This is a genomic window from Roseobacter sp. TSBP12 (assembly GCF_009129705.1).
Classification (GTDB): Bacteria; Pseudomonadota; Alphaproteobacteria; order Rhodobacterales; family Rhodobacteraceae; genus Celeribacter; species Celeribacter baekdonensis_A.
The window spans coordinates 1-56,126 of record NZ_PYIB01000004.1 but is presented as its reverse complement, the minus strand read 5'-3'; the positions used below and the strand labels follow the sequence as shown (position 1 = coordinate 56,126).

Below are 56,126 nucleotides of genomic sequence, written 5' to 3'. Positions count from 1 at the left end.
GCGAGGCTTCATCTTCGAGAACCTTCATCGTCAGGTCTCGCAGCAAGACCACGACGCCCCGGCCCTCGGCCGCGATCACATCCATCGCGCCTTCGATTTCGCGCGAGGTTTTGCCAATGCCCAATACGTCTTCAAGCGGGTTGAGCGCGTGCATCCGGGTCAGAACCGGCGCGGGCGTGGTGATATCACCCTTGGTCAAAACGATATGTTCCGCGCCTTGCAGCACGTCGGAATAGATCGTCATGTCCCATGTACCGCCAAATTCCGACACCACTTCGCGGTGGGCGGTTTTGGTCACAAGGTTGTCGTGACGGCGGCGATAGGCGATCAGATCGGAGATGGTGCCGATTTTCAGCCCGTGCTTCTGGGCAAATCCAACGAGATCCGGCAGACGCGACATGGTGCCGTCTTCGTTCATGATCTCACAGATCACCGAGCTGGGCTGAAGCCCTGCCAGACGCGCCACATCGACACCGGCTTCGGTGTGACCGGCGCGGACCAGAACGCCGCCATCACGCGCACGCAGCGGGAAAATATGGCCCGGCGTGGCAATATCCGTAGCCGTTTTCGACGGGTCAATCGCCACGGCCACTGTGCGGGCGCGATCATGGGCGGAAATCCCGGTGGACACGCCCTCTTTCGCCTCGATCGAAATGGTAAATGCGGTTTCGTGGCGCGAGGAGTTGTGCGACGCCATCATCGGCAGGCCCAGCGCGTCAATCCGTTCCCCGGTCAGCGTCACACAGATCAGACCGCGCCCGTGGGTGGCCATGAAATTGATCGCCTCAGGCGTGGCCATTTGCGATGGGATCACCAGATCGCCTTCGTTCTCGCGATCTTCGTGATCAATCAGGATGAACATCCGCCCGTTGCGGGCATCCTCGATGATTTCCTCAATCGGGGAAATCGCGGTGTCATAGCTGTCAGTCTCTGTGATGTCGGACATGGTCTCGGGCGGCCTCTTGATCCTTAGGGTGCCTCTCCGTACAGCGTCATGATCGCAAATGCCAGTCAAACGCGCAGGGCAAAGGCAATGATGCGCGCACAATTGCGCTGCATTTTCGCAATTCTCCAAGCCCCGTCAGGTCAGTCCGTGAAAAACACGGGCGCCGGGATAAGTCCCGCCAATTTCCCGGCTGCAACCCATTCCGCCTCAAACGGCGCATCATGGATCAGCAAAACAGAATCGCGCGGCAGCTTTGTCCCCTCAAACAAGGCATTCAACGCCGCCCGCTGCGCGCCCCATCCGGTAAGGGGCGCAGGCGCGCGCCCTGCGCGATCAATTCCCGCCAGTGCGGCAATCGTTTCGGGTTTCAAGGGCCGGTGAACCGCCGCGATCCGCGTGGCTTTGATCTGTGCCAGCGTGTCGGAATAGCGCGCAGGCAAAGCGTCCCCGACCCGGATCAGCCGCAGCGCGTTCGACGAGAACAGAAACCCCAAAACATCGCGCCCGGTGCTGGCCCGGATCGAGGCGTAAGACCGATACGGCAAGCCCAGCTCTGCGGCCCGACGCACCCGCATCCGGATCACTTCGATCGGCAATGTCTCTCCCAACAAGCCCTTGCGCGCTTTGCTCCAAGCCACGGTGCGAAACCTCACGCCGCGATCAAAGGCCGGGCCGTTGTTGTGCCCGATGCCGCTCATGCCTGCCACTCCTGAAGCCGCGCGACATAGCGCGCCAATGTGTCGATCTCCAAATTCACCCGATCACCGACCTTGGCCGCGCCCCATGTGGTCACCTCCTGGGTGTGCGGGATCACATTGATGCCAAAGCTGCAGCCCGCCACCTCATTGACCGTCAAAGACGTGCCATTGAGCGCCACCGAGCCTTTGGGCGCGATGAATTTGGCCAGAGCTTCGGGGGCCTCAAAGCTGATCCGCGTGCTCTCGCCCTCGTCCACCATCGCCGTGATCACCGCCACGCCATCAACGTGCCCCGACACAATGTGTCCGCCCAATTCGTCGCCCAGCTTCAAGGCGCGTTCAAGATTGACCGGCTTGCCCACCGCCCAGGCACCGATGTTGGTCTTTGACACCGATTCCGCGCTGATCTGCACGTCGAACCAGTTTTGCGGCGACACGCCAAGCGCCACCACCGTCAAACACACCCCATCACAGGCAATGGATGCGCCGATCTCGATCCCATCGACGTCATAGCGACAGCCGATCCGCGCCCGCAAATCGCCACGCTGCTCCAATTCAAGCACTGTTCCGACGTCGGTGATGATCCCTGTAAACATGCCGCCTCCACGCGTTGATCGTTGGGTTGCGTTAGGGGTAACGCCCCGCTTGCCCCCCTGCAAGCACCCGCATGACGGGCGCAGAGGGTTTGTTCATCTTTTTGCGCCAAACTGACCCCTGCTCTTTCTCACCAGCGATCTGGCCACGCGCTGCGCCCTTCAGGTCACAAATCCGCCTAATTCTTAATCTAATCGTCAAAATAACAAAGACATTGCCCCTCATATGCCTCAAGAAAGCAACATGCGGATCACACCAAACAGCAAAACCGGCCCCAAACGGGTGTTCCTGATGCTTCAGGGACCACATGGGCCGTTTTTCTGGTCGCTTGGACGGATGTTGCGCGCGGCGGGGGCGACAGTGTGGCGGGTGGCTTTAACGCCGGCGATCGCGCCTTTTGGTTTTCGACCAAAACCTTCCTGCCCTATTCTGGCCTCGCCGATGATTGGCCCGATCACTTTGCTCAAATCGTTGCCGATAAAAACGTCACCGACATCGTGCTTTATGGCGACACCCGACCCGTTCATGCCCTGGCGATTGAACGCGCCCGGGCGCTGGGTCTGACCATCCATGTGTTTGAAGAGGGCTATATCCGCCCCTATTGGGTCACCTATGAACGCGGTGGGTCCAATGGCAACTCTTCGCTGATGACCCTCACTGTTGCGGATATGCGCAAGGCGCTCGACACGATTGACCATGACAACATCGAACCGCCTGCGCATTGGGGCGACATGCGCCAACATATCTTTTATGGCGCGCTCTATCATTGGTTCGTGATGTTTCGAAACTCCGCCTTCCGGCATTATCGCGGCCATCGCGAATTGCCGGTCACGCGGGAGTTTTTACTCTATTTCAAACGCTTGATCATGATGCCGCAACATTACATGTCACGCGCATGGCACACGCGGCGACTGCTGACGGGTGGCTTTCCATTTCACATCGCACTGCTGCAACTCGAACATGACACAAGTTTTCAGATCCATTCGCCCTATGCGACCATGCCCGAATTCATTGCTGATGTAATCGCGGGCTTTGCCTCCGGTGCCCCCCCCCACCACCATCTGGTGTTCAAGGCCCATCCTTTGGAAAACGACCGTCGCAACCTCACCCATGAGGTCCGTCGCATCGCTGCCGAATTCGGTGTTGCGGACCGTGTTCATTATGTGCGCGGCGGCAAACTTCAGCGGTTGCTGCACACCGCCCGCTCTGCCGTCACGGTCAATTCCACGGCGGGGCAACAGGTGCTGTCCCTCGGCCTGCCGCTCAAAGTGTTCGGGCGGGCAGTCTATGACAAGCCGGAATTCGTCTCCCACCAGACTCTGGAGGCGTTTTTCACCCACCCGGAGCGGCCCGACACCCGCGCCTATCGCGACTACCGACAATTCCTTTTGGAAACCTCGCAAATTCCGGGCGGCTTTTATTCCGCCCGTGGTCGCAGACAGCTTTTGCGCCTTGTAGTAGATCTGATGTTGGCGAAAGAGGCCCCGGATGAGGCGCTGTTACATGGCACGGCGCATCCTCGCCAACCTCTGCGCATCGTCACCTGATACGGGAACATCAACGGAGACAGCGCGCGCGTTCGGCTCAGATCGGATCGCACTTGGGTTTCGCAGTAGCGACCACATCAAAAACACCGCCTAGCCCCTCTATATCATGAGACAATTTTTCAATCCGACACATCCCCTGCCACTGCAGAGGCCTCCCTGCAACACACTGCCAAAGTCGACGAACCACACCACCGCCAAGCTGGATTTTTGACTCGCTATTCGTTAGCCTTCTGATTAAACCCAATAAAAATCGGGGCAGAGGAGATTTATTAGTGACATTTTTGACATCGCGGACCACTCGCGCGGTTGCGCTTGTGGCCGTGCTCGCCAGCCTCACGGCCTGTGGTCTGCCAAGATCCGGTCCGAACAAACGCGAAGTCTTCGCAGGGTCTATCCTTAATGAGGGCGATGCCTTTGTCGTCACCGTCAACGACCGTGTGAACGCCGCCAGCGCCCTCAACAATGAGCTTGGATTTTCCTCCACCTTCTTGAACGCGGGCGAGATCGGGTCCGACACGATCGCCCCCGGCGATGTCTTGTCCTTGCGCATTTGGGAAAACGTCGATGACGGTCTTTTGGCTGGCGCAGGCGCCAATGCCACCGTGCTCTCCGAGGTCCAGGTGGACGGCGGCGGCTTTATTTTCGTGCCCTATGCGGGTCGGATCAAAGCTGCGGGCAATAGCCCCGAAGCCATTCGCCGCATCATCACCGAAAAACTCGACACACAGACACCGGACCCGCAGGTTATGGTCACCCGTGCTGCGGGCGATGGCGCGACCGTCACCATCACCGGCAAGATCAACGGCCAAGGCGTCTATCCGATCGAGCGTCCAACCCGTCGTTTGACCGCCATGCTGGCCCGTGCGGGAGGCGTGGGCGTTGAACCCGAAGTGGCACAGATCAAAGTCATCCGTGGTTCGCGTGTTGGGACGATTTGGTTCCAGGACCTCTATCAAAACCCCAAATTCGATATTCCGCTGCGCGATGGCGACCGCATCCTTGTCGAGGCCGACCCACGCTCCTTCACCGCGCTTGGTGCGACAGGTGCGCAACGCGTTGTGCCGTTCGAATCGCGCAATCTGTCCGCGCTTGAAGCCATTGCGCAGGTCGGCGGTCTGCAAACCAATGCCGCCGATCCAACCGGCGTCTTTGTCTATCGCAACGAGTCTGAAGAGATTTCCAAACTGGTGTTGGGCCGCGACGACCTCGTCGGTCCGCAGCGCCTGATCTATGTGCTGGATCTGACCCAACCGAACGGGTTGTTCTTGGCCCGCGATTTCCTGATCCGCGACGAGGACACCGTCTATGTGACCGAAGCTCCATTCGTCCAGTGGCAGAAATCAATTTCGGCAATCACCGGTACGGCTGCCTCGGCCAACACGCTGAGTTCTGCCGTCGGCCAATAACCTTATGGTCGCTCACGACCCTGACAGGACGGCCGCCCCTGCTAAAGTGCAGGGGCGGCTTTTTTCTGCCCAGCCTCTGCTCATGGAGCTGTTACAGGATGCCGGATTGCCCGCTCCCGTGGCAAACATCGGCATGGAACTCTCCACGGTCTTGCGTGACGCGCCCTTGGATGACGCCGCGCTTTTGAACCGGGCGCGCGATGCGATGGATTGGCTGGTCAAACTTGAATTGTGCAAATTCCCGGTCGCTCAAGAGAAAGTATCACATCCGAATGCACCATATGTGCTGGTTATAGATCAGGCCGACCCAGTCCTCGCTAGGGCCGATTTTCAGGAAATGTTGGTGTTTGCCCAGACCGAACATTTGAACAGCCACGTTGTGATCTTGCCTTGCGAAAATGGCGTGGCGCAGCCCGACATGGCAAGTGAGCGGATCACCCTTGCCGATCCCAAAAGCAACCCTTGGGTGCTTTTCGCCTCCGCCACCGCCGTTTACACCCACAGTTCCGGCCTTGGCTTTGACGCCATTTTCGCTGGTCACCGCCCGCGCGTCTTTGGCCAGCCGTGGTATGGCGGCCTTGATCTCACCCATGATGAGGCTCCCGATCCGCATCAACATCGCCGCCTCACCCGCGCCCAAGCCTTTGCCGCCGCGATGTTGATCACTCCAAACTGGCAAAATCGCCATGGCACACCTTGTGCTTTTGAGGACATCCTCGCCCATCTCGAAGCCACAGGGCGCGCCCGTCGCGAGGATGCCAACGGCTATGTCGCCAGTCATATTTTACGCTGGAAACGTCCGTTTCTGCGTCAATATTTCGGCTCAAACGGCGTCCATTTCACCGATGAGCCAGAACGCATCGCCGCCCATCTCGCCCAAGGCCGAAAACATCTGGCTTGGGGCGCTGATCCCAAAGCGGCACTACGGCTGGAGGACGGGTTCCTCCGCTCACGTGGTCTTGGTGCGGCTCTCGTGCGGCCCGTGTCGTTGATTTTGGATGATCAAGGTCTGTACTTTGACCCCACACGCCCCTCGCGTCTCGAAACTCTGATCTCTGCGCGCACCACTCTTTCTACCAGTGCGGCGCATCGCATTGAACGGTTTCTCACCCGGCTCAAAGCGCTGAATCTCAGTAAATACAACGTCGGCACGGGGGCCCCGCCCTGCCCGAAGGTCACCGCATTCTCGTCGCCGGGCAGGTCGAAGATGATGCCTCCGTCAGCCTTGGCGCGGGCGAGATTTGCACCAACCGCGCCCTGCTTTTGGCGGCGCGCACGGCGCATCCGAGCGCTGTGATCGTCTACAAACCGCACCCCGATGTCGAGGCGGGCCTACGGCGCGGCAAAGTGGCGGATGCCGATGCAATCGCCGATGTGGTGGCGCAGTCTGCCGATCCCTTATCGCTGATTGAGGCCTGTGATGAGATCTGGACCATGACTTCGTTGATCGGGTTTGAGGCGCTGTTACGCGGTACTCCTGTGACCTGCACCGGCGCGCCGTTTTATGCTGGATGGGGTCTAACGCGTGACCTTGGCAACACGCCCGCTCGACGCGCCGCGCGCCCGTCGCTCAACGCCCTCGCCCATGCGGTTCTGATTGACTATCCGCGTTACTTTGATCCCAAAACCGGGGCGGCCATTGCACCGGAAGAGGCCTTGGAGTTTTTGGCAAAAGCGCCCCAAGGCCGCAGCCGTTTGGTGCAAGCCATGCTGGCCAAGCTGCGCCAATTGCGCGCCGCGACCCTTGGCTTTAATCGGTAGGTTGCGCGCGTTTCCAATGACTTAACGCATCTGGACCGATCTGCTCAACGCGCTGCAATGCGTAGCGTGGTGCCTGTCGCAATCGGTCAATCCCAAGCGCACCTAGCCCCGGCATCCCTTCCGCGCCAATCGCAAGCCCAGCGGTAAACAGTGCCACATGATCGGGCAAATGCGCGCCCATCAACGAGGCCGCCAATGCCCCGCCGCCTTCGCAAAACACCCGCGTTAAACCGCGCGCGCCAAGCGCCTCAAGGCTCGCTTTGGGATCGAGCTGACCATAGACCACGGGGGCCTCGATCAGCTCCGCGCCGAGCCCGGCCCAGACAGATTTCAGCTCGGGTGAGACATCGGGGCCATGGACGATCCAAACCGGCACCTCCTGCGCCGTGCGCGCCAGTTGCCCGCTCAAAGGCAGGTCAAGACGACGCGACATCACCACGCGCACAGGTTGATGCGACACGCCAAGACCACGCACCGTCAGGCTTGGATCATCGGCGCGCGCCGTGCCCGCGCCGACCAAAACCGCATCATGAGTGGCGCGCATCGCATGGACACGCCGCCGCGCCAAGGGGCCGGTGATCCATTGGCTTTCACCCGTCGCCGTCGCAATCCGACCGTCCCACGAGAGTGCAAGTTTCAGTGTCACCATCGGACGGCCTAAAATCACCTTGGACAGGAAACCTTCTTGCGCCGCGCGGGCTTCCGCTTCGCAGACACCCGTGGTTAATTTTATCCCCGCATTTTGCAAAAGCGCAAAGCCGCGCCCATTCACCCGTGGGTCCGGGTCGCCCAAGGCCACGACCACGTGGGTGATGCCCGCCGCAATCAGAGCCTCAGCACAGGGCGGGGTTTTGCCATGGTGAGAACAGGGCTCAAGCGTGACATAGGCCGTGGCCCCACGCGCCGCATCGCCCGCTTGCGCCAAAGCCATAGCTTCGGCGTGGGGACGACCGCCGGGCTGGGTCCATCCCCGCCCAACAACGCGTCCTTCACGTATAATCACACAGCCAACAGCCGGGTTTGGCCAAGTGCGGCCAAGCCCGCGCGCCGCCAGAGAGAGCGCGTGCCGCATGGGGCCGACATCGGGCATAGGGGCTTACTCGTCGTGCTTGCCTTCCGGGCGCAACTCACTGACAAATTTGTCAAAATCGTCTGCGGCCTGGAAGTTTTTGTAAACCGACGCAAAGCGCACATAGGCCACGGTATCAATCCGCGCGAGGCTTTCCATCACGATCTCACCGATGGTTTTCGATGGGATATCCGTCTCGCCCAGGCTCTCAAGACGCCGCACGATGCCAGAGATCATCTGATCCAGACGCTCCGGTTCAATCGGGCGTTTTTGCGCGGCGATCCGGATCGAGCGTTCGAGTTTATCACGATCAAAATCCTCGCGGCGACCATTGGTTTTCACCACCACCAGATCGCGCAGTTGCACGCGTTCATAGGTGGTAAACCGACCGCCACAGGCCGAACAAAACCGTCGCCGCCGAATGGCGACATGGTCCTCAGCCGGACGGCTGTCTTTCACTTGGGTATCTACATTTCCGCAAAATGGACAACGCATGTCGCGTCCCCTCTTCTGTTCACTGCCTCGTTGTTGTGGGGTCTTTGCCCCACTTATCCACAGGCACTATAGGGGGAAGCCTAGAATTTGGGTAGATCAAATTTTAACCACGACATGTGGTAGCCACATTCATTTAGCGCAGCAAGGCCACAAGCTTGCGCAGATGCGGACGCGCGCGATGTTCGAAAAGGTAAAGCCCTTGCCATGTGCCAAGGGTCATTCGCCCCGAGATGACAGGTATTGTGATCGTTGTCGGCAGCAAGGCGGATTTGATATGGGCCGGCATATCGTCCGGCCCCTCATAGGTATGGGTCAAATAGGCCATGCCGGGGTCCGTCGTAGGCGGCACCAGCCGGTGAAAAAATGCGGCAAGATCGGTTTGCACCTCGGGGTCGGCGTTTTCCTGGATCACGAGGGAGGCGGAGGTGTGTTGGACCATCAGAGTCAGCGCCGCCTCCATCGGTCCCTCCCCCGCGACCCAGCGCGCCACATCCGCGGCGATCTCATACAGCCCTGGCCCGTGGGTTGGAATTTCGAACAGATGGTGGCTCATTCACAGGCCTCCTGCCAGATGAAACCCTCATAGTTCCAGCAATAGCCCGCGGCTTCATAAGCGTCCGAAAAGCTGAACACGGCGTAATTTATACTGTCGGGGAGACACTCAAGCCGGGCGAGTTCGTCCTCGCCCTGTTCAACGATCAGCCCGGCGGACAGCTCATGATCCTCGCTCATCCGATCCAGCGCGCCCCACAGGCGATAGGTCACCGCGCCGTTGTGCAGGCTGAGATCCTCCCAAATTGAGCGGCCGACACCGGGCCAAGGCGTGACGTCGATCTGATCGTATAGGCGATGCAGGGTCAACTCCGGCGTCTGACCGGGGCGGCCAAAACGGTAAACCACGCCCGTCTCATCGGTTTCAAGCACCACCGTTTTGCCATTTGCAAAGGTGCATTGAAACAGCGGCTCCGCCTGAGCGACAGCGCCAAAAGGCATCGCACACAAGGGCAACACACCTAACCCAATCGAAAATCGCACCATCTTGGCCCCTTACACAAACCTGTTCGCGGCAAATCTAACCGCGTGGGCCGCGAATGGAAATGGGCGCTCTCGCGCTATTGCGCCACGCAGGTCACGGTTGGCCCCGCAGCATCCGATGAGAGCGTGGCACTGACCACCGTGGCGGCATGGACAGGGGCGAAAAACACAGATTCGAGCGTTGCGACACAGCGGTCGAGGTCTTCGGGCAGCACGGTGATGACAATGGTCTCAGGGTCGGCAAGTGCCGGCGTTTGCGCCGTCCCATCGGTCATGGCAAGCGCGGCCCCGGCAACGATCAGGGTCATGGCAATCAAGGCTTTGGTCGTCCAGGACATGACAGCTCTCCCGTGGATCTACACAGAGGAAACGCTTCAAAGGTTAATTCGGATTAAACGCCGCCACAGCTTTTTGTGGATAACTAGATTTTACCCCTCGGACGCCGTGAAACGATCCCGTGCCGCCGCAATATCAGGCATGTTGTGCCCTGCCCAATCTATCATCGCATGCAGCGGCATCAGGAAAGAGCGGCCAAGATCGGTCAGGCTATAGGCGACGCTCGGCGGTTTGGTGTCGAACACCTCACGACGCACCAGCCCGTCACGTTCGAGATCGCGCAGGCTTTGCGTCAGCATCCGTTTGGAAATATCCGGCAAGGCCCGCCCCAGCGCATTGAACCGCTGTGCACCATTCTCCAGTTCCAGCAAAATCAGTGTCGTCCATTTGGCCGCCAGATGATCCAACACCTGCCGCACCGGGCAGTTTTTCGGGTCAAACCCGTCGGCTTTCCATTGCTCTATCCGGCTTTGGGCGCTGTCACGCATCTGATGTGGTTCCCTCTGTGTGCCCTGGGACTGAAAAAGTGCCTCCTTTTCACGCCCGACATAAGTCTCTAGGTGAGACCTATACTCATTTCCGCACTGAAAGGGAAGACACATGACAACCTATCTCGTCACCGGCGCCTCCGGCCAATTGGGTCAACGCGTCATCGACGCCCTCGCCGCCCGCGTTGCCAAAAGCGACATCATCGCCTTGGTGCGCTCGGAGAAAGCCGCAGAAGACTATGCCGCCAAAGGCATCGCCACCCGCTTTGGCGACTACACCGACAAAGCCAAGCTCGAGGCGGCCTTTGCCGGGGTGGATCGCCTGCTTTTGATCTCCTCTTCCGAAATTGGTCAACGCGCCGCGCAGCATGGCAATGTCATCGCAGCGGCCAAGGCGGCGGGCGTGTCCTTCATCGCTTACACCTCGATCCTGAATGCCCAAGACAGCGCCATGGCGCTGGCCGAAGAGCACAAAGCCACCGAAGATATGTTGGCTGCCTCGGGCATTGCCCACACGCTGTTGCGCAATGGCTGGTATTCCGAAAACATCACCATGACTCTGGACCAAGACCTTGAATTAGGACAACATTTTGGGGCGGCTGGCGCGGGTAAACTCGCCACCGCCACGCGTCAGGATTACGCAGATGCGGCGGCTGTTGTCTTGGCCGGGGGCCATGATGGGGAGGTGTTGGAGCTTGCCGGCGATGAGGGCTACACGCTGGCAGACTATGCCGCGCTTGTCTCTGAGCTGTCCGGCAAAGCAGTCACCTATACCGACATGCCAGAGGCGGCATTCACCGAAGCGCTCGTCGGCGCGGGCCTGCCCGCAGGGTTTGCCGCGATCTTGGCGGATTCGGACGCAAAGGCGGCTGAGGGCGCGTTGTTTGACGACAGCAAAACGCTCTCAAAGCTGATCGGTCGCCCGACCGAACCGATTGCGGAAACGATCAAAGCCGCGCTCTGATCCTGCGCCTCACGACCCTGACCGTCCGCGGTCGGGGTCACATCCGGGAGTCGTCAAAAATCGCGTCGCCCATCTGGTCGATAAAGATTTGCGCCTTGCGCAGGCTTTCCCGCCGCGCATCGTCGATGTCACTCATCGTATCGGCGCGGATCATCATATGGGCGCGGGTCTCGCCGCCAAAATCCTTTTCGATCCGTGCCGCAATGCGATAGCCGCTCTCGGCCTTCATCGGCTCCGAGAAGATGCGGTAGTCATTGCCGTAAAGCTCGGGCTTTGCGGTGGATTGCGACGTGGCGGCGGGCTTTGACGCGCCACCGAAGAGTTTCGAGAAAAGGGACATGCGGGCCTCCAGTTTGAGAGGGAGTTTGACGGGCGGCGACGGGGAGTGCAAGCCGCGCTTCGCCTGACCGGGGGCTGGCGAATAGCAGAAGGATCGCAGGCATTTAACGCCCAGATGAACAAAGCGTATCTACCAAAGATTGGATAGTAGACCAGTTAGCAACTAATGCAGCCAATCCTGTCGCCCACAAGCTCACTTTCCATAGTAAGGCGCGATCGGAGACTTTTCCGAGAAATAATTTCTCCCAAGCAAACGCCTCTCGGAATTTTGCGTCACTTGTTCCATAGAAGTGCTTTTGGCTATGTTGATATTGTCCTCCATCAGCATTTTCGGCTCCCAATTCTCTTTCAAATTCAATCAGTTTGACTCGCAATATCGAGCGAACCTTACTCAACAATTCAAGGCGCACCAACACAAAGAATGAAATGATTGTCGGAACAAAAAATATCAGATCATTGAGACCTGTAACTTTTTGAAAAGCAAAAGCGTAAATCGCACCAATTACAGCAACAAAAAATTGCTCAAGTCTGTCAGTGCGTGAGTGTATCTCAAGAACTTCCTGAGACATCATTTCATACTGCTTCAATATAAATTCTTGTTCTTTCTTAACCATTCAACCTCGCCAAAGTGAACCGCCCCCCTTTCGGGAGGCGCCTCTAACTTTACTGATCCAAGAACGACCGCAGTTTGCGCGACCGGCTTGGGTGTTTCAGCTTCCGCAGAGCTTTCGCTTCGATCTGACGGATGCGTTCTCGGGTGACCGAGAACTGTTGGCCGACTTCTTCCAACGTGTGGTCCGTGTTCATCCCGATGCCAAAACGCATCCGCAGGACGCGTTCTTCGCGCGGGGTGAGCGAGGCCAGCACGCGGGTGGTGGTCTCTTTCAGGTTTTCCTGAATCGCCGCATCCAGTGGCAGGATCGCGTTTTTGTCCTCGATGAAATCGCCGAGTTGGCTGTCTTCTTCGTCGCCAATCGGGGTTTCCAAAGAGATCGGCTCTTTGGCGATTTTCATCACCTTGCGGACTTTTTCCAAAGGCATTTGCAGCTTTTCTGCCAATTCCTCAGGCGTCGGTTCGCGGCCGATTTCGTGCAACATCTGACGCCCGGTGCGCACGAGTTTGTTGATCGTTTCGATCATGTGCACAGGGATACGGATGGTGCGGGCCTGATCCGCGATGGAGCGGGTGATCGCCTGACGAATCCACCAAGTCGCATAGGTGGAGAATTTATAGCCGCGACGATATTCAAACTTATCGACGGCTTTCATCAGGCCAATGTTGCCTTCCTGAATGAGATCGAGGAATTGCAAACCGCGGTTGGTGTATTTTTTCGCAATCGAAATCACCAGACGCAGGTTGGCCTCGACCATTTCTTTCTTGGCCTGACGGGCCTCTTTTTCGCCCTTTTGCACCTGTTGCACGATGCGGCGGAATTCAGAAATATCCACACCAACGTACTGACCAACCATGGCCATTTCAGAGCGCAGCTCTTCGACTTTCGGTGTGTGGCGTTCGACAAACATCTGCCAGCCGCGCCCGCCTTTTTCGGCCATGCGATCCAACCAAGACGGGTCCAACTCATAGCCGCGATATTCGTCGATGAACTCTTTGCGGTTGATCCGCGCCTGATCGGCGAGTTTCACCATGTTGGAGTCGATCGACATGACGCGTTTGTTGATGCCGTAAAGCTGGTCAATCAGCGCTTCGATCCGGTTGTTGTGCAGGTGAAGCGAGTTCACCAAAACCACAATCTCGGAGCGCAGTTTCTGATAGATCGCTTCCTCATTGTCGGAGAAGCTGTTGTCCTCGTTCAATGTGGCCGACATCCGCTGATCCTGCATCTCGGACAGGTTGGCGAAGTCTTCGGAAATGCGCGCGAGGGTTTCAAGCACCTGCGGCTTCAACGCCGCTTCCATCGCCGCCAATGACATGTTGGCCTGTTCGTCGTCGTCCTCGTCGTCATCATCATCCGTGGAGATCGGATTGCCGTCGGCGTCGTATTCTTGCGCCTTCTCTTTGGTCTCATCCTCAGAGGAAGGGCTGCTCGTGGCCAGACCGCCGACAACGCTTTCTTCGTCATCGCCATCCACGCCCGTGCCAAACGTGGCCTCAAGGTCGATCACATCGCGCAAAAGAATGTCTTCGGACAAAAGCTCGTCGTGCCAGATGGTGATCGCCTGAAAGGTCAGCGGGCTTTCGCATAGCCCCAGGATCATCGTGTTGCGACCGGCCTCGATGCGCTTGGCAATCGCGATCTCGCCTTCGCGCGACAGCAATTCGACAGAGCCCATTTCGCGCAGATACATCCGCACGGGGTCGTCGGTGCGATCCAGTTTCTCGGTCTCGGACGCCGCCATCGCGACATCGCGCGAGCCCGTGGCCTGAACCAAGGCACCGCCCTTGGCGTCGCCTGCGTCCTCGTCCTCGACCTCTTCATCTTCAATAATATTGATGCCCATCTCTGAGAGCATCGACATCACATCTTCGATCTGCTCAGAACTCACCTGTTCCGGCGGCAACACTTTGTTGAGCTGGTCGTAGGTGATGTAGCCCTTTTCACGAGCCTCAGAGATCATCTTTTTGACCGAGGTCTGGCTTACATCCAGCATGCCATCCTGATCTTGATCTTCGGTCTTGGCGTCGTCGTTGTCCTTAGCGGCCATACGGCACTCCCCTTCACGTCACTGTTGGGCCCCATCAGACGCATCGGATAGGCCCGACGCCCCCTGTGGTTGACCCGCGAATCACCCCTGTCCCAAGGGCTGATCTTCGGATGAAACGAATCATGTCATGCGATTCGCCGATTCGCTACCCGAATACCCATATTTCCTTAACCATTCCTGCACCAGAGGCCACCGAACGCCGCCACCCTCTCGCGCAACAGATAGTGCACAGTTGCCTCAATTCACCTCTCACACATCTATGAACGCCTCAACGCGCTCACTTTTGCGGATTGATCTTGGACAAAAGCGCATGAAACGCCTCGCGTTCACTGCGCGACAAGGCCAATCCGTTGTCAGCCACATCAAACTCGGTGCGGTCCTCCGCCTCCGCCTTGGTCGCCCGATTGCGCGCCTCGGCGGCCTGTCGCAACCGCCAGGTCAATTTTTCATCATCCGCCGCCAAAAGCGCCTCGACGCCTTCGTCCAACTCGGCGCGATAGCCGCGCCTGGCTTTGAGCTTGGTCAATTCTTCGGTCAGGCACATCTGCGCCGTGTCCGCATCGGGACGGCGCACGGGCGGTGCGATTTGAACATGGGGATGCGACATCACCCGATCAAGGGCCTCTTGCCCAATCATGGCGATCACATTTTGCCGCAAAGCCGCTGCGTCTGTCTCCTCGGCATGGGTCAGGATGGCGTGGAGCAACGCGCCGTGCTCCTCGGTGCGGGTATGAAGCCCTTCCAATTGCGGCAAGAACTGCAAAGCCAGACCTGGATTGCAGATCAACACGGCCAAAACCACCGCTTCGCGCATCAAATCGGCGTTGTTGTCATCGCCCGAGACGATCATCGAGGCCTTCAGCCCTGCGGTGGGGACTGCGGCAACCTGATAGCGGCCCTGCCCGCCCGATCCCGGCACCCAAGCGCGCCTTGGCGCGCCGTTGCCGCCCCCGCCACGCGCCCCACCATTGCCCGACCTTTGTGGCCGGAACAGTTGAAAGCGCATTTCTTTCAGGATTTCGCCGTAATGGCCTTTGATCGAAGCATCGGTGATCGGCCTAATCGCATCGCGCAGCGCCTTGTCCAATGTGGCGCGCCGTTCCGGGCTGTCGAACACTTTGCCCTCGGTTTCACGCCGCCACAACAGCGTGACCATCGGCACCGCCGCGTCCAACACCTCTTGCATCGCGCCCGCGCCTTTGGTCTTGATCAAATCGTCGGGGTCCTGGCCCTCGGGCAGGATTGCAAAGCGCAGCGATTGCCCGGCCTGAAGCAGCGGCATCGCCAGATCAATCACCCGGTAGGCGGCACGCAGCCCGGCTGTGTCGCCATCCAGCGCAATCACCGGCTCCGACGACATCCGCCACATCAATTGCAATTGCCGCTCGGTGATCGCCGTGCCCAGTGGCGCAACCGTGGCCTCAAACCCGGCTTCCGAAAGCGCGATCACATCCATATAGCCTTCGGAGACGACCAAGGTCTGCCCCTTGCCACAGGCGGCGCGCGCCGGACCGTTGTTGTAAAGCGCCGCGCCCTTATCAAACAGCAACCGCTCCGGGCCATTGAGGTATTTTGCCCGCGCATTCGGGTCCATCGCGCGACCCCCAAAGGAAATCAGCCGCCCCCGGCCATCGCGGATTGGAAACACGATCCGGTCGCGAAAGAAATCATACGGCTCGCGGCCGTCGTCAGGCTTGGCGGCAACCCCGGCCTCAATCGCCAGCTCGGCGGAAATGCCTGATCTTTGAGCGCGCGCAAAAGCGCGTTGCCGTTGGGGGCAAAACCGATCTCAAAGCGATCTCGGGTCTCGGGTTTCATACCGCGCTTGTCCAGATAGGCCCGCGCCTGTGCCCCGCCCGATTGTTGCAACTGCAGCCGGAAAAATCGGTTCGCCGCCTCATTGACCTCGGCCAAGGCGCTGCGCTTGTCGGTCTGCTCTTGCGCCCTCGGGTCGCGTTCAGGCATTGGCATTCCAGCTTCGCGCGCCAAAATTTCAACCGCCTCGATGAAAGACACGTTTTCCGTCTCGCGCACAAACGTGATCGCGTCGCCTTTGGCGTGGCAGCCGAAACAGTAGTAAAATCCTTGTTTGTCATCGACGTGAAACGACGCGGATTTTTCGGTGTGAAACGGACATGGCGCCCACATATCACCTTTTCCGGCGTTGGATTTGCGCGCATCCCACATGACTTTTCGCCCGACCACATCGGTCAGTGACAGGCGGGTGCGCAGTTCATCCAAGAATCCGGGTGGCAATGACATGGGCGGCAGTATCCTCCGTCCTGCGGCCAAGGTCCAGAGGGGCCGCGCATCAAGGGGATATGTCAGCAGCTCACCCTCGGGCCTGCGCTCTGACTTTCACCTTTCCCGGCGGCTAAAAGACCCATTGCCCCGCCGAAAGGTCCGCACAGACTTAACTCCACCTTAACAACGATGAATCACTTTGTGGCAAAACACGGTGCCAAATATGGCGCTTCCAAGGCAGATTGTGGCGAAATCTTGACCACCCCCTTCCATCATCCTCGGAAATCTCCCCTCAAAGCGCTTTGAAAGCCCGCATTTATGACCTTATCAGGGCAAAGCATTCCTCTATTTACTTCAAGTCAATGGCGGATCAACATGCTCTGGATAGGGAGTGAACAAAGCACGGAAAATTCCGGCCTTTCGCTATCAAACTGGGAAATGGGGGCACCGCTTTGATGAAAAGATGGTGTCATGTTAGGTATTTTTCGCGGCGATGAAATCGTCGTAGACTTGGTGAACACACAACAGGCTCTTGGCTTGGCGCAAAATGACGCCGCACAGGAGCTGCGTGGCAAAAAAGTCCTTTCTTCGCTGCGGCGTAAGGGACTTCGCGAGAGCCTGCTCTCACATCTGCCTTTGCCCCACCCTGCCCTCTATGCCAAAGAGGAACAGGGGTCATTGGCTGTGTTCGGCCTGTTCACCTTTGTCATCGTGATGATTCTGGCCGGGATTGGCGTCGATATCATACGCCATGAAACTCTGCGGACCGAACTGCAAAACACGCTTGATCGTGCTGTGCTGGCCGCCGCCAACCTTGAAAACAGCTTTGACCCCACAGTCGTGGTCGAAGACTATTTCGCCAAGGCCGGCCTGTCGCAATATCTGACAAACGTCAAAACCGAAGTGTCCGGCCAGGGCCGCCGTGTGACCGCAACCGTGTCCGCAGACATTCCGACCTATTTCATGAAATTCGCCGCCGTCGACACTTTGACGTTGGCAAGCCATGGCGCCGCAGAACAAGGCTTGGCCAATCTCGAAATCTCGCTTGTGCTTGACGTGTCGAATTCAATGAACAGCTCGAACCGGATTGGCAACCTGTCCATTGCGGGACAGGAATTTGCCCAAACCATTTTCGACAATTCCGCGCCGGATGCCGTCTCCATGTCGGTGGTGCCCTATTCCACGCAGGTGAACGCGGGACCGACCATTCTGTCGGAATTCAACGTCACAGATGCGCATAGCAATTCCTATTGCCTGAACTTCACCTCAAGCGATTTTGAAACCACGAACATCGAACCCAAAGACTATGCCGGGGCGAAATATTACCAACAAACACTGGCGTTTGACCCGTGGTATTACAATGACTTCAACCAAGGCACCATTCTGGAGGTCTGCGATCCGCATAGCTACAATCGGATTTTGCCGTTCTCGAATTCGCTGTCCGAGGTTCAGAGCAAAATCTCCAACCTGCGCGCCGACGGCAACACGTCGATTGATGTCGGTGTGAAATGGGGCGCGGCGTTGCTTGACACATCCGCAGCCCCGCTGACCGGTGCCCTCATCGCGTCGGGAGAAGTGTCCTCCGCCATGGCGGGCCGCCCGGCTGTGGCCTCTGCATCGACCCTCAAGGTGTTGGTGGTGATGACCGATGGTGTGAACACCACCCAGTATTACATGCCCTCCAATTACCGCTCCGGCGATTCGGATATCTATCTTGCGCCAGACGGTAGGGTCTCTTTCCCGGTCAGCAAAAGAACATGCAGCTATTTTTCCTGCTGGAACGAAACCAAATGGTATGAACCGCAAAGCCGCAATTACTACAGCTCGGTCTATGGCGGCTCAAACGCCACGCGCCTGACCTGGCCCGAAGTGTGGCAGCGCTTCACGGTCGAAAGCCATGCCTATGCCCGCTATTATGGCTCCGGCAGCTCCAATGACTATTACTTCTGGACCGGCGCCACCCGCACAGGCGTGAGCGGCACAACCAAAAACGAACGCCTGAACGATATTTGCACGGCCGCCAAAAACAACGGCGTTCTGATCTTTACCATCGGGTTTGAAGCCCCAAACGACGCCGAACAAGTGCTGATCTCCTGCGCCTCCTCTCCGGCTCATTACTATGATGTGGATGGTCTGGAAATCTCGGACGCTTTTGCCGCCATCGCCACGAAAGTGACAGAACTGAGGTTGGTCGAATGAATGTTCTCTCCGTCCTAAGATACCTGTCGCGCCGCTATCGTCGCGGCGAGGCTGGCAGTTCGACAATCGAATTTGTCATCGTGTTTCCGGTGTTCGCTTTTATGATGATGGGCAGCTATGAGATTGGCTATTATACGGTCTCCGCCTCCATGCTGGACCGTGGCCTTGATCTGGCCGTGCGCGATGTGCGCCTGGGCACCGCCTCCAATGTCACGTTGCCCACGCTGAAAACCGCCGTCTGCACCTATGCCCGCTATGTGCGCAATTGCGAAGAAAACCTGCACATCGCCCTCGAACCCGTGGATGCAAACAATTTCGTGCGCCCCGCCAATATCGCGGATTGCATTGACCGGAACCAGAACATCACCCCCGCCACCACCTTTACCGATGGGGGCGAGAATGAACTGATGCTCGTGCGCGCTTGCGTGATTGTCGATCCGATTTTCCCGACCACTTGGCTTGGGGCCGCTTTGGAAGGCACTCCGGGCTCTGGCTATGCGATGGTATCCACCGCAGGCTTTGTCAACGAACCCAACACCTGATCGGAATGCTCATGACCTCTCTGCGCGCCCCTTTGCTGTCTCTTGCCCGTCGCTACCAGCGAGAGGACCAAGGCACATGGTCCGTCGAAGCCGTCATCATGGCGCCGTTGATCATGTTCTCTTTGGTGTTTTGTTATACGTTCTTTACTGCGTTTCAGGCCAAATCCGAGGCCAACAAAGCCAATTATACGATCTCCGATTATCTCTCGCGGCAAACCGACCCGGTCACCCCGGCCTTTCTCAACGGGACCGCAGATCTCTATCGCTTCCTCAACAACTCCGGCGACATCGACATGCGCGTCTCCGAGGTCAAGTTTTCGCTCGATAGCAATGGCAATGGCTCTTACAGTCTCGTGTGGTCCTATGCCGTGGGGGATTTCTCGCCGTTGACCACAAACAGCCTGTCCGATGTCGAAAACCGTTTGCCGCTTTTGGCCAATGGCGAAGAAGTGCTTTTGGTCGAAACCGTCCGCACCTGGTCGCCACTGTTTGACGTGGGGCTCGCGGAACTGGCCTTTGCCGACACCGTCACAACCAAACCCCGATTTGCGACACAGGTTTTGTTTGATGACGGGTCTGCCTCCTCCGGGTCCTCGAATACGGACACCACGGACGATCCCAACATGGATCAAGGCAGCGGCGGTCGCAGATATAACAGATATTACTGATTACTGACGCTTAGTGACTGATCGTTCAAAGGCCTTCCCCGCAGCCTTCCCCGCATTTTACACGGGGAGGGCGAGCACATGGCACGGTCGATCATTCGATGCGGCCAGCGCCTGAAAGACGTGCCGCAATCACATCGGCCATCGCTTTGCCCTGTCCCGCCGGTGTCACACCCCCGACACCGATCCGATGCCCCAAACGCCACCACAGACCCGGCACCCAAGCGCGCGGGTATTTGGGCCGGTCCTGTCCGGTTTTCAATCGGATCATGAAACCGTTCGAGGGCTTGAACGCAAAGGTGCCGCGCTCGACGGCGGAAATATCGTCCAACCGGCACAAAACCCGCCCGCCCTCTTCGGTCAAAGCCTCTTCGGTCAAAACCAACCCGCGCGCGGTCGCCCGCCACACCAGCCAGGCAAAGCCAAAGGCCAGCACAGCCATTGCCAAAAGCAAGGCGATCCACCCCATCCCAACCGCCTCGGGCCGCGTCGCGATCCAGACAAGCAAGGCCCCCAATGCGGCCAGCATCATTGCGGCGCTGGCGCGTCGGGCGGGTGAAGGTGTGAGGGTGAAATCGGACATTTGGGGTGCTCCTGTTGGGGCGTTATTTGGGGCGTTATCGGGCTTTGGGACGCAGTTTCATCACCAGAGTCGCGCCAGAATCGCGCTGTCAAACGCTGTACAATCTTGCGATGCCTTGGCGATGCCATGGGCCTGTTGCCATTCACCTGTGCCTCAGGTTCATTGCAAAAGGCTTTAGCGCAAAAGCCGCAGAACGCAAAGCCATCTTGTTCCGACGCGCCGCAACGCGTAAAGCAAACCCAGCTTTTCTTGCGGACGGACCCTGCCGATCATGTTGCGCCATCGCCCCTTTCGCTGTTTTTATCTGACCTTGCCACTCACGGCGGCGCTTGCGGGCCTCTCTGGCTGCGCCGATCGTCCAGACCTGTCGGGCCGTGTGGCCCCCGTCGATACGACCCAGCCTTGGCCAAACCTGCTGAGTTCGCAGATGATCAGTGCCACCCCTTCCTTGGACGAGGCTGGCACAGAGGCCGCCATGGCGTTGGCGGGAAGGGCCGCGGCCCTGGCGGCGCGGGGGCGTACCTTGTCAAAGACCCCGGTCCTGACACAGGCCGAACGCGCCCGCCTGATGGCCGCTCTCGCCCGTGCAGGCGCCCCCTCTTAACGGCCCTACGCGGTGTGTCGGCACCTGCTCTGCCATTCCGCAAAGCCCATGGCGCGGTGACCGCCATCACAGTTGCACCTCGGCTCATTCACCGCTATCAGAGCGCACATATTCTTTAGTGATGCGGAGCCTCCAATGCCGAAAACCCCTTCTGAAACCGCCCCCTTGCGCCTCGGGATTGCGGGTCTCGGCACCGTTGGCGTTGGCGTGATCAAAATCATCCAGCGCAAAGCCAATCTTTTGGCCCAACGCACCGGTCGCCCCATCGTTGTCACCGCCGTCTGCGCCCGTTCGCGCGACAAGGATCGCGGCATCGACATGTCCCATTACGCTTGGGAAGACGATCCGGTCGCCCTTGCCCTGCGCGATGATGTGGATGTGTTTGTCGAATTGATGGGCGGCTCCGATGGCCCCGCCAAGGCCGCAACCGAGGCCGCCTTGTCCGCTGGCAAAGACGTGGTCACCGCCAACAAAGCCATGCTGGCGCTCTACGGCCAAGATCTTGCCCTGCGCGCCGAAGCCAAGGGTGCGGTGCTGCGCTTTGAGGCGGCGGTCGCGGGCGGCATTCCAGTGATCAAAGCCTTGACCGAAGGCCTTGCGGGCAACCGCATTGAACGCATCGTCGGCGTGATGAACGGCACCTGCAATTACATCCTGACGCGGATGGAAAACGAAGGCCTGTCCTATGACGAGGTCTTCGCCGCCGCCAAGGCGCTTGGTTATCTCGAAGCCGATCCGACGCTTGACGTGGGCGGCATTGACGCCGGGCACAAGCTGGCCTTGCTGGCCGCAATCGGCTTTGGCACCCAGGTCGATTTTGAAAATATGGTGCTTGAGGGCATCGAACGCATCACCATCGAAGACATTCACCACGCCGCCGACATGGGCTTTCGCATAAAACTTTTGGGCGTGGCCCAGATGACCGGACGTGGCCTTGAACAGCGCATGACGCCATGCCTTGTCCCCGCCACCTCGCCTTTGGGTCAGTTGGAAAACGCCACCAACATGGTGGTGCTTGAGGGCGATGAGGTCGGTCAGATCGTGCTGCGCGGCGCGGGCGCGGGCATGGGTCCCACCGCCTCTGCCGTGATGTCCGACGTGATCGACATTGCGCGCGGTGTACGCATCCCGACCTTTGGCGTCCCTGCCGATGTGTTGGAAAAATCCACCCCCGCCGTCGCCGCAACCCCTGCACCCTATTACTTGCGCATGTCCTTGCTCGACAAACCCGGTGCCTTGGCCAAAATCGCCGCCGCTTTGGGCGATGCGGGTGTCTCCATCGACCGGATGCGCCAATATGGCCAGGAGGCCAATCCTGAGGTCGCGCCCGTGTTGATCGTCACCGACGCCACGTCGCGCAAATCCTTGGACGTGGCGCTGGACGGCATGTCGCAAACTGGCGTTTTAGCCTCTGAACCGGTCGCGATCCGTATTGAAACGGTCTGATCCATGGCGATCTGGCAGGTCTTGAACAACCCTGTCGATATTTACTGCGAGCGGCTCGATGCGTCCTTTTGGTCCGAGCCGCTCAACGCCTTATCCAACGCCGCCTTTCCCCTCGTCGCCCTTCTGATCTGGCGGGTCATGCGGGCGCGTGGGCCGATCTCAGGGATGAATACGGTGTTGACTGGCCTCTGCGCGCTGATTGGTCTGGGCTCGTTTTTGTTTCACACCTTCGCCAATCGTTGGTCCGAATGGGCCGACACCGTGCCGATCTGGAGCTTTGTCGGGCTGTATGTCTATGCGGCCCTGACCACGGAACGCGGCACATCCCGGCGCTACAAAGTGATTGCTGCCATATTGATTTCAAGCGTCACCCTCACCGTATTGTTTCTCATGGCCACAGGTGAAACCACCGACGCGAATGCCGCCGATCCGCTCAATGGCACGGGTCAATATGCCCCTGCGCTGATCGCTTTGCTGATCTTTGCCGCGGCGTCATGGCGGTTGCGCCTGCCGCAGGCCCCTTGGGTCTTGGCCGCCGCCGTGACCTTTCTTGCCTCTATGGCATTCCGTACCTTTGATATGGCGCTTTGCACCTCATGGCCCACGGGGACACATTTCATGTGGCATGTCCTGAATGCGGCAATGATCGGTTTTTTACTGATGGCACGGGGCATGGCGCGCCCTGCCGTCAGACCTGCCACGTCAGCGCGGTGACTGCCTATCTGGGTGGCGGATTGCGGCAAGTTGACGTAATTTTGTTACGTCCTGCCAATAAGTTAGCGCAAACAACGCCCTGTTAGCGCACACAGATGCCCGCCCGCCTTGCCCCGCCGATGAACATATGGTCATGAGGGGGAGACCATCCAATCCGTCCGTCGAAAAAGGACCATCCCATGTCAAAACCCATCGCTTTTTATGACCGCATGCTGTCGCTCGGTCTCGCCCGCGTCGCCGAACAGGCCGCCCTCGCCTCCGCCGATTTCGTCGGCAATGGTGACGAAAAAGCCGCAGACCAAGCCGCCGTGAACGCCATGCGCGAACAGCTCAACTCCCTCGACATCAAAGGCGTTGTGGTGATCGGTGAAGGCGAGCGCGACGAAGCGCCGATGCTCTACATCGGCGAAGAGGTTGGCACCGGCGAAGGCCCCGCCGTGGACATCGCGTTGGACCCGCTTGAAGGCACGACATTGACCGCCAAAGACATGCCGAACGCCCTCACCGTGATCGCCATGGCCCCGCGCGGCACCTTGTTGCACGCGCCGGATGTCTACATGGACAAACTGGCCATTGGGCCGGGTTACGCCAAAGACGTGGTCAGCCTCGCCATGTCCCCGACCGAACGCGTCGAAGCACTGGCCAAGGCCAAAGGCGTGCGTCCGAACCAGATCAACCTCTGTGTGCTTGAACGTCCCCGCCACGAAGACCTGATCGCCGAATTGCGCGCCACCGGCGCGTCGATCCGCCTGATCACCGATGGCGATGTGGCCGGTGTCATTCACTGTGCCGAGGCCAAAACCGGCATCGACATGTATATGGGGTCCGGCGGCGCACCCGAAGGTGTTTTGGCGGCCTCTGCGTTGAAATGCATGGGCGGTCAGATGTGGGGCCAGCTTTTGTTCCGCAACGATGACGAACGCGGCCGCGCCACCAAAGCCGGCATCACCGATTTCGACAAAATCTATTCGCGCGACGAATTGGTCACCGGCGATGTGATCTTTGCCGCCACCGGCGTGACCGATGGCTCCATCGTGTCGGGCATCAAACGCGAGCCGGGCTATTTGACCACGGAAACCATCCTGATGCGGTCCAAAACCGGCTCCGTGCGCCACATGACCTACCGCAACCCGATCTCGAACGCGCATCAAATTTAAGACGCGCCAAGATCAGCACGAGGGGACGTCAACAGCACTGTTGGCGTCCTTTTCATGTGACAGACGGATTTTCATGGGTCAGATTTTCACGGGTCAGATTTTCATGGGCCAAGCTACGCACACGGCCTCCCCCACCTGCTGACACAGATCGGCGGACTGTTGTTCGTCCAGGCCAACCTGTATCATTATGTGAAACGGGCTGCTCATCGCTGGGGCCGTCGCGCGCCCTGATCGGAGCCCCTGCCACCGGCCTGTCCCGCGGAACTTGCCTTCTATCCTGCAGAACAAAGCTCGAAAACATATCCGGCTTGCCCCGGCCCCACGAGGTTGTGGTCGCGCAGGACCGTCAGAGTGGGCTGATCCGGCAGCTTGCACAGCGCCGCGAAGGACCCTGCTTTGCCCAATGCCCCGTCATATTCCACATCAATGTGATTGGCCCCATAGTGGTCGCGGTAGACCCCACATTCGTCCCAGGCCGCACATTCTTCGCTAATGACAAAATCAAAGCCCGCTCCCGGCCCACGCGCGCCCAGATCCGGCGCGTTCTTTTGCCCTGCCGCCAGACCAAGCCCATGCGCCACATCCACAAGCGTCGTTGCCAAGGCGATATTGCCATCGACGGTGAGCGCTTCGAACCGCGTCCAACTGTCCAAATTGTCGAATTCCACGGCATCAAAGCCTTTGGCCGCACATAGCTCTATCGTGCCCCGCGCCGCGTCTGCGATCTGCGCGCGCGTCGCTTCGGTTCGGGTATCAAGCACATATTCATCCGGCCACCCCGGATCGGCAACAAGATTGCCATCGTCATCGCGCAAGAGCGCATTCGGATGATGGGAAAGCCACCACTGCAACCTACCGGGCTGGGTCTGAAAAACGTTCACGTAGCAGATATTATAACGCCCGGCGCTTGGCTCCGCCGTGCTGTCACGCACAACCACGCTCACGCGATCCTCCGGGGGATAGGCACCTCCCAATTGGTAGTCGACCGCGCCGTCGCCCGGCAACATTTGCCACCCCGGTTTTGCCAGGCTGGCGCAGGGCAGAGCACAAGCAACAGCGACCATGACAGACATCGGAGCAACAAAGCGCGTCAGCCTATTCCAAACGTGATCCAATTGGTCCGGCATACCCGAACTCCCCTCTGCGCGCCTTAGGTGACTTCCCTCGAAAACACCTTAGTGATGCCTGATACACTGTCTCGCCTCCTCACCAAAGGCAAATACATGCCTTGGTTGCAAACCCGAACGAGCATAAGGCCCATCATCCCCAATGCGCTCGGCATCGCCACATAAGGCCCCGTTGCTCTACCTGCGCAAAAGCGCCATATAGAGCGGATGAGCGATTTTCTGGATGTCACAACCTCCTTGACCGCCCGCCGCTGGGTCGGTCCCACCGATGATCTGATGCGTCAGGCGGAGGCCTTGGCCCAGCACACCGGCCTGCCCGTTGCCCTGTGCCAAACCTTGGCGCGCCGGGGCGTGTCGGCCGAGGAGGCGGAGCGGTTTTTGGACCCGAAGCTCAAGGACTTGTTGCCCGATCCACTGACATTGAAAGACATGGGCAAAGCCGCCGCGCGGTTTTTGGCAGCGTTGAAATCCCGCCAACGCATCGCGGTGTTTGCCGATTATGACGTCGATGGCGGCACCTCTGCGGCGCTGTTGCTGACGTGGTTGCGCGACATGGGGCATCAGGCGACGCTTTACATTCCCGACCGGATTGATGAGGGCTATGGCCCGAATGAGCCCGCGATGGCGGCGCTGGCACAGGACCACGATCTGATTGTGTGCGTCGATTGCGGCACGCTTTCTCATGGTCCGATTGCAGCAGCTATCGGCGCGGATGTGATTGTTTTGGATCACCATTTGGGCGGCGAGATCTTGCCCGACTGTGTTGCCGTGGTGAACCCGAACCGCCAAGATGAGAGCGGCGACCTGGCCCATCTTTGTGCTGCCTCCGTGGTGTTTTTGATGCTGGTTGAGGTCAACCGATTGATGCGTGCCGAGGGACAAAAAGGCCCCGATCTGATGGCTGCGCTTGATCTTGTGGCGCTGGCCACGGTCGCCGATGTCGCGCCGCTGATTGGCGTCAACCGCGCACTGGTGCGGCAAGGGCTAAAAGTCATGGCCGGGCGGCATCGCATTGGCCTTCGTGCGCTTGCGGATGTGGCCCGGATGGACACCGCGCCGACCTCCTATTCGCTTGGGTTTCTCTTGGGTCCTCGGATCAATGCCGGGGGGCGGATTGGGGCTGCGGATTTGGGCGCGCGGCTTTTGGCAACGCAAGACCCGATTGAGGCACAGGCACTGGCCGAACGGCTGGATCAGCTCAACACCGAGCGGCGCGAGATTGAAAACGCCGTGCGCGCGGCGGCGATTGCGCAGGCTGAGGCACGCGGGCTTGACGGTCCGCTGGTCTGGGCTGCGGGCGAGGGCTGGCATCCCGGTGTGGTCGGCATCGTTGCCTCCCGCCTGAAAGAATCGTCCAATCGCCCCGCCATTGTCATCGGCTTTGACGGCGATGAGGGCAAAGGCTCTGGCCGATCCATTTCGGGCGTCGATCTGGGCGCGTCGATCCAAAAACTGGCCGCCGAGGGGCTTTTGGTCAAAGGCGGCGGGCATAAGATGGCGGCGGGTTTGACCGTGATGCGGGAGACATTGGAACCCGCGATGGAACGCCTGTCTGAATTGCTTGCCAAACAGGGGGCGGGCGACGGCGGGCCGGCGGATTTGAAACTCGACGGGATGTTGATGCCCGGTGCCGCCACGATTGATTTGATCACCCGACTAGAGGCCGCAGGGCCGTTTGGGGCCGCCGCCCCTGCCCCGCGCTTCGCGTTTCCGTCCTGTGCGATCCATTTCGCCCGACGCATTGGCGAGAGCCACCTGAAAATCAGCTTTTCCGACGGGCTGGGACCGCGTTTGGAGGCGATTTGTTTTGGCGCTTATGATGGCCCTCTCGGTCCGGCGCTTGAGGCTCATGGCGGGGCGCGATTCCACTTGGCCGGGCGGCTTGAAATCAACACTTGGGGCGGGCGGCAATCGGTGCAATTGCGCCTTGAGGACGCGGCGCGGGCGTGAAGGCCCGCGTGACGCATCTTCTCTGTCACCAAGTTGTAAGATTCTGCCGCCCATGCGCAAAATTCCTCTTGCACCCACGCGGCTGCCCGTCTAAACACCCGCTCACACCAAGCGCGGTCCATTCGTCTATCGGTTAGGACGCCAGGTTTTCAACCTGGAAAGAGGGGTTCGATTCCCCTATGGACTGCCACTTATCCCCCTCCGCATATCTCTGAGTGACGTCTGGCACTGTAAACGGTGTCGGTCTTATCTTATCTGTCTTGTCCTGGTCGCGAGACGGAGACCTGAGGGGGACAAATGCCCCCTCTCCCTCCAAGTCACGCCTGAAACACATAGGTCCCCGGTGCAGCGCAGATCGGCGCATAGCCCGCCTCGGGACGCCCCATCGGCGGCACATCCCCCAGCGGGCCGGAGCGCTCTTTCAGCCACTGCGCATGGGCGATCCACCAAGACCCATCCTGCGCAGGCGCCGCCTCTTGCCACTCCTCCGCATCACTGAACGGCGCATCAAACGCCGTCGTCGCCATATGGAAATGGCGACCCGGATGGCCGGGTTCGGTGACGATCCCGGCGTTGTGCCCGCCATTGGTCAGCACAAAGGTGACATCGGTGTCGGCAAAGCGGTGGAATTTATAGACCGATTTCCACGGGGCCACGTGATCATCCTCGGTGCCGACGGCAAAAATCGGCGCGCGGATGTCGGAGATCGCAACAGGTTTGCCCGCCACCTCATAGCGCCCTTCGGCGAGATCATTGTTCAAAAACAACTGGCGCAGGTACTGCGCGTGCATCGTATAGGGCAACCGCGTGCCATCGGCATTCCACGCCAGAAGATCAAACATCTTCATCCGCTCTCCCATCAGATAATCATGGACATTGCGCGACCAGATCAAATCGGCCGAGCGCAACAGGCGGAAGGCGCCGCCCATCTGCTCCGTCGACAAATAGCCCTGATCCCACATCATGTCTTCGAGGAAATTGACCTGACTGTCATTGATGAACAGGGTCAATTCGCCCGCTTCGGTGAAATCCGTTTGCGCGGCCAAAAACGTCAGCGTTTTAAACCGCGGATCACCATCGCGCGCCATCGCCGCGGCCGCAATCGCCAAGAGCGTACCGCCAAGACAATAGCCCAAACCATGCACATGATCGGACCCGGTGATCGCCTGAACGGCGTCCAAGGCGTCCATGATGCCCATCGCACGGTAATCCTCCATGCTCAGATCGCGGTCCTCGGCCTCCGGGTTGAGCCAAGAGATCATGAACACGCTAAACCCCTGCCCGGTCAGAAATTTGACCATCGAATTTTCGGGCGACAGGTCCAAAATGTAATATTTCATGATCCAGGCGGGGACGATCAGGATCGGCTCGGGGTGGACCTGATCCGTCGTGGGCGCATATTGGATCAGCTCGATCAAGCGGTTGCGATAGACCACCTGACCGGGGCGGGTCGCCAAATCGCGGCCAAGTTGAAAGGCCTCAAGGTCGGGCGATTTTTCTTTGGTCACATAGCGCGTGACGTCTTCACCAAAATTTTGCGCCCCACGCACAAGGTTCATCCCCCCCTGCGCCAGCGTCGCCTGCAAGACTTCGGGGTTGGTCAGGGGCAAGTTTGACGGCGACATCATATCGAGCACCTGACGCGCCAAAAACGCCATCACATTTTCATGCTGTTTCGTCATGCCCGGCACATCGGTCATCGCGTTGTGCCACCATTGTTGTTGCAGCAAAAACGACTGATACATCATATTGAACGGCCATTTTTGCCAGGACGGATCGCGAAACCGGTGGTCCTGTGGCAGGCTTTCGATACAGGGTTGTACGTCAGCCCCCGACAGGCATCGCCCGGCATATTGCATCTGGCGAGAGGCCTTTTTCCCGGCTTTCTCGACCAGTTCCAATTGTTTGCCGGGAGCTGTTGCCAGATGGGTCAGCCAATCCGCCCAAGCCGCCGCCAATGCGGATGGGGCAATGCCCATGGTCACCCGCGCCATTGCGGCATGGGCCGCCTTGTCCATCACGTTGTAGACGCTGAAATCCTGATCTACGTCACGTTGCGGCGTGTGGGGAAGCCTTGGCACTGTGGCCATGCTGTCACGCGTCGCATCCGCCTCAACCAAAGCGATTTTGGCCGCAGGTCTTCGAGGGGCATCGACTTTGGGTGTCGTCGTTTTGATCTGGCTTGGCATCACATCCTCCACTCACTCAAGGCGGGATTGCCCGCAATTTAGGGGTATTTTCGCCCGTTTCACGCGTCAGGACACTGATTTCGGTCAAGCCCCATTCTACTCAGCCAAATTCCGCCAGAGCGCGCCCCAAGCCGCCCGTGACCGCCGATCTTTCTGGCCTGTCCTCTGTCGCAAAAGAAAATCGCGCAATTGTCTCGAAACCCTCTTGCGCTTCGCTCTCATGCCGTCTAATTAGCCGCCTACCAAAAGCGCGGTCCATTCGTCTATCGGTTAGGACGCCAGGTTTTCAACCTGGAAAGAGGGGTTCGATTCCCCTATGGACTGCCACTTTATTCCCTCAGATGTGTCATACTGTCCTTGGCGCTGTTGCGCGGCGCTATGTGGTGTCCCCGCCGAGGTCAACCCGCCTTGATCGACCTTGAGTATGACGCCTTTGGTGCCTCCTTCGACACGTCAAACATGCGGACACACCCTCTCACCCAAACCGATCTTTTGGCCCATCAGGCACGGATCAAAGGCCTGCCGCCAAACGGCAGATAAGCCCACGCAGATCAGCACAAAGAAAACCCCGCCACGGAAGAACCGCAGCGGGGCCAGAGGTGCCTGAGCACCGATTTATTGCGATAGGATCAGTTCGCCATGGCCAGTTGTTTCGGCAATTTGAAGGTCCAGACCGTGCCACCTTGGTTCAGGTAGTTGACCTTTTTGGCCACTTCACCGCCCCAAAGCGGAACCGCACCACCCCAGCCGGAGACAACGGTGACATATTGTTCGCCGTCCATTTCAAAGGTCACAGGCTGACCAACGATGCCGGAGCCGGTTTGGAACGACCAAAGTTTCTCGCCGGTCTCATCGTCAAGCGCGATGAATTCCCCTTCAGGCGTGCCGAAGAACACGAGGCCACCCGCCGTGGTCATCACACCACCCCAAAGCGGGGCTTCGTTTTGGAAGTCCCATTTGATCTCGCCGGTTTCCGGCTGGATCGCTTTCAAAGACCCGATGTGGCTTTCAAAGATCGGTTTGATGGTAAAGCCCGCGCCAAGGTAAGCCGCGCCTTTTTTATAGGAAATCGGCTCGTTCCAGATGTCCATGCCCCATTCGTTCGACGGCACATAGAACAGACCGGTCTTTTGGCTGTGCGCCATCGGCATCCAGTTTTTGCCCCCCAAGAAGGACGGAACCGAGAACACCATCTCGCCCTTTTCCGCCTCAAGTGGGTTGCCCGGACGGGCCTCTTCGACGTAGATCGGACGTCCGGTTTCATCAATCCCTTTGGCCCAGGTGATGTCAGAGACAAACGGGGTTGCGTTCACAAACGCGCCGTCTTCGCGGTTCAACACGTAGAAGAAACCGTTGCGGTCGGCGGTGGCGAACCGTTTGTTGCCGTCTTTGTCGGTAAAGGCCACAACCTCGTTCACCCCGTCAAAGTCCCAGCCTTCGCGCGGCGTGGTCTGGAAGTGCCATTTGATTTCGCCGGTGGCCGGATCAATGCCCAAACGCGATGCGGCGTACAGGTTGTCGCCACTGTTGCCCTCGGTCGGTGTGCCCGCGTTGCGCAGATGCGAGTTCCACGGCGCCGGGTTACCCGTACCAAAAACCAATGTGTTGGTGTCAGCGTCATAAGAGCCGCCAAGCCAGGTCGCACCGCCGCCGGTTTTCCACATATCACCCGGCCAGGTCGCGTTCAGCGTCCCGGTCATGGTGCTCTCTTCGCCATTGAGCGTGCCCATGTGACCTTCGATCACCGGACGCGTCCAAACCATTTCACCGGTTTCCGCATCGCGTGCCTGTACTTCGCCGACGATGCCAAATTCACCGCCGGAGTTACCGGTGATGACCAGACCGTTCACGATCAACGGCGCGGCTGTGTAGGAATAGCCTTCTTTGTAGTTGGCGATCTTTTTGTTCCATTTCACATCGCCGGTTTTCAGATCCAGCGCCACGATGCGCGCGTCCAACGTGCCGAAATAGATGTTGTCGCCATAAATCGCACCGCCACGGTTGATCACGTCACAGCAGGGCAAAATGCCTTCGGGCAGTCGGGCGTCATATTGCCAGATTTCTTTGCCGTTGGTCATGTCGATCGCATAAAGGCGCGAATAGGACCCGGTCACATACATGATGCCGTCATGCACCAAGGGCTGGGTCTCTTGCCCGCGCTGCTTTTCACCACCGAGGCTGAAGGCCCAGGCCGGAACGAGGTTTTTCACGTTGTCTTTGTTGAGCGTCTCAAGCGGCGAATAGCGTTGCAGATCACGCCCCATGCCGTTGGTCAAAATGTCGCCCGGTGTGTTGGCGTCGTTCAGCAGATCCTCTTCGGTGACGCCCGCCCAGGCGCTTCCCGCAAGACCGAACGCCAGAACAGCCGCAGATGCGGCAGATAGAAACCTGTTCATGTGTTTTCCTCCCATGGATGACCAGATGCGCGCTCCCTCTTGGACCCGCGCAGATAAAGCCTGACCAATGATCACCAAAGCGAGGCCCTGTCCGAAATTGGCCATTGGTCGTAGGCCGCATGCGACCCTGGGGTCGTTTCCCATCCTTTGGTCGTATTGTGCCACGCCCGCGCGCTCCTACTCTGAGATCAGGGAGGATCAACCATGACCAAATTCACCAAAGGCCTCGCGGCCCTTGCCACAGCCGCGGCTTTGAGTGCCGCCTTTTCCGTGCCATCCAAGGCCGAAGATTTGCCAAAACTCAAAGCGGCGCTGCAAATGTCCGGCACCGTCGCCTGGGAGGTGGACACCATCCATCATTACGGCTTTGACGCCGCTCAGGGCTTTACCCTTGAGGCGCTTGATGTCGCGGGCTCCCCCGCCTCACGTGTGGCGCTGGCGGCGGGCGAAGTCGATATGATCGTCGCCGATTGGCTCTGGGTTGCGGCCCAACGCGCCGAGGGCAAGGATTACGTTTTCGTCCCCTATTCCAAAGCCGTGGGCGGGCTCTATGTGCCCAAGGACAGCCCTGCCCAAACCATTGCCGATCTGGCAGGCGGCAAAATCGGCATAGCTGGTGGGCCGAATGACAAAAGCTGGCTGATCCTGCGCGCCTTTGCGGCCCAGACTGAGGGGCTCGATCTGGCAGCCAACACCGAACAGGTCTACGGCGCACCGCCTTTGATTTTCAAATCCGCCCTCTCCGGCGAGTTGGACGGCGCGATTAATTTTTGGCATTTTGGGGCCAAAATGGACGCCGCCGGGATGCGGCTTTTGACCTCCACCTCCGAGGCCGCCGTGGCGCTAGGGTTAAACCCGGACACGCCGCTTTTGGGCTATGTTGTGCGCGGTGAGGTGTTGAAAAACCACCCGGAACTGGTCGCCGGACTGGCCGCCGCGTCACGTCAGGCCAAAGATCTTTTGGCCACAGATGACGCCGCTTGGGATCGCCTGCGCCCGGAGATGAATGTCAAAACCGACGCGCAATTTGCAGCACTCAAAACCGGATGGATCGACGGTATTCCGCCAAAGGGTCCGGTGTCTGATGCCGATGCGGCCAAGATGCTCGATCTGATGGCGCAGCTCGGCGGCGTGGATTTGGTGGGCCAGGCCACAACCCTGCCTGAGGGCACATTCTACCATCCCGGCACATGAAGCTGATGCCGATTACCATCCCCACGCCCCCTACTCTCAGTGGGGGCGTGCGCGTTGATCTGCGCTCGGCCCATGCCGGCGGGCAACAGATTCTCGGGCCGATTTCGTTTTCGATCGCTCCCGGTGCCTCCCTTGCCCTCGTCGGTCCCTCGGGCGTGGGAAAATCGACGCTGTTGCGGGTGATTTGCGGGCTGCATTCCGATTATGACGGCAGTTGCGAGCGCCCAGAGCGCATCAGCACCGTGTTCCAGGAACCGACCCTTTTGCCGTGGCGCAGCGCCTTGGACAATCTGACCCTGACCACCCGCATCGACGCGCCGAACGCGCGGCAGTGGTTGGCGCAGGTGGGTCTTTCGGATCATGCCGATCTGTTCCCCGGTCAGCTCTCATTGGGTCAACAGCGCCGCTTGGCCTTGGCCCGCGCCTTTGCCGCCGCCCCCGATCTGTTGCTGATGGATGAAGCCTTTGTATCGCTCGACCCACAGCTCGCCAATGAGATGATGCGCCTGTTTGAGACCCTGCGCGCGCATCATGTCACCACGACGATTCTGGTCACCCACGACCCCAAAGAGGCGGCGCGGCTGTGCGATCGGGTGTTGACCCTTGGAGGGCGGCCCGCACAGGTGCAGACCACCAACCTCTCTAAACTCACGACTTGATTAAACGACGAGGATCATTCGGAAATCGACGCCAGATAGGTGACGATGAAATCCTGAACCGTGGCATCCTCAACACCGACATGGCGCATTTTCGTGCCCGGCACCAAGCCGTCATTGTCTTCCATCCACGCCCGGATCGCGCCTGCGGTCCAAGTGAAATTGGCGTTTTTCAGGGCGTCCGAATAGGGATAACCCTCAAAGCTACCGGCTTTGCGGCCGATCACCCCGGTCAACAACGGGCCATAGCTGGCGCGGTCGGCATCGACCGAGTGGCAGCGGTGGCATTCCTTGTCAAAAAACTCTGCCCCGGCGGCGGCTTTGATCGCGTCATATTCACCCGCAACGGCTGAGGTGCCAAGCGTGGCGGCAAAGAGTGCGGGGATCAGATGTATGGCGATTTTGATGGCTTTCATGGCGGACTCCTATGGCATGTTCATGCCCAAGATCGCCCTTTCCACCGCGCAAGGTGTTGATGTACATCAACAAAGCCCCCCGACCTTGGTCGCAGTCCACCTACGACTTTGGTCGTACCCCCTTAGAACAGGTTCAAATAGCGCCATTCATCCGCATCCGGCGTCACCTCGTCCAGATCATACTCCGCACTTTGCAGTCGCTGCGCCACGTCCAAACCGTCCCGCGCCGCCTCATCGACCATGGCGCGCCCCGCCGCCTCGTCGCGCGCCACGCCCCAGCCGCGCATCAAATCCAACCCGTGGTTGAATTTGCCAACTGGATCGCCCGCCTCCGCCGCCTTGCGGTTCCAGTCCGCCGCCGCTTCCAAATCCTGTGGCCCGCCCAGACCTCGATCATCGAGCTGGCTCATCCATGTCATCGCCCCGGTCCAGCCGTGATCGGCACAGCTTTTAAACAGCTCGCGCGCCATCTCGTGACGACCTGATTTGGTCACCAAATAGCCCTGAGAACAAATCACCATCCCGGTGTCGCCATTGCGGATGCTCTCCATCACCTGCGCCATCGACATCTCATGCGGGTTGAGTGTGCCCTGCTCGTTCACCTCGGTGTCCGGGCCAAGCTGCATGGCTAAGTCTTGGGTTAAATCTTCGGCCAAAACGGGCGCCGCCGCGGCAAGCGCCATCGCCAAAATTACAATCTTCATGTGAAATCCTCCCGCGCCCATGGTGCCAGAGCGCGTGGCTTTGTCCCATCCGACCAAAGTGGCGGATTTTCTACAACCTGCGCGCGTTTAACCCTTGCGCCCCATCGTCCGCTTGCCCGGATCATAGCCCCACAGCGCCAGCGCCATAAACACCACCACCGCTGCCACGGTGATGGCCCAATCCAAAGGATCGGCCTTGAGATAAAGCGCAAATCGGATCGTTTCGACTCCATGCGAAAACGGGTTGATCGCGCAAATCCACCACAAAAGCTCAGAGGCCTCGGCCATTTTCCAAAGCGGGTACAGCGCCGTGGAGAGGAAAAACATCGGGAAAATCACGAAATTCATCACCCCCGCAAAATTTTCCAAGCTACGAATGGTCGAAGAGAGCGCAATCCCCAAAGCCCCCACCATCAGCGCGCATAAAAACATCGCAGGCAGGGCCGCGACATAGCCCATTGGCGAAAAGCGGATGCCGTAGAGGGCGCAAATTGCCAAGAATACAACGGCTTGCAGCACCGAAATCACCGCCCCCGCCATCAGTTTACAACTCAACAGCCACCAGCGCGGCAAGGGCGCGGTCAGCAAAAGCCGCATCGTCCCCATCTCGCGATCCATCACCAAAGACAGCGAAGATTGCATGCCGTTGAACAGCAAAATCATCGCGCAGAGCCCCGGCACGATGTAGGTTTCATAGCTGATATAGGTCTCGTAAGGCGGCGTGATCGACAAGCCCAAAGCCGCGCGAAACCCCGCGGCAAAGACAAAAAGCCACATCAAAGGCCGCACCAAAGCGGCGATCATCCGGGCGCGTTGGCCGAAAAACCGCAGCGCTTCGCGATGGCAAATGGCGATAAGGGCGGTGACATAATGCCTCATGCGGGCTGTCTTTCGCCGGTCAACTCGCCAGTCAACCCGCCCGTGAGTGCGAGGAAATGTTGGGTCAGCTCCGGCCCGACCTGCTCGGCCACACCGCGCTCGATCACCCGCCCCCGATGCAGCACCACCAAGGCATCCTGCGCGTGGACCTCGTCGGTCAAATGCGTCGCCCAAAGTACGGCGAGCCCGCTGTCGCGCGCCAATTGATGCACATGGGCGACCAAATCCGCCCGCGTCTGCGCATCCAACCCCACGGTCGGCTCATCCAGCAACAAGACTTCGGGCCGATGCATCAAAGCGCGGGCAATTTCCAGCCGCCGCCGATGCCCGCCGTTGAGATCGCGCACCCGTTCCGAACCGCGTTCGACCATCGCCAGCCGATCCAACGCCTCAGACGCGGCCAGTTTGGCGGCGCGCCCGGTGATCCCGTGCAGACCCGCGAAATACAACATGTTGCGCCAGACCGTCAGATCGAGATCCAGCGTCGGCTGCTGAAACACCACACCCATGCGCGCGAGAGCCTTGAGCGGCGCGCGGCTCATGTCATGTCCGGCAACCTCCACCCGGCCCGATTTGGGCGCGAAAAGTCGGGTGAGAATGCCAAAAAGCGTTGATTTTCCTGCGCCATTTGGTCCCAGAAGGGCACAAAACTGGCCGGGGTCGACCGAAAAACTCACTTGGTCCAAAGCGGGCGGATGATCGGAACGTCCGGCGTAGAGATGAGTGACTTTATCAACGACAAGCCCGGCCATGATTTCCCCTATTCTATTATGATTTCAAGGCGTTGCAAATCACCTGTTGCTTTGGGCACATGCAAATCATAGGTCCCCGGCTTGATCGCGACAAACCCGATTTCCATCACCCCCGCCTCGTCAAATTCGACGCTGTCAATCCCCAAAGGGCGGATTTCCAAGCCCTCGATGACAATCTCGTCAATCCAGATGGCGCGGAAAAACCCCGCCCCTTCAAGGCCAAGCTCTTGTGACCCGTCGGCTTCGATTTCGATCTCGTAATAGGTGCCGGATTTAAGATGCAACGGGGCGTCGGCCAAGGGTTGGCCTGCGGACAAAAGGATGGGCGGCAGGGTTTCGGAATTGCTCGCCGACAGGATACCGGCCATGCCGAATTTTACGTCATCATCGCCGTCATCATCGGCAAAGGCGGGACAGGCTGCGATCAATGCGACGGCTAAAATTGGGAAACGCATAGTAAAACTCCTCTTTCGTATTGTTGTCGTCTCTAAGCCACTCACTGGTCCGATCACGGACGCATGGCGGCCCGCATATCTGATTAGGGCCGCATGGCGGCCCCCCAAGGAAACCGCCCAACCTTGATGGATTTGATTGCCTCGCGTTTGGCCACATCAATCACCGTCACATCGCCGCTCACCCCGTTTGTGGTGAACAAAAGCCGATGATCCGGCTAAAGGCCATGTGCCAGACCCGCCGTCCGGTCAGGATATAGCCCTCAACCTCAAGCGTCTCAGTGTTGACCACGGCAACATGATTGGACGGCCCAAGGGCGACAAAGGCGGTCTTTTGATCCGGGGTCAGTTCAAACCCCACTGGCTGGATCAAGTCAGGATGCACCCCTTTGATCTCAAAATGGATCTTTCCGATTTCATTCTGATTCCCGGTGTCAAACACCGAAATCGTCCCGCCGATCTCCGAGCTCACCCAAAGCTCGGTCCCGTCTTTGACGAATTCAGCGTGGCGTGGACGGGAATCGACCAAGGTGTTGGCGTAAATCTCATGGCTCTCGGTGTCGATCCAATGCGCCATATTGGTGGTCTCGGAGGTGGTGATCACCGTCTTGCCATCGGGCGATACGGCCATGCCTTCGGGTTCAATCCCAACGTTGATTTGCGCCACCACCGTGCGGCTGTCGACATCGACCACCGTGGTCACCGCATCGTCTTCGTTGGCGATCCACAGGTGTCGGTCGTCCGGGTGCAACACGAATTGCTCCGGGTCCTCGCCCGAAGGCAGATCAAACAGGATCTCCCCCGTTTCCGGGTCCATCACCTGCACCGCATCACTGTCAGAGGCGCAGATGTAAAGCCTTGTGAAATCGGCATTAAACGTGATCCCACGCGGGCGTTCGCCAGTTTTGAGCGTGCGGATCACCTCCAAAGTGTCGATGTCGATCACCGACAGCGTGTCGTCCTTTTCGTTGCTCACCCAAATCTCGGCGGCCAAGGCGGGCTGTGCCAAACAGGCGGTCAAAAGCCCCGCGTATATCACTCTCATCTTACTCTCCAAAGGCATGACATTCACTTTCCGGCTGATCTGTTCCCAACGTGTCCAAAGGGTTACGCGGGTGTTCAAACCCCTCCAAAGGCGCTGCAGCGACCTGTGCATGGGCGTTGACCACGGGCACGGGTTGGCGCATCTGGCCGTTCCAATTGCGAAAGCTCAAAGGGCGGCCTTGGAACCCGGCCAATTCAAACCCATCCGACAAAAGATAATCGTGCAGCGCCCCCGCCTCCGCCGTCCCGGTCCGCGTCACCGCCTCGCCCAGGGCACGCACGGCCGCCCAGGCCGCATAATCGCGCGGTGTCATCGCGCGCCCGGTCATATCGGTGAACCGCGACTGAAGCTGTGCCGCGCCCCATTGCTCGATCACCGGCGCCCAAGCCACAGCGGTCAAGCCGCCCGCCCCCGCCACCGGACGCGGTTCCCATGTATTGTGTTCGATGTAGCGGGCAAAATCGTCATGGGCGTCGGCGATCAACACCACGTCATGCGATTTGAATCCTTGGGTCAGCAAAGGCACCTCGCGGCTCGCGGCGCGCCGCAGATCGCTGTCAAAGGTCCATGTCGTCTCGGAGACGATCTTGAGGCCAAATTTCTGCGCCGCCTGACGGTAGCTCTGCGCCCGCGCCTTGTCCTCGGCGGTTGGACCCACGATCATCGCCAGCTTCGTCCAGCGTTTGCTCAGCAAAACCTGCATCAACGCATCCGCCGCCATGCTGTCTTCCAAGGCCGTGTGCAGCAGATTTGTGCGGCACGACGCCCCGCGCAACGCCGCGTCTCCACTGGCGGCATTGATCAGAATCGCGCCCTTGGCCTCGGCCAAATCCGCCACAGCCAGCGCCGCCTCAGAGGACATGTCCAACACCACAACGCGGGTCTTGGCCAACATGTCCCGCGCCGCCGCCGCGACATCGGCCGCGAGGGCCTCAGGCGCAAGGCTGACCACATCCAACGCATAGGAATGGCCCAAAAACCCGCCCGTTGTTTGATTGTCCTTCACGCCAAGTTCGGCGCCCTCAATACCACGCCGCGCGGGCACCGGGTCCAAGCCCGACAATACCGGATGCGCGGGTTCTTCAAGCCGCAAATAGCCGATCGTCAGATCCAGATCAGCCGCCTGTCCGCCTGTCTGCACGCAAAGCGCACAGAGCAATCCGGCAGCCGCCACGCGAAATGTGCGCCGCATATGTGTCATTGTCGTCCTCCCGTGCTCTCACCTTAAATTCCGGCTCTGCTCCGCCGAAATGGGACCAAGGTCGCATGACGGTTTCGACAGTTGCACCAAGGTCGAATAGCGCCTGTTGCAGCTGCGGCGATATTGATTGGGAAACTTGGGAGGATCCTATGAAACGTACTGCTTTGATTGCCGCGCTCACTGTCGCCACATTCGCCACATCCGCCTTTGCACATGGCGATGTCACCCCGCAGGCGATCAACACCGATATGTTGCCCGATGTAGGGGTGGAGGGCGAAGATTGGTTGATCGAAAATCCCTATCGCGCCGAGGCGGCGGGCGAAGACGTCTGGCTCAAAGCCATCGAAATCGGCTCCTCCGGGTTCAACCAAAACTGTGCCCGCTGTCATGGGCTTGGGGCCGTCTCCGGTGGCCTCGCCCCCGATTTGCGCTATCTTGAAGCTGCCGAATATGGCGACGAATGGTATGTGGAACGGTTTCAATTGGGGATGACCCAAAATGGCATCACTAAAATGCCCGCCTTTGGCGAAATCCTGGGTCAAAAAGCCGCCTGGGCGATCCGCACCTATATCGAAACCCGCCCCGACGATGGCGCGTTGGACAGCCACATGACCCGTTTGACCGAAATCCGCGATCACCTTTTAGCGGGCGATATTGATGATCCGATGGCTCTCAAAGAAGAGCTCGGCATGATTGCTGCCGAAGTCGAAACCGGGTCCGGCGCACCCATCGCCGACAGCATCGCCTTTAAGGCCTCAAACAGCCTGTCTGATGATCCGGAAACCTGGAAACACACAGCGGACCTGTTGACCGTTGGCCTGTCTGCCGCGCATTAAGGGTTTGTTTCCATGAAACATTCCCTCTTTGCTCTGACCTTTTTGACCGGTCTCGCCTCTGCGGGGCCGGTTTTCGCCCGCTGTGAGGATGTGGTGCCGCAACTGCGGCCACAAAATACCTTTGCCCAGGACATTGGCCGCGATTTCGACACCATCATCGACGAGGGTTGGATCGAATTTGCGCTCTACGAAAACTTTGCACCTTGGTCCTTTCTCAAGGACGGAAAACCCGCGGGCATCGACGTTGAGATCGGCAGGCTCATCGCCGAAGACCTCGGGGTCACCCCGCGGTTTCGCCTTGTTCAGGCCGATGAAACCCTTGAGGGCGATTTGCGCAATTACGTTTGGAAAGGGGCCGCCGTCGGCGGGCGCGTCTCCGACGTGATGTTGCATGTGCCCTATGACAGTGAGTTCGCCTGCCGTGTCGAACAGGCTGTTTTTACTGGACAATATGCGGCGGAAACCCTCGCCATCGGCTATAGTCTGACCGACTACCCCGACCCGGATGACATCCCGACGCCGGCCTATTTCCGCTATGACACCGTCGCGGTCGAAAACGACAGCATTTCGGACCTCTACCTCGCCTCCATCGGTCGCGGCGTCGTATCCGACGCAATCCACCGCTATCCCAGCTCAGACCGCGCCGTCTCCGCCATGGTGGCAGGCGACACCATGGCCGTCATGGCGCCTTTGGCGGTGATCGAAGCCGGGATCAGCGCGGACGAGACCAACGGATTTGCCGTCCATACCCCGCCGCTGCCGGGGCTGGTGCGCTCGACATGGACCGTTGGCGTCGCCGTCAACCAACAGCATCGCGACCTTGGCTATGCCGTTGATTACGCCGTTGAAAAGGCGCTTTCAGATGGGCGTATCCCGGCCATTTTTGCCATGCATGGGCTAAGCTTTCTACCCCCTGAGCGTTAGGTCTTGAACACGCTCACAGCGTTTCAAGGTTCCCCTCAAAATCAATCATCATCACAGGCCCCAGATCAAGCCGTTCGCAGACCCGCGCCATCTGATCGCGCGGCATCAGGCAAAACGCGGTCGAAACGGCATCCGCAAGCGCGGCAGACCGCGCCTCAACCGTCACCGTCGACCACAGCGGCACACCGCCTTTGGGGTGCAGAATGTGGGTTTCATCCCCCACCCGCATCGCGCCGGGGCTGGAGCTTGCCACCGCGCCATCCGTCAGGCTCAGGCGGCCAAGTTGTCCCGCCTCAGGGTCGGACACCCCCAAATGATAAGGCCCGCCCATGGCACGGAATTCGCCCATATTGACCAGCGCGTGATCGTAGCCACGCCGCCGCAACAGCGCGGTGATCCGGTCGGTGGCATAGCCCTGTGCGATGCCATTGAGGCTGAGCTTTTGGCCAGGTGCCAGGCGCACATGGCTGCTGCCGATCTCGACCCGCTCAAAGCCGATCAAAGCCCGCGCCTGCGCCGTGTCACGCCCCTCGACAAGGGCCTGCCAAAGCGGCTGAATCGTCGGATCAAACAGGCCCTCACTGGCCAGATGCACCCGGCGCGCCAGCCGCAAGACCTCATGCATCTCCTCGCTCACCGCAATCCGCCCGCGGGCGTTCAGTTGCGACAGTTCAGAGCTGGGTGAAAAGATCGAAAACCGCGCTTCGATCTGACGCAGCTCTTGCACCACTGCGTCCAAATCCTGTTGCACCTGAAGCGCATCGCTCGACAGTTCCAGCGAGACCTCAGCCCCGAAAGCCTGCCCTCGCCAGATTTGGGTTGAGGCGCGCGCGGCACTGGCCAGCCCCATCGCCGGGGCCGAGGCGCAGAGGGTTAAAAACCGGCGGCGGGTCAGCTGAGATTTGGCGGGCATGTGGCACGCTCCTGTCGTTTGGCGGCCAAGATCAGCGGCACGCACTGGTTCGGATCGTCATGGATTTTAACGCAATCAAGGCATTGAAAACATTCGTCATACTGGATTTCTCCGGTCTTTTTGATTGCGCCATAGCGGCATTTGACCCGGCACAATTGGCACGGGCTGCCGCAGGCCTCACGCCGGGCGATCCAATCGCGCCCACGCAACAGGCCGCCAATCGCCATGATCGCCCCCAAAGGGCAGACATATCGGCAAAACCCTTTGAAAAAGACGAGGCTCAGCCCCAGCCAAAACACGGCATAGGCGACGTAATACCACTCGCGGACGAAATAGACGGTGATGGCGGTTTTGAACGGCTCTATTTCGGCAGCTTTTTCGGCATAATCGGGGGCGGCGAATGTCACCGCGATGACCCCAAAGAGCGCCACATATTTAAATTTTTTCAACCGGTTGTCCCAGTCGTCCGAGACCTTGATCTGACGGATATTCAGGCGCTTTCCGACATGGTGGAGCAACTCCTGCATCGCACCAAACGGACAAAGCCAGCCGCAAAACAGCCCCCGCCCCCAAAGCACAAAACCAAGGATCGCCACCGCCCAGATCATCAGTGAAAACGGGTCATACAGCAGCACGGAAAACGAGCCTTGTCCAACGGCGGCGCGCAGGCTGGCCAGGACGGTGACAATCGACAATTGCCCCTGCCCCCACCAACCAATGAAAACGATGACAAAGGCCAATATCGTCAGGCGGATGGCGGTGAAACTGGGCCGCGCCGCAAGACGGGTCATGCCGGGCCCGACCAAAAGCAACAGCCCGGTCAGAACCACGGCCAAACCGATCAAATCCGCCCGCCGGTTAAGCGCCGCTTCGGCCCAGGCGGGCAGCGGTTTATGCGGCTTTGAGACCTCGAAAAACCGCTCCGGCGCGGCATAGGTCAGGGCGAAATGGGTGTCGCCCAAGCGCGGCTGAAAACTGCCATGGGCGCGCACGGTTTGCACCCGCAGTTCCCACTCTGAGATCGGATCAAAGCCCAAACGCCGGTCTGCCCGAAGGATCATCGCCACCCCGGCCTGTGGCACGTCGGGGGCCAATTCGACCAGCAAATCCGCATCGCGCAGCGCCACCGGCAAGCCCCCCTGCTCCGCCGATAGCCGGTCTGGCGCGGTGTTGCGCACGAAATCCTCGGAGACCAGACCATGCCGTCCCGCCTCCAACATCAGCAAAGGTTCCGCCTCAGGCGAGACCGCCAGGAAATGCTGTAGATCGCTCAGCGAGTCGTCGGACAACACCGCCCGCGCGACCGCAGGCGGGCCCAGATCCACCAGCCACAGATCCAGATAAAGCCCCTCTGGATCGGCCTGCACCTCCGGGTCATCATCGGCCCAAACCGTCCCGGCAAAGGCGGCGTCCACTTCGACATTGCTGACCCGCAACGGCTTGGCGATGCCCTGATCGACCAAATCCTGCCAAGTCAATGTTTCGCCATCGTCGGGCTTGGGCCGCGCGGGCGGCGTTTGTGCCAGACCTTGCATTTTGTCGCGCGCCACCGAAAGGGCCGCCGCCAAAAGGCTTTCATGGGCGATGCGCACACTGGCCGTCGCTTTGGTCACGCCATCCAAATAGACAAGGTCCGATCCGCCACCACCGCTGGCCCCGTAAGGCACGCCGACAACAAGGCTTTGGGTGATCGCAAGGCCTTTATATTGTTCAATAAACTCTCGAAACGGCGCTTCTCCAAGGCCAGACACAAACACCGGCTCACGTTGCGACACCAACCGCACATCCAAGAACACGCCGCTTGTGTCCATCAACACCAACATGTCGATCGGTGCGCCGGAGAACCCCGGCAAGGGCGCGAGCGGGCCGGTTTCGAACACATATCCGATCTCCGCACCACCCGAATTCAACAGCTGATACACGCCATTATCGGCGAGGCTTTCACCCAAGGCATAGGGCGGGATGATCATCGCCTCGACCTCCGCGCGGGGCAAAGGATCGGGGGCCGCCGCCGAAACGTGCATCGGGGCAACCAGAACGGCGCAGAGAAAGGCCAGAATGAGGGCGTAACGTGTCATCATATGATGACGCTAACGGCGCATGGGGCGGCGTTGAATACGACCAAGGTCCAGAGCGCCCTAGGACCCGGGCGGCGTTAGGATTGGTTCGGGAGGATTGGATGCGACAGAAACGGATCATCATCGAACAGGCCGTGTCAAAAAGCGTGACCACTGGACTGTCTCTTGCGGCCCTGATCGGGCTTTGGTCTTTGGCCGCGTGGCACAAGGCGGACCCGGATATTTTGCCCTCGCCCCTGACCGTGCTGCGTGTCCTGGCCGATCTGATCACCTCCGGTACGCTCTGGCCGCAGATGCAGGCCACGATGATCCGCGTCGCCTTGTCCTTTGGCTTGGCGATGGGATTGGGGACGGTTTTGGGCATCGCACTTGGGCTGATGCCGCGTTTGGAGCGGGCGTTTGCGCCGTGGATCACAGTGTTTTTGAATCTTCCGGCGCTGGTGATCATCGTGTTGTGCTATCTCTGGATCGGCCTCAACGAGATCGCCGCCATCACTGCTGTGACACTGAACAAATTGGCGCAGGTGACGGTGACTTTGCGGGATGGGACGCGGGCGCGCGATCCGAAATTGGATGAAATGGCGCGGATTTACACAATGTCACTCAGCGCGCGCCTGCGGCATGTTTTAGGCCCACAACTCGCGCCCTATTTTGCCATTGCCGGGCGCAACGGGCTTGCGATGATTTGGAAAATCGTTCTCGTGGTCGAATTTCTGGGCCGCTCAAGCGGGATAGGCTTTAAAATTCACCTGCATTTTCAAAACTTTCAAACCGCCTATGTCTTGGCCTATGCGCTCAGCTTTGTGGCCGTGATGTTGCTCATCGAGGTCGTGGTGATCCAGCGCTGGGAACGGGCGGCGGCACGGTGGCGGTCGGCCTAAGGCGCCCTAAGGCGCTTTGAGCGGCGTCATCACAAAGGTCTCAAGATCCTTGGGGGCGATCGGTTTATAGAGGATTTTGATCTGCGCCGCCTGACAGGCCTGTCGCACGTCGCGCGACCGATTGGCGGTCACAAGACGGGTGGGCATGCGGCCGTATTTGGCCCAAAACGCTTCGATAAAGGCGATCCCGTTCATCCCCTCGCCCAGTTGATAATCCACCAACATCAAATCCGGCGTGACATCCAACTCCTCGACCAACGACAGTGCCTCTTCGCCGGTTTCAACACCGACCACAGCCACGCCCCATTTCTCCAGCAAAAGCGTGACGGCACGGCGCACATCGGCGTCGTTTTCGACCAAAAGCACCATCAACCCGCCAGGATGCTCCAGACTGGTCTGCTCAGGCAGATAGGTCCCGGTCTTTTTCGCCACCCATTGTCGCGCCGGCGGCAGGTCGATGCCAAACACCGTGCCCTTGCCCACGACACTGTCCAGATGGATCGGATGGCCAAGCTGGGCACAGGCACGATCCACAATCGCCAGCCCAAGCCCCATCCCGACCGAGGCCGAAGCGGACACGCCCAGACGGTGAAATTCCTGAAACACCGCTTGGTGTTCGATTTCGGGGATGCCGGGGCCGGTGTCCCAGACCTGAAGCCGCACCCGGCCCGCGCCTTTGCGCCGTACACCGACCAAAACCCGTCCGACGTCGGTATAACGGATCGCGTTCGACATCAGGTTTTGCACGATCCGGCGCAGATAGGTCGGGTCGCTTTCGACGATCTGATCCGTCTGCACCACCCTTAAATCAATGCCCTTGGCCTGCGCCGCCAACATGAACTCATCGCGCAACTGCGCCAACATCGGCGCAAGCGGCACGGGCATGATGTCCAAGGCCGAGCGCCCGGCCTCAAGTTTGGAGATGTCCAAAAGCGCCGAGAGGATATTTTCGACACTCTCCAGCGCGTTTTGTGCCTTGCCCAGAACCTTGCGGGTGTCGTCATCGCTCACGCCATCTTCGGCGGAGGCAACAAAGAGTTTGGCGGCCGACAAGGGTTGCAATAGGTCGTGACTGGCCGCCGCGACAAAGCGCGAGCGCGCCGCGTTTGCCCGCTCGGCGCGGGCCAAGGCGTCCTCAAGATCGAGCGTGCGCGACATCACCCGCGCCTCCAACGTCTCGTTGGTCCGGGTCAATTCGGCCATCGCGCGCCGTTCCGCGGTCACATCCGTCACCGACATCACAAACCCGCCGTCCGGCAAATCCTCCGCCGAGACGACAAGAACCCGGCGATCCAAATGACGCATCTCAAAGGTGATCGGCACGCGCGGTGCCGTGCCATAGACCCAGGCCAAAAGCTCCTCTGGCGTCAATTGCCCACCCACGGCCAATTCGCCACTGACGCGCTGATACATGGCCTCAAAGCCTGCGCCCAATTGCAACTGCGTCATCGGCAGGCCCAGCAAATAACCCAGCCTTTGGTTGAACCCGGCCAACTGACAATTCTTGTCAAAAATACACACCCCAAGGGACACATGTTCCAAGGTGGCGCGGATCATTTGGGCCTGATCGTCCAGCATCCGCCCCCGCGTTTCGCGTTCGGTCAGCACCAGATCGGTCACGTCGGTCTGAAGGATCACCGTGCCGTCATCCGGGGTGCGGTGTTCGGAAATCTGAATCCAGCGATCCCCCACCACATGGACGTTAAACACCACATGCCGATCCCGGTGCCGCTCAACCCGGCGCGAGGCCCAGGCATAGGCGTTGTCCGTCCCCGTCAGGTCGAGATACTCCGATGTGCTGACCATTTCGGCATAATCCGAAAAGCTGATACCCTGTTTCAAACGCGGCACAATGTCCGGCAAAAACATCGCAAAGCGCGAGTTGTAGAGCACCAACACATCGTCTTGATCAAACAACGCAAACCCTTCGCGCACGGTCTCAATGGCATTGGCGAGATTGCGCTGTGCCACCTCCATTTTGCGATTGGCCTCGGCCAGTCGCGCATTGGAAACGTTGAGCAAATCCAGCGCATATTCCAAATCCGCCGTGCGTTGGCGGACCTGATCCTCCAACATCGCGGCACGCTGAAACTGCGCGTAGGCGGCGCCGTGTTCGTTTGAGCGCTGTTCGACTTGGCGCATCAACACATCGACGATTTTCAACAGCTTCTCGCGGGTTCGCTCGGAACTGTCCTCTGGGTTCAACAGGTTCTCAGAGAGCTGTGTCATCGTGTCTCTTCACTCTCAACCATGTTGGGTTTGCCTGTTGTTGGGGTGCTGCCGGGCCGGTAAATCGCCACGCCCGTGAAAGTTTGGTTGACATGGATCGACCCGATCTGTTCGCCATAGGTCGAAAACCCGCGCACGTTATGTTTGACCAAAAGCGCAGAAATTTCGGCGCTTTTTTGGCTGTTCCGAGCTTCGATGCGGCGAAAAATACAATCGCAAGCCAAAATCATCTCCGGTGTCGCGCCTTGCGACAGCCCCTCCAAAGCGCCTTTGAGATGGGTGGCCATATCCATCGGTTCGGCCAGCGTCAAAACCAAGCCCTCGTCAATCGCGGCAAAAAACGACATGTCGCCATTGGCCGCGACCGATTTGATCGCCCGCACATGTTGCTTGCCGCCGACGCGCACCACCACCGGATGTGCAGCAAAGACATTGTCATTCAAAAGCGCCGGATCACTGCCGATCAGACGGGCATACTCCGCCCCCGCAGGTTCGGCGTTGATCTCCTTGACGATGCGCGCATTCGGTTCCGCCGCCGTCACCACCATGCGTTTTTCGGTCGCACGCAAATGGTCGTAGGAAAACACCCGGACGGGGCAATCGGTGCGGAAAAACGTCAAAATCGCTGCGTTTTCAATGATATCCCGGCCATTGATGATAAAGGTCTCTTCGAACCGCGCACCATCCCCCGCCGATCCGCCAAACAGCGGCACCGAGCCAAGCCCCGAGGCCAGTGCGGCGGTCAATTGATCCTCGCGTTCAGAGAGGCCATCAACCAAAAGCATGGCAAATTCATGGGTAAAATGCGGATAGCGGCGCGACAACAACTGCCGGGCGCGGATCAACCCGCCCATCAGGTCATGCGGCGTACAGGTTTTGAGATCCGACACCAAAAGCGTCTCCACCCCAAAATGTTCGACCGGAAAGGCCATGGCGACAATTTTGCCCTCGTCATAGCCCATCGAGGTCAATTCTCCCGCCGTCGAGCACCCCATCACCCGCCCCCAAGGGATCTCGGCCTTGAGGTTGCGCGCCAGCGCCACCCGGTCCGTTTCGGGTGAGAAAAACATCAAGACGATGGAAAACGGCCCCGGTCCAAGCCCTTTGATGATTTTGCGCACGGCTTCTGGATCATCGGCGTCCACTTCTGCGCGGCGCACCAGCGGGGCGGCCGACAGGTCGGTCATGTGTGGCGTTTGGCCATATGTGTGCATTGGAACCTCCATCCCTTTCTCAAGGGTGGCGGAAAGTCAGCTTCCAGACAAGAGACTGTTGAAATTCGCTTCCTGCGCGATCAACACCGCCTGGGTACGGCTTTGCACGCCAAGTTTGCGCATGATCGCGGTGACATGGGCTTTGACCGTGGTTTCCGCGATAGTCAGCTCATAGGCGATTTGTTTGTTCATTTGCCCTTCGCAGATCAATTGCAAAATGCGCGCCTGTTGCCGGGTCAGATGCGACAGCCGGATCAGCGCATCTTCGCGTGCACTCAGCGGCATATTGGCATCGCCCTCCGAAAACGCGCCCTCGGGGGCATAAATCTCGCCACCTGCGATATGCTCAAAGGCTTTGCGAAAGGTTTCGCGGGTGGAATGTTTGGGCACAAACCCCGCCGCTCCCACCCGAATGGCCGAGCGCACCACCCGTGGTTCGGCCATGGACGACACGATCACAATCGGCGTCTGTGGACACATTTTGGTCAGTCGCACCAAACCGTCCAGCCCGTTGACATCCGGCAGGTTCAGGTCGAGCAAGATCACATCCGGTGCGTCGCCAACGGACAGCCGTTCCAAGGCTTCCTCCAGCGCGCCCGCGGTGGCCACCGTTGCAATCCCGACCCCCGCCCGCAAGGTCATCGACAAAGCGTCGCAAAACAGCGGGTGGTCATCAACAATCAACGCTGTTTGAAAAGCACCTTCGACGCGAATGGGAGTCTTTTCGATCATGGGAAACCGCTTTCAGTTTGGGTCTGACCCGAGATTAGCAAACAGTTAGCGCATTACAAATTGCCCAAAGGTCTATGTTGTCCCTTTGCGCCCCTCACGCTGCGGCGACACTCTCTGATGGGCTCAACTCAAGCCCGGATTACGCAGTTTAAACACAAGTTTGCGGTTTTCCTAAAACATTCCGAGCACGCACCAGATGCAAGAGCTGCTGCATTTTGCGCGTTTTCGCTCTATCCTTACCCAGATCGCTATGTCACGCCGTTACAAGGGCCGCACCGCCTGATCGTGCCGTTCAACACAGGAGAAAGACGATGTTTGATCTGATTGTGAAGGGCGGCACATTGCCGGATGGGCGTGTGGCGGATGTGGCTATACGGGGCGACCGGATTGCCGAGATTGCCCCCAATATCGAATTTGAAGCCCGCAAAGTGATCGACGCCGCGGGAGATTTGGTCTCACCACCGTTTGTTGATCCGCATTTTCATCTGGATGCCACCCTCTCCTTTGGCACGCCACGGGTGAATGCCTCGGGCACTCTGTTGGAGGGGATCGGCCTTTGGGGCGAGCTGCGCGATGTTGCCACGGTGGACGACATGGTGGAGCGCGCATTGAGCTATTGCGACTGGGCCGCCTCGATGGGGCTTTTGGCAATCCGTTCGCATGTCGATACTACGCCCGATCATCTCAACACCGTCACGGCGATGTTGGAGGTGCGCGAAAAGGTCAAAGAGTACATTGACTTGCAACTCGTGGCCTTTCCGCAAGACGGGTTGTACCGATCCAAAACCGGACGCGACAATGTGATCCGGGCGCTGGATATGGGGGTCGATGTGGTCGGCGGCATCCCGCATTTTGAACGCACGATGGCCGATGGCACAGCCTCTTTGACCGATCTGTGCGAGATTGCCACCAAACGCGGCTTGCCCGTCGATATCCATTGCGATGAGACCGACGATCCGATGAGCCGCCATATTGAAACGCTGGCCTATGAGACCACGCGACTTGGCTTGCAAGGCCGGGTGGCCGGCAGTCATTTGACCTCGATGCATTCGATGGACAATTATTATGTGTCGAAACTTTTGCCTTTGATTGCCGAAGCCGAGATTTCCGCCATCCCAAACCCATTGATCAACATCGTACTGCAAGGTCGCCATGACACATTCCCGAAACGGCGCGGCTTGACACGGGTCAAGGAAATGCAGGCCATGGGCATTCGCGTTGGCTGGGGGCAGGATTGCGTCCTAGATCCATGGTATTCGCTGGGCACCGCCGATATGTTGGATGTCGCCTTTATGGGACTGCATGTGGCGCAGATGACCCATCCCGATGAGATGGCGCGCTGTTTCACCATGGTGACCGAGGACAATGCCGCGATCATGGGGCTTGCGGACTATGGTCTGCGCAAAGGGGCGCTGGCTTCTTTGGTGGTGCTGGACGCCGCTTCCCCGATTGAGGCGCTGCGGTTGCGGCCCGCGCGTTTGGCGGTGATTGCCAAGGGCAAGGTCATTGCCCGCTCACCACGTGGCGATGCGACCCTGTCTCTGCCCGGACGCGGCGCCACGGTGCGCCGTCGCCTTATATGAACACTCGGCATTTAGCGCCGCTGCGGTGCGACTTGTCCATCCGGCATCCCGCCATCATGTCTGCCTGGATCGTACAGTGTCGCTTGGGCGCGGCCGTCGTGTTTTGATCCGTAGAGGGCCAGATCCGCATCGTGAATCATTTTGTCAGCGCTCGGAGACGCGTAGAATTCCGTGGTTGTGATCCCGATAGATCCTGAAATCCGGCAGACTGTATCCTGATATGGGATCGGTTCCTCAAGCCGGGCAATAATCCGGGAGGCTGTGCGCATCAGCCGGTCATGATCAACAAACTTATTGAAAACCAAAACAAATTCATCGCCTCCCACCCGCGCCACCATGTCGTCTCCACGGGTTTCTTCCAATAGAATTTTCGCCACCCGTTGCAACACTGTATCGCCTGCGGCATGGCCAAGCGTGTCATTGACGGATTTGAAGTAATCGAGATCAAGATGCATCAATGCAAAATGAACGCCGCCACGCAACATCCGGTCCAGCACATAATCCATCGCGCGCCGATTTTTCAGCCCGGTGAGCGTATCGGTGTAGGCCTGTTCTTCGGCAGCGACCTTTGCGCCTTGCAGACGTGCGTTGAGCTGTTTGGTTTCTTCAAGAACCGCCGATTTCGCCTCGACCAGATAAAGCATTTCAATCGCCAGGTCGGTGTGAGCAAAATCTCCCGAGGTCAGTCGATAGTCGGCCACAGCGTCGAGGATCGAGATGCCAAAAGACAGGTTCAAAATGTTGAGATTGGCGCCGTCAATGGCAATGGCCATCCCTTTCAGCGGGGTCGAAATACCGGACGTGAAGTTCAGATAGAGTTTCGTTGACAATGGCACAGGACCATCGCCCGTCCCGCGCCCGTTGTCGCGAACGGAAAACACCTCACTGATTGTTTTGCCAATCAACGTATCGGCCCTGCGCAGTTTACCAAGCGTCGGACCGACAAATTGGATGATCCCATCATCGTCATAAATGAGTCCCATGGGCATCAAGGCACAAACGGACGTGGGATCAAATGTTGCATGTTTCATAAGCCATCCCCAATCCGCCCGAACAAATCGAAGGCGCGCCCTTCGGCATAGGCGACTTCAAGCAGGTTGATGGTGATCACTTCTTCGCCCGAATCCATCCATCCCGAATGTTCCAAAAACACCAAGGCCCCATAGTCATCCGCCATCGCCCGCATCACGCCAACCATAGCATAGCCAAACCCCGGCATCGCACTTGAACACCGAAGTCGGAATGTCCCGTCGCCACAGGATTCGACCGAAAGCGTCGGCACCTCAAGATCGGGCAGCGCCAATTTGGCGCGCCCTTCCAAGTCATTGAGTGAATATAGAAATTCCGTAAAATTTTCGCCGCCAAATCGCAATAATCGGCGGATCGCCTCCACATTTGGATGCGACACCAGATAGGTTCCGAGATCCTCAAGAAAGGTTTCAACAGGTTTATGCAAATGCCGCGCCGCCCGGCCCAGCACGTCCAACGTGATCTGATCCGGATAGCTCAGCATGGCTTCGAAGTTTTCAAAGCCAAGATCCGCATTTTCAGCAATATCCAACCAAGCCTGCGCCCCGTAGGTATCACGCAGAAAACATTGGATCGCTCGATTTATCATCCCGTGCATGACCGGCACGCCTCTCACTTACACATGCGAAAGTCTTACGTGCGCACTCTTAAGAAATTACCAATATCACCGGGATTTTCCGCGCCACGGGGGCACATATCGGTAAAATCCTAAATCTGTCTGTGGCACAGCCAATCAAATAGGTCTGCGACACTGTCCAAAACCACATCGGCATGGGGCGCAAGCTCATGGGCCTGCGCGACCCCCGTCAAAACGGCAACGGTCATCATGCCAGCCGCACGTCCCGCCACCAGATCGTGAAGACTGTCACCCACCATCACACAGCCCGAAGGGGCGACGCCAAGCCGTTCGGCCGCGCCCAAACACGGCCCCGGCGCGGGTTTGCCGCCATAGCCACTATCATAGCCGACCACAGCGGAAAAATGCGCCAACACATCCATTTGCCGCAGATGATCATGGGCCGAGGCCTCGAAATCATTGGTCACGACAGCAAGCGCATACCCCGCCTGCGTCAGAGCGGCACAGATGTTGCCAAGCCCTGGCACAGGCATCGGCAGAAACCGATCGGGATCGGCATCGAGCCGGGCCAAAATCTGTTGTGGAGTGAGTTGCGGAAAATGCGGCTGCAACACTTCCAAGACATCTTCGGGCGTGCCCGCGATCAGCGCACTGTCGGGGTGAAACCGCACCTGTGCCATGTCAAATCCCATCGCCAGCGCCACGCTTCCGCCTTTTCCCCCGGCCCGCCGCAGATCTCAAGGATCACGCCCTGCGCCCATGGCCCCCAACTGCCTTGAAAATCCATCAATGTGCCGTCTTTATCAAACAGGATCGCGGAGATCGCGGACGGGGTTTGCTGTGGCGTCATTGGAATAAGTGACATGGATGATCCTCAGGTCCAGTGGATGTCTGCGCCGCCCGGAAGCGCCTGACGCGCCCGCATCGGATCATGTGGATCAAGACCGGTCGCCGTAGCACAGGCGTTAACCCATTCATCGTTCATGGTCACGAAATCAAGAACCGCAGAGAGCACGTCCATCTCCGTGGCGCGCATACGCAACTCCTCCGGGCTCATGCCGCTAGAGCCAAGAAAAATAGGCAAAATTTCTTCATCTCCGACCAGCCACGCCAAGGTTTTGAGGGCAATCACTTCGGCGGATTCCTGCTTCATCTGTGGATAACTCCGTGGGGTTGGAAACGCTTTCTTAACCTTTCTCAACCAAATTCCCTAACAGGTGCAACAGCATTCGACACACGAAACCCAAAGCCGGCAAAATAACACGGCTCTCTGAGAGGTCCCTATGGCGGGCAGGATTTTGATCGCGGACAACGTGCCGACCAATCGCATCATCCTAAAGGTGAAACTCGCTTCTGCCTTTTATGATGTGTCTCAGGCGGCCACGGGGTCTGACGCCCTTGCCCGCGCGCGTGAGTTGCGACCAAATCTGATCATTCTGGATGGCAATCTGGGCGATATGACGGGGTATGCGGCCTGTGCCGCGCTCAAAAAAGACCCGCTCACCGCCCATATTCCCGTCGCCATCATCACCCCGGCCCATGACACGACCGCGCGGATTGCCGCCCTCAAAGCGGGTGCCGATGAGTTCCTCACCAAGCCGCTGGATGAGCTGACGCTGACCGCCCGCGTGCGCGCGTTGATGCGGGCCTCGGCCACTTCTGAGGAATTGCGTCGGCGTAACGAAACGGCCCATGCGCTTGGGTTTTCCGAACCGGCGAGCCATTTTGAAACCCCAGGCAAAATCACTCTCATCGGGGCCACAACCGAAGAGGCGATGACCTGGCGCGCTGGTTTGCGCGGCATGACGTCGGATGAGATCGTAATCGAGCGGGGGGATCATGTTTTGGAGGCGATCTACAATGGGAATGTCTCTGACCTCTATGTGATTTCGGCACAGTTTGGTGGTGGAGCGGAGGGGATTCGGTTGATCTCTGACCTGCGCGCACGCGATGCGACCCGGACCTGCGGCATCGTCGTTGTGCATGGTCAACAGGACCGGCGCGAGGCATTGATGGCGCTTGATCTGGGTGCCAATGACCTGATCACCCGCGGGGCTGACCCGGAAGAAATGGCCCTGCGCCTACGCACGCAAATGCGCCGCAAAAAAGAATCCGATCAACTCAAACAAACCTTTGATGAGGGATTGCGTTTGGCAACAATCGACAGCCTCACCGGGTTGTACAATCGCCGCTATGCCCTGCCCCATCTTGAGAAAATCGCTAAGGAATCCCATGAAAACGGGCAACATTTTGCCTTGATGTTGGTGGATATTGATCGGTTCAAATTGGTCAATGACAGCTATGGTCATGCGGTCGGGGATGATGTTTTGGTCGAGGTGGCGCACCGGATGCGCGACAATCTACGCGGTATGGATTTGGTGGCGCGCTTTGGTGGCGAAGAGTTTTTGGTCTGTATGCCGATGACCACGTTGATGGAGGCGCGCGCCGCCGCCGAACGGTTGCGTGCGGCGATCTGTGCCCGCCCGGTCGCGATCTCAGCCGATAGCACGCCGATCACCGTCTCTGCCTCCATCGGTCTGGCCATGGGCGGCGGAATAGGCGGGCAAGCCCCGAAAGTCTCCGATCTGATTGCCATCGCCGATCAGGCACTTTATGGGGCCAAAGCCGAGGGGCGCAATCAGGTCGCTCTGGGGTCTTACGCGGCCTAAAGCGTCACGCCAAAATAAAAGGCACCCGCAGGCGCCTCTTTTATGCGGTTTCCCCTTTAGGGCGCCTCTTAATTCTGTCTTTGACCGTCGCGCGGCGCAGCATCGCGCACACCATCGCCCGTATGTGGCGAGCGTGGCGGTTTTTTCAGCATGTCCTCAAGGCGCGTCGCATAGGCGGCACGATCTGAGGCACTCATCTGAGCGATTTGATCGACAACAATCTGTGCGCCGATCTCTTGGCGGCTGGAAAATTTCTGTTGCTGTTGCAGCAAAAGCGTTTCAAAGGCCTGCTGGTCAAACGGCTCGGCCTTCAACGTTGTAATCATCTGCGCGAACATGGCTTTCACCTCGGCCCGTGCCTCGCGCGGGTCCCCGGCGGAGCGAATAAACATGCGCCCGACATCACGGCGATCTTTGGTTTCCAACGCGCCAACGAAGGGGCCAAAGCCAAAATCGCGCACCTGCATCGCCCGCGCCCGGTCCATACCCGCATCCCAGCGCAACAATGCGCCTGCCACTGTGCCGATCACCGCAAGGTTCAGCGCCAGTGACACCACCAAAACCACACGGCTCCAGCGAAACGGCTTTTTAGGCGTGCTCTCGGCGGGACCGTGTTCGGGCGTCATTTGGCTGTCATCCGTCATGGCTTATCCTTCCAAAGCGAGATCGTAGAAACTTGGGACCAAAGCATCAAGAGCATCGCCCGCCGATGTCATCTCAACCGTGGCGCTCTCGCTATAGCTGCCCGTCGCCAAATTGGTCACCGTCGATGGCGCGCCCAATCCAATCGCCAGCCCCGTCACCGCCGCCGTGGCCAATCCCGCCACCGCCCGCCATCCGCCCAGCGCTGCAACCATGGCTGCCAGCATGGGATGGCGCTGTTTCGGGCGCAGAGACGCGCGACATGTCGCCTCTTGGCGGGCGCGTGTGGCGATTTGGGTTTCCGCATCGGCCATGACCGCGGCCAAAAGCGCAGTCGAGGGCATCACAGCCTCGTCGCGCGC

54 protein-coding genes, 2 tRNA genes and 3 pseudogenes (1 of these 59 running past the window's edge) are annotated in these 56,126 nt (G+C 59.0%); 23 read left to right on the top strand and 36 right to left on the bottom strand.

Annotated elements, in window-relative coordinates; genetic code table 11:
- The 3 genes from ribB to C8029_RS01265 form a co-directional block, all read right to left on the bottom strand.
- Positions 1-946, bottom strand: partial view of a 3,4-dihydroxy-2-butanone-4-phosphate synthase gene (gene ribB / locus C8029_RS01275; protein ID WP_009572747.1) — the 5' portion only. 161 nt of this gene lie to the left of the window's left edge; only the first 946 of its 1,107 coding nucleotides appear in the window; it begins with the start codon at positions 944-946; its stop codon lies beyond the left edge, outside the window.
- 140 nt (positions 947-1,086) lie between these two features.
- Positions 1,087-1,644 carry a hypothetical protein gene (locus tag C8029_RS01270; RefSeq protein ID WP_009572748.1) on the bottom strand — a complete coding sequence of 186 codons (558 nt, stop codon included), beginning with the start codon at positions 1,642-1,644 and terminating at the stop codon, positions 1,087-1,089.
- A complete protein-coding gene (locus tag C8029_RS01265; protein WP_009572749.1) occupies positions 1,641-2,240 on the bottom strand; it encodes a riboflavin synthase in 600 nt (199 codons plus the stop codon). The genes C8029_RS01270 and C8029_RS01265 overlap by 4 nt, the downstream gene beginning before the upstream one ends.
- A 223-nt stretch (positions 2,241-2,463) precedes the next feature.
- Between C8029_RS01265 and C8029_RS01260 the strand changes: the two are divergent.
- From C8029_RS01260 to C8029_RS01245, 4 genes and pseudogenes are all read left to right on the top strand, one after another.
- A pseudogene (locus C8029_RS01260) lies at positions 2,464-3,785 on the top strand (capsule polysaccharide biogenesis protein).
- A 272-nt stretch (positions 3,786-4,057) separates the two neighbouring features.
- Positions 4,058-5,191, top strand: a complete 1,134-nt coding sequence (locus C8029_RS01255) for a polysaccharide biosynthesis/export family protein (protein WP_009572752.1) — start codon at positions 4,058-4,060, stop codon at positions 5,189-5,191.
- A gap of 106 nt (positions 5,192-5,297) precedes the next feature.
- On the top strand, positions 5,298-6,488 hold the full coding sequence (locus C8029_RS01250; RefSeq protein WP_193217563.1) for a capsular polysaccharide export protein, LipB/KpsS family: 1,191 nt from the start codon (positions 5,298-5,300) through the stop codon (positions 6,486-6,488).
- Positions 6,374-6,952: a capsular polysaccharide export protein, LipB/KpsS family gene (locus tag C8029_RS01245; protein ID WP_226946212.1), complete on the top strand. Its 579-nt coding sequence runs from the start codon at positions 6,374-6,376 to the stop codon at positions 6,950-6,952. The genes C8029_RS01250 and C8029_RS01245 overlap by 115 nt, the downstream gene beginning before the upstream one ends.
- On the opposite strand, the gene ribD is transcribed toward C8029_RS01245, so the two are convergent.
- The 6 genes from ribD to C8029_RS01215 form a co-directional block, all read right to left on the bottom strand.
- The gene (ribD, locus tag C8029_RS01240) at positions 6,942-8,042 is read right to left on the bottom strand and encodes a bifunctional diaminohydroxyphosphoribosylaminopyrimidine deaminase/5-amino-6-(5-phosphoribosylamino)uracil reductase RibD (protein ID WP_152002076.1); all 1,101 of its coding nucleotides are present in this window, start codon (positions 8,040-8,042) and stop codon (positions 6,942-6,944) included. The genes C8029_RS01245 and ribD overlap by 11 nt on opposite strands.
- A gap of 6 nt (positions 8,043-8,048) precedes the next feature.
- Entirely contained in the window at positions 8,049-8,516 is a 468-nt protein-coding gene (nrdR, locus tag C8029_RS01235; RefSeq protein WP_009572755.1) for a transcriptional regulator NrdR, read from the bottom strand.
- Positions 8,517-8,649: 133 nt separating this feature from the next.
- On the bottom strand, positions 8,650-9,069 hold the full coding sequence (locus C8029_RS01230) for a secondary thiamine-phosphate synthase enzyme YjbQ (RefSeq protein ID WP_152002075.1): 420 nt from the start codon (positions 9,067-9,069) through the stop codon (positions 8,650-8,652).
- Entirely contained in the window at positions 9,066-9,554 is a 489-nt protein-coding gene (locus C8029_RS01225; RefSeq protein WP_152002074.1) for a hypothetical protein, read from the bottom strand. Before C8029_RS01225 ends, C8029_RS01230 begins: the two co-directional genes overlap by 4 nt.
- Positions 9,555-9,628: 74 nt before the next feature.
- Complete coding sequence (locus C8029_RS01220; protein WP_152002073.1) at positions 9,629-9,889, bottom strand: hypothetical protein; 261 nt, start codon at positions 9,887-9,889, stop codon at positions 9,629-9,631.
- A gap of 90 nt (positions 9,890-9,979) precedes the next feature.
- Entirely contained in the window at positions 9,980-10,375 is a 396-nt protein-coding gene (locus C8029_RS01215; protein ID WP_009572759.1) for a winged helix-turn-helix transcriptional regulator, read from the bottom strand.
- A gap of 112 nt (positions 10,376-10,487) precedes the next feature.
- On the opposite strand from C8029_RS01215, the gene C8029_RS01210 reads away from it, so the two are divergent.
- Positions 10,488-11,339, top strand: a complete 852-nt coding sequence (locus C8029_RS01210) for an SDR family oxidoreductase (RefSeq protein ID WP_152002072.1) — start codon at positions 10,488-10,490, stop codon at positions 11,337-11,339.
- A gap of 37 nt (positions 11,340-11,376) precedes the next feature.
- Here the strand turns inward: C8029_RS01210 and C8029_RS01205 are convergent, their stop codons facing one another.
- The 4 genes and pseudogenes from C8029_RS01205 to dnaG form a co-directional block, all read right to left on the bottom strand.
- Entirely contained in the window at positions 11,377-11,679 is a 303-nt protein-coding gene (locus tag C8029_RS01205) for an HlyU family transcriptional regulator (RefSeq protein ID WP_009572761.1), read from the bottom strand.
- A 103-nt stretch (positions 11,680-11,782) separates the two neighbouring features.
- The gene (locus C8029_RS01200; protein ID WP_152002071.1) at positions 11,783-12,292 is read right to left on the bottom strand and encodes a hypothetical protein; all 510 of its coding nucleotides are present in this window, start codon (positions 12,290-12,292) and stop codon (positions 11,783-11,785) included.
- Between the two features lie 49 nt (positions 12,293-12,341).
- A complete protein-coding gene (gene rpoD / locus C8029_RS01195) occupies positions 12,342-14,342 on the bottom strand; it encodes an RNA polymerase sigma factor RpoD (RefSeq protein WP_009572763.1) in 2,001 nt (666 codons plus the stop codon).
- A gap of 277 nt (positions 14,343-14,619) precedes the next feature.
- Positions 14,620-16,604, bottom strand: a pseudogene (dnaG, locus tag C8029_RS01190) (DNA primase).
- Positions 16,605-17,057: 453 nt separating this feature from the next.
- On the opposite strand from dnaG, the gene C8029_RS01185 reads away from it, so the two are divergent.
- The 3 genes from C8029_RS01185 to C8029_RS01175 are packed head-to-tail and all read left to right on the top strand — an operon-like array spanning position 17,058 to position 19,995.
- The gene (locus C8029_RS01185) at positions 17,058-18,785 is read left to right on the top strand and encodes a Tad domain-containing protein (protein WP_152002070.1); all 1,728 of its coding nucleotides are present in this window, start codon (positions 17,058-17,060) and stop codon (positions 18,783-18,785) included.
- Positions 18,782-19,327 (top strand): TadE/TadG family type IV pilus assembly protein, encoded by a 546-nt coding sequence (locus C8029_RS01180; RefSeq protein ID WP_009572766.1) that lies wholly within the window; start codon positions 18,782-18,784, stop codon positions 19,325-19,327. The genes C8029_RS01185 and C8029_RS01180 overlap by 4 nt, the downstream gene beginning before the upstream one ends.
- Positions 19,328-19,338: 11 nt before the next feature.
- The gene (locus C8029_RS01175; RefSeq protein ID WP_152002069.1) at positions 19,339-19,995 is read left to right on the top strand and encodes a TadE/TadG family type IV pilus assembly protein; all 657 of its coding nucleotides are present in this window, start codon (positions 19,339-19,341) and stop codon (positions 19,993-19,995) included.
- A 91-nt stretch (positions 19,996-20,086) separates the two neighbouring features.
- Here C8029_RS01175 and C8029_RS01170 read toward each other — a convergent pair whose 3' ends face one another.
- A complete protein-coding gene (locus tag C8029_RS01170) occupies positions 20,087-20,575 on the bottom strand; it encodes a hypothetical protein (RefSeq protein ID WP_009572768.1) in 489 nt (162 codons plus the stop codon).
- 271 nt (positions 20,576-20,846) lie between these two features.
- Here C8029_RS01170 and C8029_RS01165 point away from each other — a divergent pair, with 271 nt between their 5' ends.
- The 4 genes from C8029_RS01165 (at position 20,847) to glpX (ending at position 24,496) form a co-directional block, all read left to right on the top strand.
- Entirely contained in the window at positions 20,847-21,179 is a 333-nt protein-coding gene (locus tag C8029_RS01165; RefSeq protein ID WP_152002068.1) for a hypothetical protein, read from the top strand.
- A 135-nt stretch (positions 21,180-21,314) separates the two neighbouring features.
- Positions 21,315-22,625, top strand: coding sequence for a homoserine dehydrogenase (locus C8029_RS01160; RefSeq protein WP_009572770.1), 1,311 nt, complete (start codon positions 21,315-21,317; stop codon positions 22,623-22,625).
- Positions 22,626-22,628: 3 nt separating this feature from the next.
- Complete coding sequence (locus C8029_RS01155; RefSeq protein WP_152002067.1) at positions 22,629-23,339, top strand: ceramidase domain-containing protein; 711 nt, start codon at positions 22,629-22,631, stop codon at positions 23,337-23,339.
- Positions 23,340-23,518: 179 nt separating this feature from the next.
- The gene (glpX, locus tag C8029_RS01150; RefSeq protein WP_009572772.1) at positions 23,519-24,496 is read left to right on the top strand and encodes a class II fructose-bisphosphatase; all 978 of its coding nucleotides are present in this window, start codon (positions 23,519-23,521) and stop codon (positions 24,494-24,496) included.
- Between the two features lie 272 nt (positions 24,497-24,768).
- Here the strand turns inward: glpX and C8029_RS01145 are convergent, their stop codons facing one another.
- Positions 24,769-25,623: an endo alpha-1,4 polygalactosaminidase gene (locus C8029_RS01145; protein ID WP_226946207.1), complete on the bottom strand. Its 855-nt coding sequence runs from the start codon at positions 25,621-25,623 to the stop codon at positions 24,769-24,771.
- A gap of 207 nt (positions 25,624-25,830) precedes the next feature.
- On the opposite strand from C8029_RS01145, the gene recJ reads away from it, so the two are divergent.
- Both recJ and C8029_RS01135 read left to right on the top strand, forming a co-directional pair.
- Positions 25,831-27,573, top strand: coding sequence for a single-stranded-DNA-specific exonuclease RecJ (gene recJ, locus C8029_RS01140; RefSeq protein ID WP_152002066.1), 1,743 nt, complete (start codon positions 25,831-25,833; stop codon positions 27,571-27,573).
- A gap of 115 nt (positions 27,574-27,688) precedes the next feature.
- Positions 27,689-27,763 (top strand) — tRNA-Glu (locus tag C8029_RS01135).
- 127 nt (positions 27,764-27,890) lie between these two features.
- On the opposite strand, the gene C8029_RS01130 is transcribed toward C8029_RS01135, so the two are convergent.
- A complete protein-coding gene (locus C8029_RS01130; protein WP_152002065.1) occupies positions 27,891-29,762 on the bottom strand; it encodes a PHA/PHB synthase family protein in 1,872 nt (623 codons plus the stop codon).
- Between the two features lie 252 nt (positions 29,763-30,014).
- On the opposite strand from C8029_RS01130, the gene C8029_RS01125 reads away from it, so the two are divergent.
- Together C8029_RS01125 and C8029_RS22635 are read left to right on the top strand one after the other, a co-directional pair.
- Positions 30,015-30,089 (top strand) — tRNA-Glu (locus C8029_RS01125).
- A gap of 81 nt (positions 30,090-30,170) precedes the next feature.
- Positions 30,171-30,302, top strand: coding sequence for a hypothetical protein (locus C8029_RS22635; protein ID WP_269771048.1), 132 nt, complete (start codon positions 30,171-30,173; stop codon positions 30,300-30,302).
- 89 nt (positions 30,303-30,391) lie between these two features.
- On the opposite strand, the gene C8029_RS01120 is transcribed toward C8029_RS22635, so the two are convergent.
- Positions 30,392-32,158 carry a PQQ-dependent methanol/ethanol family dehydrogenase gene (locus C8029_RS01120; RefSeq protein ID WP_009572776.1) on the bottom strand — a complete coding sequence of 589 codons (1,767 nt, stop codon included), beginning with the start codon at positions 32,156-32,158 and terminating at the stop codon, positions 30,392-30,394.
- A gap of 204 nt (positions 32,159-32,362) precedes the next feature.
- Here C8029_RS01120 and C8029_RS01115 point away from each other — a divergent pair, with 204 nt between their 5' ends.
- Together C8029_RS01115 and C8029_RS01110 are read left to right on the top strand one after the other, a co-directional pair.
- Positions 32,363-33,352, top strand: a complete 990-nt coding sequence (locus C8029_RS01115; protein ID WP_009572777.1) for an ABC transporter substrate-binding protein — start codon at positions 32,363-32,365, stop codon at positions 33,350-33,352.
- Complete coding sequence (locus tag C8029_RS01110) at positions 33,349-34,011, top strand: ATP-binding cassette domain-containing protein (RefSeq protein WP_152002064.1); 663 nt, start codon at positions 33,349-33,351, stop codon at positions 34,009-34,011. Before C8029_RS01115 ends, C8029_RS01110 begins: the two co-directional genes overlap by 4 nt.
- A 14-nt stretch (positions 34,012-34,025) precedes the next feature.
- Here the strand turns inward: C8029_RS01110 and C8029_RS01105 are convergent, their stop codons facing one another.
- The 7 genes and pseudogenes from C8029_RS01105 to C8029_RS01075 all read right to left on the bottom strand — a co-directional run bounded on the left by C8029_RS01105 (position 34,026) and on the right by C8029_RS01075 (position 39,457).
- The gene (locus tag C8029_RS01105) at positions 34,026-34,424 is read right to left on the bottom strand and encodes a c-type cytochrome (RefSeq protein ID WP_152002063.1); all 399 of its coding nucleotides are present in this window, start codon (positions 34,422-34,424) and stop codon (positions 34,026-34,028) included.
- A gap of 122 nt (positions 34,425-34,546) precedes the next feature.
- The gene (locus tag C8029_RS01100; RefSeq protein ID WP_009572780.1) at positions 34,547-35,128 is read right to left on the bottom strand and encodes a tetratricopeptide repeat protein; all 582 of its coding nucleotides are present in this window, start codon (positions 35,126-35,128) and stop codon (positions 34,547-34,549) included.
- Between the two features lie 87 nt (positions 35,129-35,215).
- The gene (locus C8029_RS01095) at positions 35,216-36,007 is read right to left on the bottom strand and encodes a lanthanide ABC transporter permease protein PedC (RefSeq protein ID WP_009572781.1); all 792 of its coding nucleotides are present in this window, start codon (positions 36,005-36,007) and stop codon (positions 35,216-35,218) included.
- Positions 36,004-36,759 (bottom strand): lanthanide ABC transporter ATP-binding protein PedB/LutE, encoded by a 756-nt coding sequence (locus C8029_RS01090; RefSeq protein WP_009572782.1) that lies wholly within the window; start codon positions 36,757-36,759, stop codon positions 36,004-36,006. The genes C8029_RS01095 and C8029_RS01090 overlap by 4 nt, the downstream gene beginning before the upstream one ends.
- An 8-nt stretch (positions 36,760-36,767) precedes the next feature.
- Complete coding sequence (locus tag C8029_RS01085; RefSeq protein ID WP_152002062.1) at positions 36,768-37,214, bottom strand: cupredoxin domain-containing protein; 447 nt, start codon at positions 37,212-37,214, stop codon at positions 36,768-36,770.
- An 83-nt stretch (positions 37,215-37,297) separates the two neighbouring features.
- Positions 37,298-38,256: pseudogene (locus C8029_RS01080) on the bottom strand (YVTN family beta-propeller repeat protein).
- A 1-nt stretch (position 38,257) separates the two neighbouring features.
- Positions 38,258-39,457, bottom strand: coding sequence for a lanthanide ABC transporter ABC transporter substrate-binding protein PedA1 (locus tag C8029_RS01075; protein WP_009572785.1), 1,200 nt, complete (start codon positions 39,455-39,457; stop codon positions 38,258-38,260).
- Between the two features lie 149 nt (positions 39,458-39,606).
- On the opposite strand from C8029_RS01075, the gene pedF reads away from it, so the two are divergent.
- A complete protein-coding gene (gene pedF / locus C8029_RS01070) occupies positions 39,607-40,293 on the top strand; it encodes a cytochrome c-550 PedF (protein ID WP_009572786.1) in 687 nt (228 codons plus the stop codon).
- Positions 40,294-40,305: 12 nt separating this feature from the next.
- Complete coding sequence (locus C8029_RS01065) at positions 40,306-41,217, top strand: substrate-binding periplasmic protein (RefSeq protein ID WP_009572787.1); 912 nt, start codon at positions 40,306-40,308, stop codon at positions 41,215-41,217.
- Between the two features lie 13 nt (positions 41,218-41,230).
- On the opposite strand, the gene C8029_RS01060 is transcribed toward C8029_RS01065, so the two are convergent.
- A complete protein-coding gene (locus tag C8029_RS01060) occupies positions 41,231-42,130 on the bottom strand; it encodes an FAD:protein FMN transferase (protein WP_009572788.1) in 900 nt (299 codons plus the stop codon).
- Complete coding sequence (locus tag C8029_RS01055; RefSeq protein ID WP_009572789.1) at positions 42,109-44,211, bottom strand: 4Fe-4S binding protein; 2,103 nt, start codon at positions 44,209-44,211, stop codon at positions 42,109-42,111. Before C8029_RS01055 ends, C8029_RS01060 begins: the two co-directional genes overlap by 22 nt.
- A 98-nt stretch (positions 44,212-44,309) precedes the next feature.
- Here C8029_RS01055 and C8029_RS01050 point away from each other — a divergent pair, with 98 nt between their 5' ends.
- A complete protein-coding gene (locus C8029_RS01050) occupies positions 44,310-45,089 on the top strand; it encodes an ABC transporter permease (RefSeq protein WP_009572790.1) in 780 nt (259 codons plus the stop codon).
- A 6-nt stretch (positions 45,090-45,095) separates the two neighbouring features.
- Here C8029_RS01050 and C8029_RS01045 read toward each other — a convergent pair whose 3' ends face one another.
- From C8029_RS01045 to C8029_RS01035, 3 genes are read right to left on the bottom strand one after another with little or no spacing between them, the layout of a single operon-like run.
- Positions 45,096-47,318: a hybrid sensor histidine kinase/response regulator gene (locus C8029_RS01045; protein WP_009572791.1), complete on the bottom strand. Its 2,223-nt coding sequence runs from the start codon at positions 47,316-47,318 to the stop codon at positions 45,096-45,098.
- A complete protein-coding gene (locus C8029_RS01040) occupies positions 47,315-48,532 on the bottom strand; it encodes an FIST N-terminal domain-containing protein (RefSeq protein ID WP_152002061.1) in 1,218 nt (405 codons plus the stop codon). Before C8029_RS01040 ends, C8029_RS01045 begins: the two co-directional genes overlap by 4 nt.
- Before the next feature lie 36 nt (positions 48,533-48,568).
- On the bottom strand, positions 48,569-49,264 hold the full coding sequence (locus C8029_RS01035) for a response regulator (protein ID WP_009572793.1): 696 nt from the start codon (positions 49,262-49,264) through the stop codon (positions 48,569-48,571).
- Between the two features lie 311 nt (positions 49,265-49,575).
- On the opposite strand from C8029_RS01035, the gene C8029_RS01030 reads away from it, so the two are divergent.
- Positions 49,576-50,847, top strand: coding sequence for an amidohydrolase family protein (locus tag C8029_RS01030; protein ID WP_009572794.1), 1,272 nt, complete (start codon positions 49,576-49,578; stop codon positions 50,845-50,847).
- 11 nt (positions 50,848-50,858) lie between these two features.
- On the opposite strand, the gene C8029_RS01025 is transcribed toward C8029_RS01030, so the two are convergent.
- The 5 genes from C8029_RS01025 to C8029_RS01005 form a co-directional block, all read right to left on the bottom strand.
- Positions 50,859-51,878 (bottom strand): GGDEF domain-containing protein, encoded by a 1,020-nt coding sequence (locus tag C8029_RS01025; protein WP_009572795.1) that lies wholly within the window; start codon positions 51,876-51,878, stop codon positions 50,859-50,861.
- The gene (locus C8029_RS01020; protein ID WP_074640963.1) at positions 51,875-52,474 is read right to left on the bottom strand and encodes a heme NO-binding domain-containing protein; all 600 of its coding nucleotides are present in this window, start codon (positions 52,472-52,474) and stop codon (positions 51,875-51,877) included. The genes C8029_RS01025 and C8029_RS01020 overlap by 4 nt, the downstream gene beginning before the upstream one ends.
- 110 nt (positions 52,475-52,584) lie before the next feature.
- Positions 52,585-53,133, bottom strand: coding sequence for an HAD family hydrolase (locus C8029_RS01015; protein WP_193217561.1), 549 nt, complete (start codon positions 53,131-53,133; stop codon positions 52,585-52,587).
- Positions 53,097-53,318 (bottom strand): hypothetical protein, encoded by a 222-nt coding sequence (locus C8029_RS01010; RefSeq protein ID WP_152002059.1) that lies wholly within the window; start codon positions 53,316-53,318, stop codon positions 53,097-53,099. The genes C8029_RS01015 and C8029_RS01010 overlap by 37 nt, the downstream gene beginning before the upstream one ends.
- 9 nt (positions 53,319-53,327) lie before the next feature.
- Positions 53,328-53,606 (bottom strand): DUF3572 domain-containing protein, encoded by a 279-nt coding sequence (locus C8029_RS01005; RefSeq protein ID WP_152002058.1) that lies wholly within the window; start codon positions 53,604-53,606, stop codon positions 53,328-53,330.
- Between the two features lie 130 nt (positions 53,607-53,736).
- Between C8029_RS01005 and C8029_RS01000 the strand changes: the two genes are divergently transcribed.
- Entirely contained in the window at positions 53,737-55,122 is a 1,386-nt protein-coding gene (locus tag C8029_RS01000) for a diguanylate cyclase (protein ID WP_152002057.1), read from the top strand.
- 68 nt (positions 55,123-55,190) lie between these two features.
- On the opposite strand, the gene C8029_RS00995 is transcribed toward C8029_RS01000, so the two are convergent.
- A complete protein-coding gene (locus C8029_RS00995; RefSeq protein ID WP_152002056.1) occupies positions 55,191-55,766 on the bottom strand; it encodes a periplasmic heavy metal sensor in 576 nt (191 codons plus the stop codon).
- A gap of 3 nt (positions 55,767-55,769) precedes the next feature.
- On the bottom strand, positions 55,770-56,126 hold a 357-nt coding region (locus tag C8029_RS21915; RefSeq protein ID WP_193217560.1), incomplete at its 5' end, for a hypothetical protein.

Excerpts from the sequence above, each read along its gene's own strand:
- C8029_RS01060 (WP_009572788.1), bottom strand. The coding sequence starts at position 42,130 with ATGCCCGCCAAATCTCAGCTGACCCGCCGCCGGTTTTTAACCCTCTGC.
- C8029_RS01065 (WP_009572787.1), top strand. The coding sequence starts at position 40,306 with ATGAAACATTCCCTCTTTGCTCTGACCTTTTTGACCGGTCTCGCCTCT.
- C8029_RS01200 (WP_152002071.1), bottom strand. The coding sequence starts at position 12,292 with ATGGTTAAGAAAGAACAAGAATTTATATTGAAGCAGTATGAAATGATG.
- C8029_RS01130 (WP_152002065.1), bottom strand. The coding sequence starts at position 29,762 with ATGCCAAGCCAGATCAAAACGACGACACCCAAAGTCGATGCCCCTCGA.
- C8029_RS01000 (WP_152002057.1), top strand. The coding sequence starts at position 53,737 with ATGGCGGGCAGGATTTTGATCGCGGACAACGTGCCGACCAATCGCATC.
- C8029_RS01180 (WP_009572766.1), top strand. The coding sequence starts at position 18,782 with ATGAATGTTCTCTCCGTCCTAAGATACCTGTCGCGCCGCTATCGTCGC.
- C8029_RS01165 (WP_152002068.1), top strand. The coding sequence starts at position 20,847 with ATGTTGCGCCATCGCCCCTTTCGCTGTTTTTATCTGACCTTGCCACTC.
- C8029_RS01025 (WP_009572795.1), bottom strand. The coding sequence starts at position 51,878 with ATGAAACATGCAACATTTGATCCCACGTCCGTTTGTGCCTTGATGCCC.
- rpoD (WP_009572763.1), bottom strand. The coding sequence starts at position 14,342 with ATGGCCGCTAAGGACAACGACGACGCCAAGACCGAAGATCAAGATCAG.
- C8029_RS01045 (WP_009572791.1), bottom strand. The coding sequence starts at position 47,318 with ATGACACAGCTCTCTGAGAACCTGTTGAACCCAGAGGACAGTTCCGAG.
- C8029_RS01040 (WP_152002061.1), bottom strand. The coding sequence starts at position 48,532 with ATGCACACATATGGCCAAACGCCACACATGACCGACCTGTCGGCCGCC.
- C8029_RS01270 (WP_009572748.1), bottom strand. The coding sequence starts at position 1,644 with ATGAGCGGCATCGGGCACAACAACGGCCCGGCCTTTGATCGCGGCGTG.
- ribD (WP_152002076.1), bottom strand. The coding sequence starts at position 8,042 with ATGCCCGATGTCGGCCCCATGCGGCACGCGCTCTCTCTGGCGGCGCGC.
- C8029_RS01105 (WP_152002063.1), bottom strand. The coding sequence starts at position 34,424 with ATGAAAGCCATCAAAATCGCCATACATCTGATCCCCGCACTCTTTGCC.
- C8029_RS01095 (WP_009572781.1), bottom strand. The coding sequence starts at position 36,007 with ATGAGGCATTATGTCACCGCCCTTATCGCCATTTGCCATCGCGAAGCG.
- C8029_RS01030 (WP_009572794.1), top strand. The coding sequence starts at position 49,576 with ATGTTTGATCTGATTGTGAAGGGCGGCACATTGCCGGATGGGCGTGTG.
- C8029_RS01075 (WP_009572785.1), bottom strand. The coding sequence starts at position 39,457 with ATGACACATATGCGGCGCACATTTCGCGTGGCGGCTGCCGGATTGCTC.
- C8029_RS01160 (WP_009572770.1), top strand. The coding sequence starts at position 21,315 with ATGCCGAAAACCCCTTCTGAAACCGCCCCCTTGCGCCTCGGGATTGCG.
- C8029_RS01175 (WP_152002069.1), top strand. The coding sequence starts at position 19,339 with ATGACCTCTCTGCGCGCCCCTTTGCTGTCTCTTGCCCGTCGCTACCAG.
- C8029_RS01230 (WP_152002075.1), bottom strand. The coding sequence starts at position 9,069 with ATGAGCCACCATCTGTTCGAAATTCCAACCCACGGGCCAGGGCTGTAT.
- pedF (WP_009572786.1), top strand. The coding sequence starts at position 39,607 with ATGAAACGTACTGCTTTGATTGCCGCGCTCACTGTCGCCACATTCGCC.
- C8029_RS01155 (WP_152002067.1), top strand. The coding sequence starts at position 22,629 with ATGGCGATCTGGCAGGTCTTGAACAACCCTGTCGATATTTACTGCGAG.
- C8029_RS01050 (WP_009572790.1), top strand. The coding sequence starts at position 44,310 with ATGCGACAGAAACGGATCATCATCGAACAGGCCGTGTCAAAAAGCGTG.
- C8029_RS01020 (WP_074640963.1), bottom strand. The coding sequence starts at position 52,474 with ATGCACGGGATGATAAATCGAGCGATCCAATGTTTTCTGCGTGATACC.
- C8029_RS01120 (WP_009572776.1), bottom strand. The coding sequence starts at position 32,158 with ATGAACAGGTTTCTATCTGCCGCATCTGCGGCTGTTCTGGCGTTCGGT.
- C8029_RS01100 (WP_009572780.1), bottom strand. The coding sequence starts at position 35,128 with ATGAAGATTGTAATTTTGGCGATGGCGCTTGCCGCGGCGGCGCCCGTT.
- recJ (WP_152002066.1), top strand. The coding sequence starts at position 25,831 with ATGAGCGATTTTCTGGATGTCACAACCTCCTTGACCGCCCGCCGCTGG.
- C8029_RS01215 (WP_009572759.1), bottom strand. The coding sequence starts at position 10,375 with ATGCGTGACAGCGCCCAAAGCCGGATAGAGCAATGGAAAGCCGACGGG.
- C8029_RS00995 (WP_152002056.1), bottom strand. The coding sequence starts at position 55,766 with ATGACGGATGACAGCCAAATGACGCCCGAACACGGTCCCGCCGAGAGC.
- glpX (WP_009572772.1), top strand. The coding sequence starts at position 23,519 with ATGTCAAAACCCATCGCTTTTTATGACCGCATGCTGTCGCTCGGTCTC.
- C8029_RS01055 (WP_009572789.1), bottom strand. The coding sequence starts at position 44,211 with ATGATGACACGTTACGCCCTCATTCTGGCCTTTCTCTGCGCCGTTCTG.
- C8029_RS01115 (WP_009572777.1), top strand. The coding sequence starts at position 32,363 with ATGACCAAATTCACCAAAGGCCTCGCGGCCCTTGCCACAGCCGCGGCT.
- C8029_RS01265 (WP_009572749.1), bottom strand. The coding sequence starts at position 2,240 with ATGTTTACAGGGATCATCACCGACGTCGGAACAGTGCTTGAATTGGAG.
- C8029_RS01205 (WP_009572761.1), bottom strand. The coding sequence starts at position 11,679 with ATGTCCCTTTTCTCGAAACTCTTCGGTGGCGCGTCAAAGCCCGCCGCC.
- C8029_RS01090 (WP_009572782.1), bottom strand. The coding sequence starts at position 36,759 with ATGGCCGGGCTTGTCGTTGATAAAGTCACTCATCTCTACGCCGGACGT.
- C8029_RS01110 (WP_152002064.1), top strand. The coding sequence starts at position 33,349 with ATGAAGCTGATGCCGATTACCATCCCCACGCCCCCTACTCTCAGTGGG.
- C8029_RS01085 (WP_152002062.1), bottom strand. The coding sequence starts at position 37,214 with ATGCGTTTCCCAATTTTAGCCGTCGCATTGATCGCAGCCTGTCCCGCC.
- nrdR (WP_009572755.1), bottom strand. The coding sequence starts at position 8,516 with ATGCGTTGTCCATTTTGCGGAAATGTAGATACCCAAGTGAAAGACAGC.
- C8029_RS01015 (WP_193217561.1), bottom strand. The coding sequence starts at position 53,133 with ATGGCACAGGTGCGGTTTCACCCCGACAGTGCGCTGATCGCGGGCACG.
- C8029_RS01170 (WP_009572768.1), bottom strand. The coding sequence starts at position 20,575 with ATGTCCGATTTCACCCTCACACCTTCACCCGCCCGACGCGCCAGCGCC.
- C8029_RS01185 (WP_152002070.1), top strand. The coding sequence starts at position 17,058 with ATGTTAGGTATTTTTCGCGGCGATGAAATCGTCGTAGACTTGGTGAAC.
- C8029_RS01220 (WP_152002073.1), bottom strand. The coding sequence starts at position 9,889 with ATGTCCTGGACGACCAAAGCCTTGATTGCCATGACCCTGATCGTTGCC.
- C8029_RS01035 (WP_009572793.1), bottom strand. The coding sequence starts at position 49,264 with ATGATCGAAAAGACTCCCATTCGCGTCGAAGGTGCTTTTCAAACAGCG.
- C8029_RS01225 (WP_152002074.1), bottom strand. The coding sequence starts at position 9,554 with ATGGTGCGATTTTCGATTGGGTTAGGTGTGTTGCCCTTGTGTGCGATG.
- C8029_RS01005 (WP_152002058.1), bottom strand. The coding sequence starts at position 53,606 with ATGAAGCAGGAATCCGCCGAAGTGATTGCCCTCAAAACCTTGGCGTGG.
- C8029_RS01210 (WP_152002072.1), top strand. The coding sequence starts at position 10,488 with ATGACAACCTATCTCGTCACCGGCGCCTCCGGCCAATTGGGTCAACGC.
- C8029_RS01145 (WP_226946207.1), bottom strand. The coding sequence starts at position 25,623 with ATGCCGGACCAATTGGATCACGTTTGGAATAGGCTGACGCGCTTTGTT.
- C8029_RS01010 (WP_152002059.1), bottom strand. The coding sequence starts at position 53,318 with ATGTCACTTATTCCAATGACGCCACAGCAAACCCCGTCCGCGATCTCC.